The sequence below is a fragment of the Dermacoccus sp. Ellin185 genome, from assembly GCF_000152185.1.
Taxonomy (GTDB): Bacteria; Actinomycetota; Actinomycetes; order Actinomycetales; family Dermatophilaceae; genus Dermacoccus; species Dermacoccus nishinomiyaensis.
Genome location: NZ_AEIQ01000115.1, coordinates 119,878 through 174,993, shown reverse-complemented (window position 1 = coordinate 174,993; position 55,116 = coordinate 119,878). Strand labels below are relative to the sequence as shown.

At 68.7% G+C, this 55,116-nt stretch carries 52 protein-coding genes, 2 pseudogenes and 1 riboswitch (2 of these 55 cut by a window edge); of the genes and pseudogenes, 28 read left to right on the top strand and 26 right to left on the bottom strand.

What is annotated here, in order from left to right; translation table 11 throughout:
- Positions 1 to 138, top strand: the 3' portion of a protein-coding gene (locus tag HMPREF0321_RS13260; RefSeq protein WP_006946995.1) for a YccF domain-containing protein. Its footprint begins 288 nt before the window's first position; 138 of the gene's 426 nt are visible here — the last part of the coding sequence; the start codon falls outside the window, past its left edge; it ends in the stop codon at positions 136 to 138.
- Here the strand turns inward: HMPREF0321_RS13260 and HMPREF0321_RS13255 are convergent.
- Together HMPREF0321_RS13255 and HMPREF0321_RS13250 are read right to left on the bottom strand one after the other, a co-directional pair.
- Complete coding sequence (locus HMPREF0321_RS13255) at positions 132 to 398, bottom strand: hypothetical protein (protein WP_006947106.1); 267 nt, start codon at positions 396 to 398, stop codon at positions 132 to 134. The two genes, HMPREF0321_RS13260 and HMPREF0321_RS13255, sit on opposite strands and share 7 nt — an antisense overlap.
- 143 nt (positions 399 to 541) lie before the next feature.
- On the bottom strand, positions 542 to 1,171 hold the full coding sequence (locus HMPREF0321_RS13250; RefSeq protein WP_006947091.1) for a maleylpyruvate isomerase family mycothiol-dependent enzyme: 630 nt from the start codon (positions 1,169 to 1,171) through the stop codon (positions 542 to 544).
- 116 nt (positions 1,172 to 1,287) lie between these two features.
- On the opposite strand from HMPREF0321_RS13250, the gene HMPREF0321_RS13245 reads away from it, so the two are divergent.
- Entirely contained in the window at positions 1,288 to 1,764 is a 477-nt protein-coding gene (locus tag HMPREF0321_RS13245) for a YfbM family protein (RefSeq protein WP_083803280.1), read from the top strand.
- An 87-nt stretch (positions 1,765 to 1,851) separates the two neighbouring features.
- Here HMPREF0321_RS13245 and HMPREF0321_RS13240 read toward each other — a convergent pair whose 3' ends face one another.
- On the bottom strand, positions 1,852 to 3,450 hold the full coding sequence (locus HMPREF0321_RS13240) for an APC family permease (RefSeq protein WP_139023671.1): 1,599 nt from the start codon (positions 3,448 to 3,450) through the stop codon (positions 1,852 to 1,854).
- 207 nt (positions 3,451 to 3,657) lie between these two features.
- On the opposite strand from HMPREF0321_RS13240, the gene HMPREF0321_RS13235 reads away from it, so the two are divergent.
- From HMPREF0321_RS13235 to HMPREF0321_RS13220, 4 genes are all read left to right on the top strand, one after another.
- Complete coding sequence (locus tag HMPREF0321_RS13235) at positions 3,658 to 5,142, top strand: aldehyde dehydrogenase (protein WP_040015095.1); 1,485 nt, start codon at positions 3,658 to 3,660, stop codon at positions 5,140 to 5,142.
- 170 nt (positions 5,143 to 5,312) lie between these two features.
- A complete protein-coding gene (locus HMPREF0321_RS13230) occupies positions 5,313 to 6,299 on the top strand; it encodes a 3,4-dihydroxyphenylacetate 2,3-dioxygenase (protein WP_006946967.1) in 987 nt (328 codons plus the stop codon).
- Between the two features lie 60 nt (positions 6,300 to 6,359).
- Positions 6,360 to 7,220, top strand: coding sequence for a fumarylacetoacetate hydrolase family protein (locus tag HMPREF0321_RS13225; RefSeq protein ID WP_006946978.1), 861 nt, complete (start codon positions 6,360 to 6,362; stop codon positions 7,218 to 7,220).
- Positions 7,221 to 7,449: 229 nt separating this feature from the next.
- Positions 7,450 to 8,322, top strand: coding sequence for a gamma-glutamyl-gamma-aminobutyrate hydrolase family protein (locus HMPREF0321_RS13220; RefSeq protein ID WP_006947107.1), 873 nt, complete (start codon positions 7,450 to 7,452; stop codon positions 8,320 to 8,322).
- A 297-nt stretch (positions 8,323 to 8,619) separates the two neighbouring features.
- Here the strand turns inward: HMPREF0321_RS13220 and HMPREF0321_RS13215 are convergent, their stop codons facing one another.
- From HMPREF0321_RS13215 to HMPREF0321_RS13185, 7 genes are all read right to left on the bottom strand, one after another.
- Entirely contained in the window at positions 8,620 to 9,285 is a 666-nt protein-coding gene (locus HMPREF0321_RS13215; RefSeq protein ID WP_006946994.1) for a GNAT family N-acetyltransferase, read from the bottom strand.
- Positions 9,286 to 9,364: 79 nt separating this feature from the next.
- Complete coding sequence (locus HMPREF0321_RS13210) at positions 9,365 to 9,880, bottom strand: MarR family winged helix-turn-helix transcriptional regulator (protein ID WP_006946992.1); 516 nt, start codon at positions 9,878 to 9,880, stop codon at positions 9,365 to 9,367.
- Between the two features lie 73 nt (positions 9,881 to 9,953).
- Complete coding sequence (locus tag HMPREF0321_RS13205) at positions 9,954 to 10,343, bottom strand: DUF779 domain-containing protein (protein WP_006946990.1); 390 nt, start codon at positions 10,341 to 10,343, stop codon at positions 9,954 to 9,956.
- Positions 10,343 to 11,386 (bottom strand): alcohol dehydrogenase AdhP, encoded by a 1,044-nt coding sequence (gene adhP, locus HMPREF0321_RS13200; RefSeq protein WP_006947064.1) that lies wholly within the window; start codon positions 11,384 to 11,386, stop codon positions 10,343 to 10,345. Before adhP ends, HMPREF0321_RS13205 begins: the two co-directional genes overlap by 1 nt.
- Before the next feature lie 48 nt (positions 11,387 to 11,434).
- Entirely contained in the window at positions 11,435 to 12,958 is a 1,524-nt protein-coding gene (adh, locus tag HMPREF0321_RS13195; protein WP_006946923.1) for an aldehyde dehydrogenase, read from the bottom strand.
- A gap of 118 nt (positions 12,959 to 13,076) precedes the next feature.
- Positions 13,077 to 14,096, bottom strand: a complete 1,020-nt coding sequence (locus tag HMPREF0321_RS13190) for a GAF domain-containing protein (protein WP_050786604.1) — start codon at positions 14,094 to 14,096, stop codon at positions 13,077 to 13,079.
- Positions 14,097 to 14,329: 233 nt separating this feature from the next.
- The gene (locus HMPREF0321_RS13185; RefSeq protein WP_006946947.1) at positions 14,330 to 15,139 is read right to left on the bottom strand and encodes an acetoacetate decarboxylase family protein; all 810 of its coding nucleotides are present in this window, start codon (positions 15,137 to 15,139) and stop codon (positions 14,330 to 14,332) included.
- Positions 15,140 to 15,358: 219 nt separating this feature from the next.
- On the opposite strand from HMPREF0321_RS13185, the gene HMPREF0321_RS13180 reads away from it, so the two are divergent.
- Positions 15,359 to 16,726 carry a glutamine synthetase family protein gene (locus HMPREF0321_RS13180; protein ID WP_006947071.1) on the top strand — a complete coding sequence of 456 codons (1,368 nt, stop codon included), beginning with the start codon at positions 15,359 to 15,361 and terminating at the stop codon, positions 16,724 to 16,726.
- 65 nt (positions 16,727 to 16,791) lie between these two features.
- The gene (locus HMPREF0321_RS13175; protein ID WP_006947078.1) at positions 16,792 to 18,093 is read left to right on the top strand and encodes a cytochrome P450; all 1,302 of its coding nucleotides are present in this window, start codon (positions 16,792 to 16,794) and stop codon (positions 18,091 to 18,093) included.
- 142 nt (positions 18,094 to 18,235) lie between these two features.
- On the opposite strand, the gene HMPREF0321_RS13170 is transcribed toward HMPREF0321_RS13175, so the two are convergent.
- Entirely contained in the window at positions 18,236 to 18,727 is a 492-nt protein-coding gene (locus HMPREF0321_RS13170) for a hypothetical protein (RefSeq protein ID WP_131940319.1), read from the bottom strand.
- 230 nt (positions 18,728 to 18,957) lie between these two features.
- Between HMPREF0321_RS13170 and HMPREF0321_RS15125 the strand changes: the two genes are divergently transcribed.
- Positions 18,958 to 20,397 (top strand): hypothetical protein, encoded by a 1,440-nt coding sequence (locus HMPREF0321_RS15125; protein ID WP_006947069.1) that lies wholly within the window; start codon positions 18,958 to 18,960, stop codon positions 20,395 to 20,397.
- Between the two features lie 192 nt (positions 20,398 to 20,589).
- Here the strand turns inward: HMPREF0321_RS15125 and HMPREF0321_RS13160 are convergent, their stop codons facing one another.
- On the bottom strand, positions 20,590 to 22,209 hold the full coding sequence (locus HMPREF0321_RS13160; protein ID WP_006946989.1) for an aminotransferase class V-fold PLP-dependent enzyme: 1,620 nt from the start codon (positions 22,207 to 22,209) through the stop codon (positions 20,590 to 20,592).
- A gap of 160 nt (positions 22,210 to 22,369) precedes the next feature.
- Between HMPREF0321_RS13160 and HMPREF0321_RS13155 the strand changes: the two genes are divergently transcribed.
- Positions 22,370 to 23,287, top strand: a complete 918-nt coding sequence (locus HMPREF0321_RS13155; RefSeq protein WP_006947095.1) for a LysR family transcriptional regulator — start codon at positions 22,370 to 22,372, stop codon at positions 23,285 to 23,287.
- A gap of 224 nt (positions 23,288 to 23,511) precedes the next feature.
- Here the strand turns inward: HMPREF0321_RS13155 and HMPREF0321_RS13150 are convergent, their stop codons facing one another.
- Positions 23,512 to 24,222: a type 1 glutamine amidotransferase gene (locus HMPREF0321_RS13150; RefSeq protein WP_006947056.1), complete on the bottom strand. Its 711-nt coding sequence runs from the start codon at positions 24,220 to 24,222 to the stop codon at positions 23,512 to 23,514.
- A gap of 282 nt (positions 24,223 to 24,504) precedes the next feature.
- Between HMPREF0321_RS13150 and HMPREF0321_RS13145 the strand changes: the two genes are divergently transcribed.
- The gene (locus HMPREF0321_RS13145) at positions 24,505 to 25,536 is read left to right on the top strand and encodes a PDR/VanB family oxidoreductase (RefSeq protein WP_040015054.1); all 1,032 of its coding nucleotides are present in this window, start codon (positions 24,505 to 24,507) and stop codon (positions 25,534 to 25,536) included.
- A 203-nt stretch (positions 25,537 to 25,739) separates the two neighbouring features.
- Positions 25,740 to 27,128 (top strand): NAD(P)/FAD-dependent oxidoreductase, encoded by a 1,389-nt coding sequence (locus tag HMPREF0321_RS13140; protein WP_006947068.1) that lies wholly within the window; start codon positions 25,740 to 25,742, stop codon positions 27,126 to 27,128.
- A gap of 310 nt (positions 27,129 to 27,438) precedes the next feature.
- Here HMPREF0321_RS13140 and HMPREF0321_RS13135 read toward each other — a convergent pair whose 3' ends face one another.
- A complete protein-coding gene (locus HMPREF0321_RS13135; protein ID WP_006947027.1) occupies positions 27,439 to 27,990 on the bottom strand; it encodes a hypothetical protein in 552 nt (183 codons plus the stop codon).
- Between the two features lie 460 nt (positions 27,991 to 28,450).
- On the opposite strand from HMPREF0321_RS13135, the gene HMPREF0321_RS13130 reads away from it, so the two are divergent.
- Positions 28,451 to 29,491 carry an FUSC family protein gene (locus HMPREF0321_RS13130; RefSeq protein WP_006946944.1) on the top strand — a complete coding sequence of 347 codons (1,041 nt, stop codon included), beginning with the start codon at positions 28,451 to 28,453 and terminating at the stop codon, positions 29,489 to 29,491.
- A 64-nt stretch (positions 29,492 to 29,555) separates the two neighbouring features.
- Here HMPREF0321_RS13130 and HMPREF0321_RS13125 read toward each other — a convergent pair whose 3' ends face one another.
- Positions 29,556 to 29,759, bottom strand: a complete 204-nt coding sequence (locus tag HMPREF0321_RS13125) for a hypothetical protein (RefSeq protein ID WP_006947152.1) — start codon at positions 29,757 to 29,759, stop codon at positions 29,556 to 29,558.
- 260 nt (positions 29,760 to 30,019) lie between these two features.
- On the opposite strand from HMPREF0321_RS13125, the gene HMPREF0321_RS13120 reads away from it, so the two are divergent.
- The gene (locus tag HMPREF0321_RS13120) at positions 30,020 to 30,472 is read left to right on the top strand and encodes a pyridoxamine 5'-phosphate oxidase family protein (protein ID WP_006946966.1); all 453 of its coding nucleotides are present in this window, start codon (positions 30,020 to 30,022) and stop codon (positions 30,470 to 30,472) included.
- Between the two features lie 81 nt (positions 30,473 to 30,553).
- Here the strand turns inward: HMPREF0321_RS13120 and HMPREF0321_RS15120 are convergent, their stop codons facing one another.
- Complete coding sequence (locus tag HMPREF0321_RS15120) at positions 30,554 to 31,162, bottom strand: hypothetical protein (RefSeq protein WP_006947048.1); 609 nt, start codon at positions 31,160 to 31,162, stop codon at positions 30,554 to 30,556.
- Positions 31,159 to 32,022: a DUF692 domain-containing protein gene (locus tag HMPREF0321_RS13110; protein WP_050786603.1), complete on the bottom strand. Its 864-nt coding sequence runs from the start codon at positions 32,020 to 32,022 to the stop codon at positions 31,159 to 31,161. Before HMPREF0321_RS13110 ends, HMPREF0321_RS15120 begins: the two co-directional genes overlap by 4 nt.
- Before the next feature lie 216 nt (positions 32,023 to 32,238).
- Between HMPREF0321_RS13110 and HMPREF0321_RS13105 the strand changes: the two genes are divergently transcribed.
- From HMPREF0321_RS13105 to HMPREF0321_RS13080, 7 genes and pseudogenes are all read left to right on the top strand, one after another.
- On the top strand, positions 32,239 to 32,541 hold the full coding sequence (locus HMPREF0321_RS13105) for an urease subunit gamma (RefSeq protein ID WP_006946986.1): 303 nt from the start codon (positions 32,239 to 32,241) through the stop codon (positions 32,539 to 32,541).
- A gap of 11 nt (positions 32,542 to 32,552) precedes the next feature.
- Positions 32,553 to 32,849: pseudogene (ureB, locus tag HMPREF0321_RS17165) on the top strand (urease subunit beta); the annotation flags it as partial.
- A 183-nt stretch (positions 32,850 to 33,032) separates the two neighbouring features.
- Positions 33,033 to 34,766 carry an urease subunit alpha gene (locus tag HMPREF0321_RS13100; RefSeq protein ID WP_370447740.1) on the top strand — a complete coding sequence of 578 codons (1,734 nt, stop codon included), beginning with the start codon at positions 33,033 to 33,035 and terminating at the stop codon, positions 34,764 to 34,766.
- 95 nt (positions 34,767 to 34,861) lie between these two features.
- Positions 34,862 to 35,626 (top strand): urease accessory protein UreF, encoded by a 765-nt coding sequence (locus HMPREF0321_RS13095; protein ID WP_175282498.1) that lies wholly within the window; start codon positions 34,862 to 34,864, stop codon positions 35,624 to 35,626.
- A gap of 79 nt (positions 35,627 to 35,705) precedes the next feature.
- Positions 35,706 to 36,470 (top strand): urease accessory protein UreG, encoded by a 765-nt coding sequence (gene ureG / locus HMPREF0321_RS13090; protein ID WP_082740464.1) that lies wholly within the window; start codon positions 35,706 to 35,708, stop codon positions 36,468 to 36,470.
- A 204-nt stretch (positions 36,471 to 36,674) separates the two neighbouring features.
- The gene (locus HMPREF0321_RS13085) at positions 36,675 to 37,370 is read left to right on the top strand and encodes an urease accessory protein UreD (RefSeq protein ID WP_217490556.1); all 696 of its coding nucleotides are present in this window, start codon (positions 36,675 to 36,677) and stop codon (positions 37,368 to 37,370) included.
- Positions 37,371 to 37,604: 234 nt separating this feature from the next.
- Positions 37,605 to 39,263 carry a cytosine permease gene (locus HMPREF0321_RS13080; protein WP_006946925.1) on the top strand — a complete coding sequence of 553 codons (1,659 nt, stop codon included), beginning with the start codon at positions 37,605 to 37,607 and terminating at the stop codon, positions 39,261 to 39,263.
- Positions 39,264 to 39,483: 220 nt separating this feature from the next.
- Here HMPREF0321_RS13080 and HMPREF0321_RS13075 read toward each other — a convergent pair whose 3' ends face one another.
- Positions 39,484 to 40,440: a TIGR04222 domain-containing membrane protein gene (locus HMPREF0321_RS13075; RefSeq protein ID WP_006947032.1), complete on the bottom strand. Its 957-nt coding sequence runs from the start codon at positions 40,438 to 40,440 to the stop codon at positions 39,484 to 39,486.
- 171 nt (positions 40,441 to 40,611) lie between these two features.
- Here HMPREF0321_RS13075 and HMPREF0321_RS13070 point away from each other — a divergent pair, with 171 nt between their 5' ends.
- Positions 40,612 to 41,376 carry an ABC transporter permease gene (locus tag HMPREF0321_RS13070; protein WP_006946965.1) on the top strand — a complete coding sequence of 255 codons (765 nt, stop codon included), beginning with the start codon at positions 40,612 to 40,614 and terminating at the stop codon, positions 41,374 to 41,376.
- Between the two features lie 394 nt (positions 41,377 to 41,770).
- Here the strand turns inward: HMPREF0321_RS13070 and HMPREF0321_RS13065 are convergent, their stop codons facing one another.
- Together HMPREF0321_RS13065 and HMPREF0321_RS13060 are read right to left on the bottom strand one after the other, a co-directional pair.
- Positions 41,771 to 41,950 carry a hypothetical protein gene (locus tag HMPREF0321_RS13065; RefSeq protein WP_006947113.1) on the bottom strand — a complete coding sequence of 60 codons (180 nt, stop codon included), beginning with the start codon at positions 41,948 to 41,950 and terminating at the stop codon, positions 41,771 to 41,773.
- A gap of 242 nt (positions 41,951 to 42,192) precedes the next feature.
- Positions 42,193 to 43,692, bottom strand: coding sequence for a UDP-N-acetylmuramoyl-L-alanyl-D-glutamate--2,6-diaminopimelate ligase (locus HMPREF0321_RS13060; RefSeq protein ID WP_237723854.1), 1,500 nt, complete (start codon positions 43,690 to 43,692; stop codon positions 42,193 to 42,195).
- A gap of 451 nt (positions 43,693 to 44,143) precedes the next feature.
- On the opposite strand from HMPREF0321_RS13060, the gene HMPREF0321_RS13055 reads away from it, so the two are divergent.
- Both HMPREF0321_RS13055 and HMPREF0321_RS13050 read left to right on the top strand, forming a co-directional pair.
- Positions 44,144 to 44,446, top strand: a complete 303-nt coding sequence (locus HMPREF0321_RS13055) for a hypothetical protein (protein WP_006947131.1) — start codon at positions 44,144 to 44,146, stop codon at positions 44,444 to 44,446.
- A 69-nt stretch (positions 44,447 to 44,515) separates the two neighbouring features.
- The gene (locus tag HMPREF0321_RS13050) at positions 44,516 to 45,193 is read left to right on the top strand and encodes a response regulator transcription factor (protein ID WP_006946951.1); all 678 of its coding nucleotides are present in this window, start codon (positions 44,516 to 44,518) and stop codon (positions 45,191 to 45,193) included.
- Positions 45,194 to 45,288: 95 nt separating this feature from the next.
- On the opposite strand, the pseudogene HMPREF0321_RS13045 reads toward HMPREF0321_RS13050, so the two are convergent.
- From HMPREF0321_RS13045 to rpmG, 4 genes and pseudogenes are all read right to left on the bottom strand, one after another.
- A pseudogene (locus tag HMPREF0321_RS13045) lies at positions 45,289 to 46,502 on the bottom strand (IS110 family transposase).
- A gap of 256 nt (positions 46,503 to 46,758) precedes the next feature.
- Positions 46,759 to 48,225, bottom strand: coding sequence for a cell wall metabolism sensor histidine kinase WalK (locus HMPREF0321_RS13040; protein ID WP_006947137.1), 1,467 nt, complete (start codon positions 48,223 to 48,225; stop codon positions 46,759 to 46,761).
- 189 nt (positions 48,226 to 48,414) lie between these two features.
- Positions 48,415 to 49,128: a phosphatase PAP2 family protein gene (locus HMPREF0321_RS15115; protein WP_006947151.1), complete on the bottom strand. Its 714-nt coding sequence runs from the start codon at positions 49,126 to 49,128 to the stop codon at positions 48,415 to 48,417.
- A 218-nt stretch (positions 49,129 to 49,346) separates the two neighbouring features.
- Complete coding sequence (gene rpmG / locus HMPREF0321_RS13025) at positions 49,347 to 49,511, bottom strand: 50S ribosomal protein L33 (RefSeq protein ID WP_006946918.1); 165 nt, start codon at positions 49,509 to 49,511, stop codon at positions 49,347 to 49,349.
- A gap of 239 nt (positions 49,512 to 49,750) precedes the next feature.
- Positions 49,751 to 49,814: riboswitch (guanidine-III (ykkC-III) riboswitch) on the top strand.
- Positions 49,815 to 49,828: 14 nt separating this feature from the next.
- On the opposite strand from rpmG, the gene HMPREF0321_RS13020 reads away from it, so the two are divergent.
- Positions 49,829 to 50,143, top strand: coding sequence for a multidrug efflux SMR transporter (locus HMPREF0321_RS13020; RefSeq protein ID WP_040015052.1), 315 nt, complete (start codon positions 49,829 to 49,831; stop codon positions 50,141 to 50,143).
- Positions 50,144 to 50,413: 270 nt separating this feature from the next.
- On the opposite strand, the gene HMPREF0321_RS13015 is transcribed toward HMPREF0321_RS13020, so the two are convergent.
- A complete protein-coding gene (locus HMPREF0321_RS13015; protein ID WP_006947115.1) occupies positions 50,414 to 51,481 on the bottom strand; it encodes a 3-hydroxyisobutyryl-CoA hydrolase in 1,068 nt (355 codons plus the stop codon).
- Between the two features lie 348 nt (positions 51,482 to 51,829).
- Here HMPREF0321_RS13015 and HMPREF0321_RS13010 point away from each other — a divergent pair, with 348 nt between their 5' ends.
- A complete protein-coding gene (locus tag HMPREF0321_RS13010; protein WP_217490555.1) occupies positions 51,830 to 52,750 on the top strand; it encodes a glycerophosphodiester phosphodiesterase family protein in 921 nt (306 codons plus the stop codon).
- 85 nt (positions 52,751 to 52,835) lie between these two features.
- Here the strand turns inward: HMPREF0321_RS13010 and HMPREF0321_RS13005 are convergent, their stop codons facing one another.
- The gene (locus HMPREF0321_RS13005) at positions 52,836 to 53,390 is read right to left on the bottom strand and encodes a VOC family protein (protein WP_040015051.1); all 555 of its coding nucleotides are present in this window, start codon (positions 53,388 to 53,390) and stop codon (positions 52,836 to 52,838) included.
- Between the two features lie 248 nt (positions 53,391 to 53,638).
- Between HMPREF0321_RS13005 and HMPREF0321_RS13000 the strand changes: the two genes are divergently transcribed.
- Both HMPREF0321_RS13000 and HMPREF0321_RS12995 read left to right on the top strand, forming a co-directional pair.
- Entirely contained in the window at positions 53,639 to 54,055 is a 417-nt protein-coding gene (locus HMPREF0321_RS13000) for an ATP-binding protein (protein WP_006947063.1), read from the top strand.
- A 216-nt stretch (positions 54,056 to 54,271) separates the two neighbouring features.
- Positions 54,272 to 55,116: the 5' portion of a DUF5926 family protein gene (locus HMPREF0321_RS12995; protein ID WP_006947150.1), read on the top strand. Its footprint extends 49 nt past the window's final position; only the first 845 of its 894 coding nucleotides appear in the window; its start codon is at positions 54,272 to 54,274; its stop codon lies off the right edge, out of view.

Here is a 55,116-nt window from a genome sequence, read left to right as displayed (position 1 = left end):
ATCGGTCTGCCCCTCGCCTGGGCGAACCTCAAGATGATCCCGCTCGCACTGTTCCCGCTGGGCAAGCAGATCGTCCCCGAGAGCGCGGCGCGCCCACTCATGCCGCAGGCCGGCACGCCGACGACGTCGCGCTACTGACGCGGCGCCGGCGGCGCAGCCCCAGGGTCGTCGGAGTAGGGGTACGGCTTGGATTCATCGTCCGCGCCGATGCCGTAACCGTGCTGTTTCTCCGGGGCCTCGACTGCCATCCACGTCCGGATCATCCCCGGTACGAGGAAGGCCACCCACGCGATCGGCCACGCGTGGAAGGCGAAGCCGAGCACGAGAAACACGATGAGCGCCAACGAGCCGGAGATCGCGAGCAACTTCTGAGCCGTGGAGTTCGATGAGGCGTTCATGACTCCAGTCTCGGCGCGCCGTTCGTCGCCTCACGCGGCCGACCGTCACGAATCACCCATGAGATGTGTCATGGGTCCACCGCCCGATGTTGCCCGGGAACCGAGGCACCCGCGCCTCGAATCCCGGGCAACACGGGGGAGCGTCAGCGCGTCAGGCGCGCGCGGTACGTCTCGACGCCGTCGCCGGACAGGTCGTCGAGGTAGGCGGTGCGTCCGAGCATCGTCATGATGAGCGCGATGATCGGCCCCGAGACGACGTCGCCCTTGCCCGTCTCCCACTTCTGGTCGGTGGCCATGAGGTGCAGACCCTTGATGCGGTCGCCCGCGCCCATGCCGAGGCCCGCGTCCTTGTAGTGGTCGGCGAGCTGACGCAGCGTCTCGGCGGGGTAGGTGTGTTCGATGTCGAGCGCGCGGCGGATGTCCTCGGCGTGCACGACGACCTCGCCGAGCGCGGCCTCCGCGGAGAACGGCGCCACGCGCTCGTGCATCGACTCGCGGAAGGCCTCGAGCGTCTCGGCGGGTGTGCCACCAGAGAAACGCGCAACGCCGGCGTCGATGACGGCCTGGACGTTGCCCTTGTGCGTCAGCATCTGCTTCGCGGCGCTCGCCTTCGACGTGCGCGCCGACGACGCGAGGTGCGCGACAACCTGCTGCACGCTCCAGTCCTCGCACAGCGACGGGGCTCGCCACTGTGCGTCACTCAGCCCCGCGAGATCCTCGAGCAGCGACTCGCGCTCGTCGTGGACGGACTTCCAGGTGATCTCGTGCGACATCGTCAGCCTTTCGAAGGGCCCGGGGCGCCCGGGCGTGCCGTGTTCGCCCCCAGTCTGCCAGCCGCGGCTGACGGCGGCGCTGACACGCGGGGGGCGTGGGCAGTACCGTCGGGCCCATGGGAATGATCTGGACGGCCTACCGCATGGACGATACCGAGGCGCAGCGACTCGTCACTGACCTCACGTCGACGGGTGACGCGCCCCTGCAGGCGCTCGAGACGCTCGAGAAGTTCGACGACGAGCGCATGCTCGATGTCGACAAGGCCTGGCATGCGCTCGAGCGCCTCTACAAGCAGGCGCACGCTCCGAGCCCGATCTCGGAGGGGCGGGTGCCTGACTCCGAGGATGTCGTCGTCGGCCACGTGACGCCCGCGCGTGTGACGGCGATCGCCGCCGCGATGGGCCGCATCACGCCGAGCATCCTGCGCAAGGGCTACGACGCGAAGAAGTTCACGCGCGACGAGATCTACCCGGATATCTGGGACGAGGACGACGTGCTCGACGTGTACGTCATGCCCTACGACGCCGAGCTGCGCGAGTTCTACGCCAAGGCAGCCGAGGCGGACGAAGCCGTCATCTGGCAGCTGAACTGACGTCCGTCGCGCTCGAACCGGGCGCCTCAGAACGCAGCGCGCCCACCCCATCGAGTGACGAGGTGGGCGCGCTGCGTCGCGGGTCGTTCAGGGCGTCGGTGCCGCCGACGTCCCGTCGATCTCTGTTGCGCCGTCGGTCGTCTTGACGCGGTCCATGCCCATGAGCGCCCACTGCTGCGGCGCGCGGGCCTTGAGGACGAACGACGAGATGACACCGATGACGACGGCGACGCCGATGAGCGCGGGCAGCTGCCACGCGAGGGCGCTGTTCGGGTCTCCGATGAGGTTGCCGAACTGCGATGCGGCATACGCAGCGACGCCGCCCATGAACACGGCCGAGAGCGCGGGCGCGACGAGGGTGCGCCAGAGCCCGCCGAGGCCGGTGCCGGCGGTGGCGACGTCACCCGTCACCGCGTCGTCGGCTGCGGCCTTGCCTCGTGCGCCCCGGTACTTCGCGAAGAACACGACCACGGCGAGCGACGCGAACGCCATGAGGAACAGGATGGCGAGCGTGCCGAGCTGCGTCAGCCAGGTGAACAGGGCGAGCACGGGATCCTTGTCGGTGACGACGAAGATCGTCAGGACGACGGCGGCGAGCACCGTCTGGCTGATCGAGCCCATGTGCGGCGACAGGTGCACCGTGTGCGTGTGGCCGAGGCGGGCGGGCACGAGCCCCTCGCGTCCGAGGGCGAACAGGTAGCGCGCGACGGCGTTGTGGAACGCGAGCAGCGCCGCGAAGACGGATGTCGCGAACAGCAGCGACATCACCTTCGTCGCGCTCGAACCGAGGTAGGTGTCGCCCAGTTCGAAGAGGAAGACCGTCGGGTCCGGCTTGAGGCCGCCGAGGTGCTCGACGAGCGTCGAACCGCCCTGCGCGCTCACCATGAGGAACGTCGTGATCGAGTAGAAGACACCGATGACGGCGACGGCGAGGTACGTCGCGCGCGGCACGGTGCGACGCGGATCCTTCGCCTCCTCCGAGTAGATCGTCGTCGACTCGAACCCGATGTAGCTCGCCGAGTTGAACAGCAGTGCGATGGCGAGCGAACCGCTTGTCAGGGCGTCGAAGCTGAACGAATCCCAGGCCAGGTGCGATGCGACACCGCCGTGGCCGCCCTCCCCACCCTTGCCGATGATGGCGCCGTCGAGCAGGAGGACGATGAGGAATTCCGCGGCGACGAGGACGCCGAGCACCTTGACGGACAGATCGACCTGGCGGTAGCCGAGCAGCGCGATGACGGCCCACGCGACGAACGCGCACGCCCACCACGGCGGGTCGAAGCCGAGGTTGTCCGCGCAGAAGCTGGCGGTGGCCGAGCCGAAGAGGCCGTAGAGGCCGATCTGCATGGCGTTGTAACCGAGCAGCGCGATCCACGCCGCAGCGCCGCCGGCATGCTGGCCGAGGCCGCGCGCCACGTACGCGTAGAACGCGCCCGTGCTCGTGTGGTGACGTGCCATCGCGGTGTAGCCGACGGCGAACAGCAGCAGCATGGCGCTGACGATGAGGTACGCGAACGGAATGCCTCGCCCGTTGCCGACGAGCATCGCGACGGGCGCGCCGCCGGCCATCGCCGTCAGGGGCGCGGCGGCGGAGACGACGATGAACGCGATCGCGATGACCCCGAGGCGTCCGGAACGCAGGCGATGCTCGGTGTGTGGGATGTCGGAATCCGCGCGCGGACTCATGTCGGGAGACGACGTGGGAGTTGCCATGCCGGGCCTTTCGTTCGGGGGCGAACGATCTCGCCTCGGGGGTCACGGTAACCCATGATGTGATCTGAGACACACGAGGATCAGATGACGATTTCATCTCGCCGCACGATGTCCGTTTGGGCCCGAACGATTGGTAGTGTGATGCGCATCACCGCACCAGCCAACCTTGCGAGGAGCGTCATGGTCACCGCGCCGCAGCCCGAGAAGATCACCGTCGAGGGGGTCGAGGTCGATACGCGTCACTGGATCGGTGGCGAGCGCGTCGCCAGCGCTGACGGTGCGACGTTCACCGACGTCTCCCCGATCGACGAGAGCGTCATCGGCGAGATCAGCGCAGGCGCCGAGGCCGAGGTCGACGCTGCCGTCGCTGCTGCGCGCAAGGCCTTTCCGGCATGGGCCGGCATGCCGGTCGCGGAGCGCGCGGCGCTGCTGCGCAACGTCGCCGACGGCGTCGAGGCGCGCGTCGAGGAGCTCGCGCACGTCGAGACGCGCGACAACGGCGCGCTGCTGCGTAGCCACCTTCGCGGCGTCATGCCGCGCGTCGCGATGAACTTCCGCTTCTTCGCCGACTACCTCGAGAACGACCTCGCCCACCCGGACATGACGGTGCCCGGGCGCGGCCATCGCGAACGCATCACGTACGACCCGGCCGGCGTCGTCGCCATCATCACGCCGTGGAACGCGCCGCTCATGCTCGCGACCTGGCGCATCGGCCCGGCGCTCGCGGCGGGCAACACCGTCGTCGTCAAGCCGCCGGAGTGGGCGCCGCTGACGGCGTCGCTGCTCGCCGACATCATGCGTGACGCTGGCCTGCCCGACGGTGTGTTCAACGTCGTGCAGGGCACCGGCGTCGACGCGGGCGCCCCGCTGACGCGTCACCCCGGCATCAACCGGCTGTGCTTAACCGGCTCCGTCCCGACGGCCGGCGTCATAGCTGCTGCGGCCGCGCCGAACATCGTCCCGTTGTCGTTCGAGCTGGGCGGCAAGTCGCCGCTGCTCGTGCTCGACGACGCCGACATGGATCTGGCCGTCGACATCGCCGTCGAGCAGTTCGACAACGCCGGGCAGGTCTGTCTCAAGGGCGCGCGTCTGCTCGTCGACGCCAAGATCGCCGAGGAGTTCACGCAGCGTGTGCTCGACAAGGCTCGCACGCTCAAGCAGGGTGACCCGCGCGACCTGACGAGCGACGTCTCCGCACTCATCACGCGCAAGCACTTCGAGACCGTCGACGGTTTCGTCCAGCGCGCCAAGGCGGACGGTGCGCGCGTCCTCATGGGCGGGGGGCCGAACGACGAGCTGGGCGGCTTGTTCTACTCGCCGACGATCCTCGCCGACTGCCCCGCAGGCTCGGAGATCCTCACCGAGGAGGTCTTCGGCCCCGTCCTCACGATCGAGACGTTCGACGGCGACGAGGCCGGCGTCGCGATGGCGAACGACACGCGCTTCGGGCTCGCCGCGACGCTCGTGACGTCGGACCCCGAGCGGGCAGAAAGCGTTTCGGCGCAACTGCGCGCGGGCACCGTCTGGGTCAACTGCTTCTTCGTCCGCGACCTCGGCGCGCCGTTCGGTGGCAGCGGCCAGTCCGGTATCGGCCGCGAGGGCGGCATCTGGAGCTTCGACTTCTACTGCGACGTGAAGAACTCCGTCTTCGCGCCGAGCAACTGAACGATCGAGTCGCTGAACAACTGAATGGCCGAGAAATTGTGCGGCACTGCTCGCAGGTGCCCGCCGCACATCTTTTGCGTGCGGGGCACCTGGGTGCACGTGCACGCAAAGGATGGCGGGCCTTGGGGCAGGTCAATGACGAGAAACGACGATGAACGAAGGAGACGGACATGGGTGAAGTGGTAGGCGCCGGTCTGCTGGCGCACGTGCCGACGATCATGCTGCCCGAGGACGTGCGGCGCAGCCTCAACAACGGCGAGGACACGACGCTCGTCGCCGGGCTCCAGCAGTTGCGGCGCGAGGTGTTCGACGTGCTCGACTACGACACCGTCGTCGTACTCGACAGCCACTGGGCGACGACCGTCGAGTTCGTCGTCACGGCGCAGGATCGCCGCTCGGGGCTGTTCACGTCGGAGGAGTTGCCGCGCGGCATGACGCGCCGTCACTACGACTTCCCCGGCGACCCGGAGCTCGCGCACCTCATCGCGAGCAAGGCCGACGAGCACGGCACGTGGATCACCGCGATCGACGACCACTCGCTGCCGATCTTCTACGCGACGACGAACATGTGGGAGTACCTCGGCAAGGGCCTCGACGACAAGAAGTGGATCTCCATCGGCGTGTGCCAAACAGCCGACACGGAGGACAACCTGCGCCTCGGCCGCGCGCTCGGTGACGCCATCCGCGAGAGCGACCGCAAGGTGCTGCTCATCGCCTCCGGCGCGCTCAGCCACACGTTCTGGCCGCTGCGCAAGCTGCGCGACCACGAGGCCGCCAGCAGCGAGCACATCTTCTCGCAGGAGGCGTGCCAGGCCGACCTGCAGCGCATGGAATGGTTCGCGAACGGCGATCACGCGCGCGTCCTCGACACGATGGACGAGTTCTACCGGTACAAGCCCGAAGCACGATTCGGGCACTACCTCATGATGATCGGTGCCCTCGGCGAAGGCGACTGCACCGCCCCGTCGCGTCAGTACGGCGAGTACGAGAACTCCGTCGGTACTGGCCAGGTGCACCTGTGGTTCGACCAGCCCGACGGTGGCTTCCCCGCGCCGCACCGCACCGTCATCGACGACGACGTCTTGCGTCAGAAGGCTGCCTCGGCGGCTGCTGAGGCGGGCCCGCAACACATTCCCGACGTCCCGGCCGCGGGCTGAGGGCGTCGGCTGTCCGCCGACCTTGACCTTGATCCCGATCCACCCCACGAGGAGAACCCGATGACCCTGCGCGAAACCCGCCGCATCCTGCTGGACGGCAACCCCGTCGACGTCGTCGTCGACGGTGACGACCTCGTCGCCGGCGACGGTCGTCGCGTCGCCATCGCCGACGCGACGCACCTGCCGCCCGTGACGCCGAGCAAGATTGTCTGCGTGCACCTCAACTACCGCAGCCGCGTCGACGAGATGATGACGACGCTGCCGAAGGCGCCGACGTACTTCCACAAGCCCGTCTCCGCGCTCAACACGCACGAGGGTGCCGTCGTGCGCCCCGAGGGTTGCAAGTGGCTCAACTACGAGGGCGAGATCGCCATCGTCATCGGCAAGACGTGCCGCAACATCTCGCCCGACGAGGCCGGCGACTACATCCGCGGCTACACCGTCGCCAACGACTACGGCCTGCACGACTTCCGCGACACCGACTCCGGTTCGATGCTGCGCGTCAAGGGTGCCGACACGCTCTGCCCCGTCGGCCCCGGCGTCATCGAGGGCTGGGATTTCCGCGGCAAGCGCATCCGCACCCTCGTCAACGGTGAGGTGAAGCAGGACGGCACGACCGACGAGATGGAGTGGAACATGCACTACCTCGTCGCCGACATCGCCCGCACCATCACGCTGCAGCCCGGCGACCTGCTGCTGTCCGGCACGCCCGCCATCTCGCGGACGGTGTACCCCGGTGACGTCGTCGAGGTCGAGGTCGAAGGCCTCGGCACGCTGCGCAACCACATCGTGACGGGCCCGACGCCCATCCGCACCGACGTCGGCGCGCAGGTCACCGAGTCGGAGGAAGTCCTCTCCGCCGCCCAGGGTGGCGACTGGGAGTTCCGCGGTATCCGAAAGCCGATGCCTCCGCAGCCGTGATGCCCGCGCCTTCCGGCGCGTCTTCCGGCGGTGTGGCTTCGCAGGCTCAGCCGCACCGCTCGGTGCGACACGACCGGCGGGGGCGGCGCGGAATGATGTCCCACTCGGTGTTGATACGCACGATGTAGGAGTTGTTCGTGGCGAAATCTCCCCACGTGGTGTCGAAACGCACCACGTGGGAGAACTTTGAGGTGATGACGATGACGATGACGACTAGGCGGGTGACGGCGTGAGTCGACCCATCATCGCGATGCCGGCGCGGTTCTCCGCGTCCGCGTCAGCTCTGCGCTACGGCGCAGATGTCATGGCGCGCGCGCTCATGGACGCCGTCTGGGCGGCGGGGGGCGAGCCGGTCGTCATCCACCCCGTTGCCCCGATCGCCGAGCCGATGACCGCTGGGGGCGATGACGGCACCGAGCGCGGGGCTCCCGACGCACTCGTCGACCCAACGCGTGGATTCGCCGGTATTCCAGACGCGTTCGTCGACCAGGTCGCCGAACGCGTGGCCTTCGCCGATGGCATCCTCCTGCCCGGTGGTGGCGACATCTCGCCCGTCTGGACAGGCGAAGCGATGCACGACACCCACTACGACGTCGACGTCGAACAGGACGCGTTCGACTTCGCACTCGCGCGCGTCATCGTCGGACGGGCCGTGCCGGTGCTCGCGATCTGTCGTGGCATGCAGTTGCTCAACGTGGCCTTGGGGGGCACGTTGCACTTCGACATGGACGACGAGCTCGGCGTGTCGGCGCACCGTCATCGCGTCGAGGACGTCGAGCTCGACCCGTCGTCTCGCCTCGCGCAGGTGCTCGGCGGGTCGAGCGTCAAGGCCAGCTGCTACCACCACCAGTGCCTACGGGACGTCGCGCCCGGCTGGCGGGTCGTCGCGCGTGCCGATGACGGGACGACGGAAGCCGTCGAACTCGACCCGACGACCGACGCTGTGGCGGCAAGCACCTCGGCGAGCGAGCGCGAGTCAGGCCTTGTGGGCGCGGGGGCCAGCATCGTCGCGGTGCAATGGCACCCGGAGGACACCTTCGACACCGATGCGCAGCAACTGCGATTGTTCAGCGACCTCGTCGAACGCGCCCGTCACGCCTGAGCGCGACGCACTTTCGACGCCGACGTGCAACAACTGCGGCTGCTCAGCGATCTCGTCGAGCGCGCTCGTCACGCCTGAGCCCACGCACACTGACCCCGGTTCTTCACGCTGTGTTTCCGGGGACGCGAGCCAAGAGCCAGGCGCCGACGGGGCCGTCGGCGTCTCGCGTTCACCTCGGCCCGGGGGGCAGTTCACCTAGGCACAAGTGCACCCGGGTGCATTTGCGCAGAGTCTGAGTGCGGAGCCACTCACTCGCCTCGGGCGTACTTCAGAGGGGGCATGCCGGCCGGGCCCTGCTCACGCGGGCCCGCCGGCGGAACGCCAGGCGCCGAGGGGCTGTGCGGGGTAGTCCATGAGTTCCGTCGTCTCGTCGATGACGACGAAGCCGCGTCGCTCGTAGTTTCGCAGCGCCGCCGGGCCGTCGAGGCTGCACGTGTGAACCCAGACGCGTTGCGTCGCCGGCGCCTTATGACGCTCGGCGAGCGTCCAGGCTGCGTCGATGCCATGGGCCAGCAGCGTGCGGCCGAGGCCCCGTCCGATGGCGGTCTCGACGAGTCCGAAGTAGCGAATCTCGACGCTCGCTCGACCACGCGCCTCCGCCGCGCCGACCGGTGTCGGCTGGATCTGCACGTAGCCCGCCGGTTCGCCGCCGACGTACGCGACGTAGGTCTCGGTGCCGGTGACGCCGAGGTCGGCGAGCCACTGCTCGCGCGTCCAGCCGAGGCGGTCGGTCCACGTCCACGGCCCGCCGACGACGGCGTAGAGGTAGCGGGCAAACTCGGGGCTCGGGTTCGGCACCAGGTCGATCCGAACGTCCTCAGGACGGCTCGCCATGTCGTCATGCGGGCCGGATGCGACGTCGGGGGCGTCGGCCGTCGGGGTGCTGACGCAGTGGCCACGCGGCGTGGTGTGCGGGCGCTCGGGCATCTCGAGCGTCCACGTGGTGACGGGGCGCAACGGCATGGTTCTCCTCGATCGGGCGGGTTGACTGGTAGGCGTCACATCATCGGCCACGCTGCGCCGGGCGGGCCTCGGGTGGACGTCAGACGGACGTGTGGGCGCCGAGGCCTTCGGCCGTCGTCACGACCTTGCGGAGTGCCTTCGTCAGGACGGTGAGTTCGTCGGGCGTCAGGTCGGCGACGAGTTGCTGTTCGCCGGAGTTGAACTGGGGGAACAGCTCCTCCATGAGCGTCATCCCGGCGGGCGTCAGTGACAGGTGCGCGAACCGCTTGTCACTCGACGACTGGGTGCGCTTGAGCCATCCCCGGGCTGAGAGGGTCTTGACGACGCCCGACAGCGTCGCCTTGCTGATGCCGGCGCTCTCGGCGACCTCGCGCGTCTCGGGTTCGCCGTAGATCCACACGCTCCACAGCACGACGAAACCCGTCCACGACAGCTCGTGCGGACGCAGGACGGTGTTCGTCATGTGGTTGCGCGATGCGTTCGCCGCGCGGTGGATGCTGCTGACGGCGTGCATGGCGGCAACATCGATCTTCGCGTCGGCCAGCTTGCTCGAGGCCAGGGTCTCGGTCTCGAGCAGCGTGTGATGACTCGGCATCAGCCCACATTATCTTTCGGATCCGAACAGACGTGGATGACGTCCACCGTGCCCCCGGCCGCGCGAGGTTCTCTCACATCAGATCGGAGCGAATGAGGAAGCGTTTGCCCTCGGGCGCCTCGAGGGAGAAGCCGCCGCCCCGTCCGTCGATGGCGTCGACGGTGAGGTGAGTGTGCTTCCACGTCTCGAACTGTTCCCGGCTCATCCAGAACTCCAACTCGGCATCGTCGCCTGCCACGTCCGGGAGCGTGAACGTGCCGAGCAGGACGTCGGCCTGACCCGTGCGGAACTGCCCTGCCGGGTAACACATCGGGGTCGACCCGTCACAGCACCCGCCGGACTGGTGGAACATGAGACGACCGTGCTCGGCCACGAGCTGGTGCAGCAGAGCGACGGCGTCCGGCGTCAGGGCGACCCGGCTGACGGTCTCTCCGGCCACACCGGCTCGTGACTCGAGGTTCATCACTTGTCCTCGCGCTCCGTCGTGTAGTCGATGACGACGCGCCCGTCGATCTTGCCGTGGTGCATCTCGTCGAACACCGCGTTGATGTCGTCGAGGTTCCGCTTGCTGAACGTCGGGTGGATGAGGCCTCGGGCGTAGAAGTCGAGAGCCTCGACCATGTCCTGCCGGGTGCCGACGATCGATCCGCGGATCGTCAGGCCCTTGAGGACGACGTCGAAGATCGGCGCCGGGAAATCACCCGGAGGAAGACCGTTGAACACGATGGTTCCCCCGCGACGCGCCATGCCGATGGCCTGGCCGAACGCCTTGGGGTGCACCGCCGTGACGAGGACGCCGTGGGCGCCACCGCCTGTGGCGTCGAGGACGGCCTGCGTCGGGTCCTCGACCGCGGCGTTCACCGTGACCTCCGCGCCGTGCTTCTTCGCGAGCTCCAACTTGTCGTCGGCGACGTCCACGGCGACGATCCGCATGCCCATGGCCTTGGCGTACTGGACGGCGATGTGCCCCAGCCCGCCGATGCCGGAGATGACGACCCACTGCCCGGGGCGCACCTCCGTCACCTTCAGACCTTTGTACACGGTGACGCCGGCGCACAGCACGGGAGCGATCTCGTGGGGGTCCGCGCCCTCGGGGATGCGAGCGGCGAACGTGGCGTCGACGAGCATGTACTGCCCGAACGAGCCGTTGACGCTGTACCCGCCGTTGGTCTGCTCCTCGCACAGCGTCTCCCAGCCGTTGCGGCAGTGTTCACACGTGCCGCACGCGGAGGCGAGCCAGGCGTTGCCCACCATGTCGCCGACGGCGAGTTCGGTGACGCCCTCGCCGAGTTTCTCGACGACGCCGACTCCCTCGTGGCCGGGGATGAACGGCGGTTCGGGCTTGACCGGCCAGTCACCGTCCTTGGCGTGCAGGTCGGTGTGGCACACACCCGATGCGATCAGCTTGACGAGCGCTTGACCCGGCCCGGGTTCCGGCAGTTCCACATCCTTGACGTTCAGGTCTTCGCCGAAGACGTCCACGACTGCAGCTTGCATGGTGCTCATGACTCTTCCCTTCGTGTGGTTGCGATCTGATCCGTGATGCGGGTCGGCTCAGAAGAAGCCGAGCTTGTTCTCCGAGTAGGAGACGAGGAGGTTCTTCGTCTGCTGGTAGTGGTCGAGCATCATGAGGTGGTTCTCCCGCCCGATGCCGGAGCTCTTGTAGCCGCCGAACGCGGCGTGTGCCGGGTAGTTGTGGTAGTTGTTCACCCACACGCGGCCCGCCTGGATGTCGCGGCCCGCGCGGTAGGCGGTGTTGCCGTTGCGGGACCACACACCGGCGCCGAGGCCGTAGAGGGTGTCGTTCGCGATCTTCAGCGCCTCGTCGTACGTACCGAACTTCGCCACGGACACGACCGGCCCGAAGATCTCCTCCTGGAAGATCCGCATGTTGTTCGTGCCCTCGAAGATGGTCGGCTCGACGTAGAAACCGCCACCCAGATCGCCGTCCAACTCGGCCTGCCGACCACCGGTGAGCACCTTCGCGCCCTCCTTCTTGCCGATGTCGAGGTAGGAAAGGATCTTCTGCAACTGGTCGTTCGAGGCCTGCGCGCCGATCATCGTCGAGTCATCGAGCGGGTTGCCGGCCTTGATCTTCTTCGTGCGTTCGACGACGTCGGCCATGAACTGCTCGTAGATCGACTCCTGGACGAGCGCGCGCGACGGGCAGGTGCACACCTCGCCCTGGTTGAGGGCGAAGAGGGTGAAGCCCTCCTGCGCCTTGTCGTAGAACGCGTCGTCCGCCTGCGCGATGTCCTCGAAGAAGATGTTGGGGCTCTTGCCGCCGAGTTCGAGGGTCACCGGGATGAGGTTCTCCGAGGCGTACTGCATGATGAGGCGACCGGTCGTCGTCTCACCCGTGAACGCGATCTTGCGGATGCGCTTGTTCGACGCGAGCGGCGCTCCGGCCTCGACGCCGAACCCGTTGACGACGTTGACGACACCGGCGGGGATGAGGTCCTCGATCAGTTCGATGAGCACCATGATCGACGCGGGCGTCTGCTCGGCGGGCTTGAGGACGACGCAGTTGCCGGCCGCGAGCGCCGGCGCGAGCTTCCACACGGCCATGAGGATGGGGAAGTTCCACGGAATGATCTGCCCGACGACGCCGAGCGGCTCGTGGAAGTGGTAAGCGACGGTGTCCTCGTCGATCTGCGAGAGGCTGCCTTCCTGCGCGCGGATGGCGCCGGCGAAGTAGCGGAAGTGGTCGATCGCGAGGGGGATGTCGGCGTTGAGCGTCTCGCGCACCGGCTTGCCGTTGTCCCACGTCTCCGCGACGGCGATCTTCTCGAGGTTCTCCTCCATCCGGTCGGCGATCCGGTTGAGGATGAGTGCCCGCTCCGCGGGCGAGGTCTTGTTCCACGTCGGTGCCGCCGCCCATGCCGCGTCGAGGGCGGCCTCGATGTCCTCGGCGGTGCCGCGGCCCACCTCGCAGAACGTCTTGCCGGTGACCGGGGTGGGGTTCTCGAAGTACTGCCCCTTCTTCGGCGCGACCCATTCGCCGCCGATGAAGTGCTCGTAGCGCTTCTTGAACTCGACCTTGGAGCCCTCGGTTCCCGGGTTGGCGTAGACCGTCATCGCAGCTTCCTTTCCCTGAGCCCGCGGGATGTGACGCGGGGTTGCGTGATGTGCGTCACGTTACGAAGGGCTGCGTTGCATCAACGTTGCACTGCCCGTGCAACGCGCTCTGCGCGCGTCAGTTCGCCTGGCGCAGACGAGTGTCGAGCTGTTCGAGATGCGTGAGAACGATGGCCCGCTGTGGCGCGCGCGGTGGCAGGACGGTGAGTGCCATGTGCCACGACTCGACGTCATCGGCGGCCTCGGGCAGGTCGAGGTAGCGCAGAAGGGTCTCGGGAGTGGCGTCACTGAGCATCGCTTCGCGTAGCGACCCGGACGTCGAACGCAGCAGGTCGACGACGGGCTCCGCCTCGCTGCGCGTCAGCGAGGCTCCGCGATACAGCTCGAGGGCTTCGTCGTGCTCGCCGCGACGCAGATGCTCCGTGACCTGGACGGCATCAATGAGCAGTGGCCCCGTGAGGCGGTAGGGGCGGCTTTCGAGGTTCGGCGCGCCGGGAATCGTGTCGAGCCGTCGACGAAGCCGCAGCAACTCGCCGCGGATGGTGGCGGGCGGCGTGCCGTCCGGGTAGACGAGGGCCCCGATCTCGTCGGCGCTGAGGCCTTGGGGTTCGAGCGCGAGTGTCGCGAGGAGTTCGGCGTGGCGGTCGGTGAGTGCGTGGGTGGCCGTACCCGTTTCGATGCAGGGGCGGCCGTGGTGGACGAGACGCAGCCGCGCGCTCGTGTGCGGTGGAGGGGCGACCGGCACCCCGGCGAGGCGAAGTTCACGAGCGGCCGCGGCCGCGGTGGCCTGCACGAGTGCGAGGGTGCGCCGGTCTGCCGCAGCGTCACCTCCCGTCACGTCGAGAGCGCCGAGCACCTCGCCGGTGACGGGGTCGACGAGCGGCGCCGCGGAGCAGCTGAACGGGTGGACGTCCGGGCGCGTGTGCTCCTCGCGATGGATCGAGACCGCCTCGCCGCGGGCCACAGCTCGGCCCGGCGCGTTCGTGCCGACCTGCGCCTCCGACCAGTTCGCCCCCGCGGTGAAGCCGATGCTCTCGGCGCGGCTGCGGGCGCGGGAGTCTCCGTCGACGTAGTGCAGGCGTGCCTCGCGGTCCGCGATGGCGATGACGAGACCCTCGTCGCGTGCCGTCGCGCTCAACAGCGAACTGACGAGGGGGATCGCGTCGGCGAGCCGAGCGTGGACGCAGCCGGGGCCGCACCCGCAGGCGCAACCCCGTGGACGGGATTTGTGCCGCATCCCTTCCCCTCTCGTAGTGACCCACCTCACACTACACCCGTCCGGGGTGGGGTGGGTCGGCGGCGTGACGCTGCGTGCCGTGTGTCCACGAACTCATCTGCGACGCAGGCTGCCGCCCTTCGCGTCCGCCTGGCTCACACGAGACGTTCAAGCGTCTCGCCGCCGTTCCAGACGACGCCGATCTGCCGGTAGTAGCCGCCGATGATCTCGTCGACCTCCAGGGCGGCGAGTTCCTCCGTGGGCGATTCGAACAGGCGCAGATCGACGTCACCACGCCACGCCTGCCCGCCCTCGAACTCGGCCGCGCCGGATGAGATGAGCTCGCTGTAGGCGTCACCCGTGGAGCCGCGGGCGATGTCGGGGTAGATGCGGTGGTGGGCCATCGGGTGGCCGTTGACGAAGCCGTTCGTCTCGGACGGTTCGCGCAGCGTCAGCACCGCCTCGGCGAGGCGACGGTCGCCCGCCGCGAGCGTCGCGCCGAACATTCCGCCCTCCGCGATCTGCGGCGCGCCCTGGCTGAAGGGGTGCGGGCGCGTCTGCCACATCGAGCCGAGCTTCTTCGGGTAGCCCTGGTGCAGGCCGCGGCCGATGGCGAAGTCCTTGTCGACCCAGATGTAGACGCAGCGGCTGAACGTGCGGCCCTCGTAGGAGCAGCGCACGACGACGAACGCCTCCTTGTACTGCGCGCGCACCGGGTCGAGCAGCTCCTCGCGCGACGAGCTGCACGACTGCCAGTCGGCCCAGATGAGCGCGACGGCGCCCGGGTCCTCGTCGGCGAGCTTCAGCGGTTCGGGCAGCAGTTCGCGTACGCGCTCGGGGTTCGTGCGGTACTCGACGGTGAGCAGGTCGCCCGAGTAGTACCACGGCGGTGACGGGATGATGCCCGACGTGCCGCCGACGGTGCGCGGGTAGAAGAAACCCTTGAGTTCGGGGGATTCGCTCATGGCAGAGCCCTTTCGGTGTCGGCGCGTGTGCGCGCGGCGAGGGCGTCGAAGTTCCTTCGCCGTAAATCGTTCGTATCCGTACGACACACGCTAGGCTACCCGATCATGAGGGTTTGTGTGGCGTGAGTCACACGGTATGTTCGGACCCGAACGAAACGTGCGCACCCCGACCCGGCAACCGTCGAGGTTCGCTCACAACGGCGTGAGAGGCGACGAGGCATGACGAACTCAGGGAGCAAGTCGAGCGAGCCGGGGGCCGTGGCCGAGGCCATGGCGAAGTGCCGGTCGGAGGGCATCGACGTCATCCGCCTCGGCTACTCCGACATCATCGGCACCGACCGCAGCAAGGACCTGCTCGTGAACCGCTTCGAGCGGACGACGGGTCACGGGGTCGCGTTCTGCCGCAGCGTCTACGGCACGACGCCGATGGGCGACGTCGTCGACATCGAGGGTGGGCTCGCCGCCGGCCTGCCGGACATCGTCGCGCGCCCCGACATCGAGACGCTGACGCGCGTGCCGTGGGAGCCGGGCGTCGCACACGTCATCGCCGACGTCTTCAACCCCGACGGCTCGCCGTCAGCCGAGAGCCCGCGCTACGTGCTGAAGAACGTCATCGAGAAGTTCTCCTCGATCGCCGGCACGCCGATCTGCGGGCCCGAGCTCGAGTTCTACGTGCTGCAGGAGGACGAGAACTCCGATTCCGGCTGGTCGCGCTACGGCGAGATGAGCGGCAACGTCTACGTCAGCGGCCTGCGTGGTGACCCGGAGAACGTGCTGCTGCAGACGCTGCGTCAACTCGGCGAGTACGACATCGAGGTCGTCGCCGCGAACCACGAGTTCTCGAGCGGCCAGTTCGAGATCAACCTGTGGCACTCCGACGCGATGGACGCCTCCGACCGCGCGTTCCGCTTCAAGGCCGCCGTCAAGGAGATGGCGCGGGCGCGCGGCAAGCTCGCGACGTTCATGGCGAAGCCGTTCAACGACGAGGGTGGTTCCGGTTTCCACCTGCACTTCTCGACGCAGGACGCCGACGGCAACCACCTGTTCGACGACCCGAACGGCGAGCACGGCCTGTCGAAGGTCGCGCACCACGCGATCGGCGGCATCCTCAAGCATGCGCCGGCGCTGACGGCGCTCGCGAACCCGACGATCAACTCGTACAAGCGGTTCGGGCCCGACACGCTCGCGCCGTGGCTCATCGACTGGGGTCTCGACAACCGCAGCGCGATGGTGCGCATCCCGCCGGAGCGCGGCTCCGCATCGCGTCTCGAACTGCGCCTCGGCGACGCGTCGGCCAACCCGTACCTGCTGACGGCGGCGACGCTGGCCGCTGCCTACCTCGGCATCCGTGACGAGATCGACCCCGGCGAGCCGCTCGTCGGCTACGGCTACGACCCGGAACGTTCGCCGATGCTGCCGTCGTCGCTGTGCGCCGCACTCGACGCGCTCGAGGCAGACACCGAGATGCGTGAGGTGTTCGGCGAGCAGTTCGTCGCGACGTTCCTCGCCTACAAGCGCAACGAGATCGAGCGCTTCAACAGCTTCATCACCGACTGGGAGTTCCGCGAGTACACCTACCACCTGTGATCGCGCCCGCGACCAGGCGCTTCGCGCACCCTTCCCGCTTTTCCTGCTGAACGAGGAGAGACGACATGACCATCATCGACCAGGGCGCAGCTCCCGAGGCCGACGCCGCGTTCGACGTCGCCGACGTCGACTTGTCCAACATCGACCGCTTCCGCGACAACGAGGGATGGGCGCAGTTCGACGCGCTGCGTCACGCCGACCCGGTGCACTGGACGGAGGAGAGCGACGGCAAGGGCTTCTGGGCCGTCACGAAGTACGACGACATCTGGGTCGTCGACAAGGATTCCGAGACGTTCACGTCGGAGCAGTTCGTCAACCTCGAGGACGTCGACGACGACCTCATGGATTTCCGCCGCTCCATCCTCGAGACGGACGGCGCCCGTCACGCCGCGCTGCGCAAGCTCATCCAGCGCGAGTTCTCGCCGCGCAACCTGCTGAAGAACTACGAGGCGTTCCTGCGCGAGCTGACGAAGAACACCGTCGACGAGGCGAAGAAGGCGTCGCCGAACGGCGAGTTCGACTTCGTCGAGAAGATCTCCGCGGACTTCCCGATCCAGGTGCTCGCGCGTCTGCTCGACGTGCCGCGTGAGCACACAGGCCAGCTCATCCAGTGGGGTAACGAGATGGTCGCGAACACCGACCCCGATTACACCGAGCACCTGCTCGACTCGCCTGAGTCGGAGAAGTACCGTCACTTGCCGTTCCGTTCGCCGACGGTTCAGGACGTGTGGGACTACGGCCGCGACCTGCGCGACAAGCGCGTCGGTGGCGACGGCAAGGACCTCGTCTCGATCCTCGCGAACAAGATGCCCGAGGACGGGGTTCCGCTCACCGACCAGGACTTCAACAACTACTTCTCGCTGCTCGTCATCGCCGGCAACGAGACGACGCGTCACGCGATCAGCCAGATCATGCTCGGCCTCATCGCGCAGCCCGATCAGTTCAAGGCGATGAAGGACGACCCGTCGCTCATCGAGTCGGGCCTCGAGGAGCTGCTGCGCTGGGCGTCGCCCGTCTACCACTTCCGTCGGACGGCGACGAAGGACGTCGAGCTCGGCGGCAAGCAGATCAAGGCCGGCGACAAGGTCGTCATGTGGTTCGCTTCCGGCAACCGTGACGAGGACGTCTTCCCCGAGCCGTACAAGATCGACGTGACGCGCAAGAACGTCGATCACATGACGTTCGGAAAGGGCTCACCGCACCTGTGCCTCGGCAACAACCTCGCGCGCCTCGAGGTTCGTCTGCTGCTCGAAGAACTGCTGCCGCGCATCGACTCGATCGAGCTTGCCGGCGACGTCAAGCGCGTGCGCTCGAACTTCGTCAACGGGGTGAAGAAGCTCCCGGTTCGTGTCCAGTGGGCCAACTGACGCGGCGAATGACGCACGGTGGCGGGTAACTCACGGGTTGGCGCGGAACTTCGCGCCTACCCGTGAGTTACCCGCCTCGCTGCGTGGGCACCGGCAACGCGATGTCGACGTGGTCGGTCGGTTCGCGCGGCCACCCGAAGCATCAGTCCTCGACGATGACGAGCAGGCCCTTGTCGGCGATGACGGCGTCGAGGCTGACGCCTGTGAGGTCGCCGACCGCCTTCTTGAGCGTCTTCTCGGGGTCACCGTCAATGACGGACGTCGGCTCTCCCTCGACGGGCTCGCCGTCCTCGGCGGTGATCTGCGCGTCGTCGAGCGACAGCATGCGGCTCGACTCGCCGGCGTCGATGATGAGCAGCCACGTCTTCGAGCCGCCCGCGAAGACGGCGGTGACGGCTTCGTCGGCGATGTCCGGGATGAGGTCGGGCTGCAGCATCAGCTCGTAGCCGACGAGGACGACGGCGTCGCGCTCGTCGTTCGTGCGCGCCGTGAAGGCGCCGACGTAACCGGCCGGCAGGGCGTTCGAGATGGCTTCCTCACCCGTGACGTAGTCGGTCGTCGCGTCGAGGATGCCGCTGGGAAGCTCGTCGATCGTCATGCCGGGAAGGACGGCGAACGCCGTGTTCATAGCCATGCCCCCAGCCTACGGGGCGTGCGATAGAACGACATGACCCGGCGCGGGGTGATTCACCCTCCGCCCGAATCTTCGACTCGCTCGCATACGGCGTCTTGCCGTGGTGCCGGCACGCAGCGCGGGTGGCCCGCGCCGGGATGCCATCGCGGGGTGCGCTGCGCGGCCTCAGGCCATGGCGCCGCGTGAGGAAATCGGTCGAACAGTGGCCACGAACCGCCCTACGATCGGGTATGGACACCAGCCCGGACCCTCTGCAGCGCCTGAGCAAGCACCTCGCGGCGCGCCGGCGTGACGACATCGAGGGGCGCCCGGTCGTCATCCTCGCACCCGTCCTGGCAAGCGCGACCCGTCACGTCGTGCAGGCCCGCGAGAACGGTGCCGCGCGCATCCTCGTGATCACGTGGGGCGACGGCACCGGCCCGCTGCCCGAGCCAGATCGGATCACGGTTCACCGCTTGGCGATGAGCCCGGTGCATGACGTGGTCGATGAGGTACGCGCCTGGCAGCACCTTCTGCGGGAGTCAGACGACGGGGTGGGCGCGGTGCTCGACGCGTTCGACCCCGAGGCGAGGGCTGTCGTCATCGTCGCGCTCCCTCTCGGCGCTGATTCGTTCTACGAGCGACGCACCTACGGCGCGCGCAGCGAGACGCAGGAGCGGTTGGAAGACAAGACGCTCAGCCGCGAGCTGTGGGAGGCGGCAGGCGTCCCGCATGCGCCCGAAGAGGTCGTCCCAGCACGCCTCGACGAGGTGCGAGGGGCCGCCGCGCGTCTCGATCGCGGTGTCGGAACGGTCTGGTCGGCCGACGCGAGCGAGGGTCTCAACGGTGGCGCGGTGCTGGTGCGGCACGTCACGGACGACGGCGCGGCCGCATACGAAGCGCTCGCGCCCCATGCCGAGCGGCTGCGTCTCATGCCCTACCTCGAAGGTGTGCCCTGCTCCATCCACGGTCAGGTCGCTGACGACGGCGTTGCCGTCCTCCGGCCGGTGGAACTCGTGATGCTGCAGCCCCACGGCAGCGATCGCTTTCGTCAGGCGGGCATCTCTTCGTGGTGGGATCCGGCGCCGGCTGATCGCGATCAGATGCGCGCCACCGCCCGCGCTGTCGGCGAAGTGCTCGCGCGGCGCCATCACTACCGCGGCTCCTTCGGCATCGACGGCATCCTCACCGCTGAGGGTTTCATCCCCCATGAGCTCAATCCGCGTCACAGCGGCGGCATCTCAACGCTCGGCAAGGGCCTCGAGCGGTTCTCGTTGCTCGACACGCACCAGCACTTGCTCATCCACGGCACGCTGCCTCTGGCGATGACGCAGTTCGAAGACCTCGTTGTCGAGGCGTGCGACGCGGCGCGAATCGGCTCTGCCTACCTGGCGACGGAGGCCGTGCAGGCCACAAAGACGACCACCGTTCATGTCTGCGGTCACCCGGGGCCCGACGCGCTCGTCACCGATGACGTGCGTGGCGCGCTCCAGGTCGTCGACGACGAGGCCGGGGCGACGGGGCAGCTCGAGATCGGGCCGGCGTCGATGGGTGCGCTCGTGCGTTTCACTCCCCTCGCCATCGAGCCGGGTGAACGACTGGCACCCTGGGCGCTCGCGGCCTATGAACTGGCTGACCGCCTGTGGGGCACCGGATATGGCGACCTCGTCGCTCAACCGCAGGTGCGCTGACAGAAAGGCACTGTTCGTCCCGGCGGCGCGTACCTCGGAGCGCACGGTCTCGAGGCGTCGGCCCGGGTGTTCGCGGCGGCTATCCAGGACGCAGGTGAGTCACGAAGTGCAGGGTGAGTCGCTTCCACATGACTCACCCGGCACTTCGTGACTCACCTGGCCGTACGCGCGTGTGACGGGCCCGGCGATGCGTCAGATGCCCGGCTCGGCGACCTCTTCGTCGGGCAAGGGAGCGTCGCGTTCGGCCGTGGCGGCCTGTCGGGCGAGGGCCTCGGCAGCCGCGTGGATCTGGTCGATGACGGGTTCGGTCTCGGGCTTCATCGTCACGCTGCGCAGAATGCGCGCGCCGACGAGGGGTTCGCCCTCCTGCGCCGACCCGGCGCTGCGCTCATCGATGACGTGCCCGCGCGCGGCCATGTCGTCGGCGTCCACCTGATACGTCGCGACGAACAGCGACTCGTCGCGCGGGGCATTCATGCCGGCGGTGAGGATCGCGCCGGAGCGACGGTCGATGTCGGTGAGCGAGTCGCCGATCGGGAAGTAGCTGACGATGTCGAGGTCCGGCTCCTGGTACAGCTCGAACACGTCGGACGCACGCAACTTCTCGGCCCACGCAAGCGCAGCGCGACGCCCCGGCGCGACGACCTCACCCATGCCCTCACGCGTCAACGGCATCAGCTGCAGCGTCATCCACAACGCGGCCGCCGACGCACCGGAGCGCGAGCACTCGAGCGAGATCTCGCCCATGTGGATGTCCTCGCCCGTCGTGAAGTACGTGTACGGCGAGGTGTGGTCGTAGAAGTTCGCGACGTTCGGATCCTTGAAGATCACCGCGCCGCAGCCGTACGGCTGCAGGCCGTGCTTGTGCGGGTCGATGACGACGGAGTCGGCCTCGTCGATCGCGCGGAACGCCGCCGCCACCTCGGGCGCGAGCAGCGAGTCGTCGTCGGCGAGGAGGCGGAAGAACCCGCCGTACGCGGCGTCGACGTGCACGCGGACGCCGTACTTGCGGCACAGCGGGATGGCCTTGTCGATCGGGTCGACGGCGCCGAGCCCCGTCGTCCCGGCCGTCATGACGACGGTGCCGATGCCGCCGCCCTTGAGGAACCACTCGAGCGCGTCAAGATCCATGCGTCCGCGGCTGTCGGTCGGGATCGACACCGACGGCACGTTGAGCAGGTGGCTCATGCGCCCATGCGTGTAGTGCGCGTCAGCGCTGTGCGCGATCGCCTTGCGCGGATGTGTCTCACGCGCCACGAACAGCGCCTCCAGGTTCGCGACGGTGCCCGACGTCGTCAGGTGGCCGAGGTGGCAGAGTCGGTTCCCGTCACCACATTCCGCTGGCTCGTCTCGGCTGCTCGCTCCGGGCCTCGCGTCGCTCGTGTCCTCACTCGCAGTTCGACGAGCGGTGCACCCGAACATGCGCGCAATCTGATCGACTGCCTCGACCTCCATGCGCGTCGTCGCGGCGCCGGCGTCGAGGTCGTGGTTGTTTGGGTTGATGAGCATCGTCGTGAGATACCCGACGACGGCCGCCGGGTGGGGTGGCTTCAACATCTGGCCGACGTAGCGAGGGTGGAAGAACGGGTAGTTGACGCTCAGACGCGACGTCAGTTCGTCGAATGCCGCCTTGAACTGCGCGTGCTCGACGGTCTGCGCCGGATGCGGGGTGGAAGGGCCGTACTCGTTCATCCACTCCGTGATGAATCGCGTTGCCTCGCCGAGGTATTCGGTCAGCTGCGGCATCGCGTCGGCCGACAGCCCGGGCACGCCAGCAGCAGCTGTGGCGCCGTCAGGCGGGGTGATCGTCATGGTCGTCTCCGATGCTCGCGCGTGATGTCAGGCAGTGGTGCCCTGCACATTCTGTGACGTGGGCCACGTGAAATAGACGAGATGGGGCTAGGCTCCTCGATACCTGTTCTCACTCTCTGCCATGCCTTCTGGGCATGGCCTCATCGGAAGGTCGCCCGTCGTGGAGCTGCGAGTCCTGCGCTACTTCGTCGCGGTCGCCGACGCCGGATCGGTGACGGCGGGGTCGGCGGCGTCGCACGTCAGCCAGCCTGCGGTTTCGCGGCAGTTGCGGGCGCTCGAGCGCGAGCTGGGGGTCGAGTTGCTCGTCCGTTCCGAGGGTGGGGTGCGGCTGACAGCGGCCGGGGCCGAACTGCTCGTGCTGGCCCGCGGCCTGCTCGAACGGGAGGCGACGCTCAAGCGCACCGCGGCGTTTCTCGCGTCCGGGAGGCTCACGTCGTTGACGATCGCCGCGCCGAGCACGACGCTCAGCGACGTCATCGCACCGTTCCTCGCGGCGGGCCCGGCGCGGGGTGCGTTGGCGCCGGAGGTCAACGTCGTCAGCCGTTCGACGAGTGAGGTCTTCGCGGCGCTCGGGGAGGGCGCGGACATCGTCGTCGCACCAGCCGTTCCGCCGCCGGAGGTGGCGTCGATGCTGATCGCCGAGTTGCCGGTGCGCGCGTACGTCGGCGCCCGGGGCGTGCTCGATGGTGAGGGCGCCGAGCGTGACCGCTCGGTGAATCTCGAGGCGCTCGCACGCGTCGACCCGCTCGTCATGCTGCCGGGCCGACACCCCGTCAGCCAGGTGTTGACGCGCGCGTTCGCCGAGGCGGGCCTCGCGCCACAGCACGTGCAGGAGGTCGACTCGCCGGAAGCCGCCCAGGCGCTCGCGGCCTCGGGGCGCGGCGTCGCGGTGCTGACGAACGACACCCGGTTCGGGCTCATCCCGCGCCGCGTGCGTGACGCCGACGGCTCGGTGCTGACGATGCCGCTGCATGCCGCGTGGACGCCGACGCATCACGCCGTCGACGAGATCGCCGCCCTCGCCGCCGAGCTGCGCGACTTCTGTGCGCGGCTCTACCGCGACGACCTCACGTCCTGAAAGGCGCGCCCGCCTGATCGGGCGTGAACATCGCCCGAGAACGCGTCGACCGTGATGCGGATCCGGGCAACGTTGACGCCCGCGTCAGTCGAGGCTGTCGAAATGCTCCGCGCTCCAGCCGACAAGGGGGTCGAGGTCGTCTCTTACGTCGGTCTCTTCGAGAACTCGGGCGTCAGCCGGCGCCATGTGGCGCCGAACCTCGCGTTCGAATAGGTCAACGCTCATCAGCTCGCGGCGACCTGCTCCAGGAACCCGTCGACGAGGACGCCGGCGCGGCGGCGGCCTTCGTCATCCCATTCCTTCGCGGCAGCGATCTCGGCGTCGGCGTCGCGCCCGAGGGAGGCGAGCATCTCGCGTCCGCCGTTGTCGCACCAGCCCGTCAGCATCTCGCTGGAGAGTTCGGGATGGAACTGCACGGCGAGGTTCTTGCGCAGCACGAAACCCTGCGACGCCATGTCGTTGCGCGCGAATTCGACGGCGTCCGGCGGCACCTGCCAGCGGTCGTAGTGCCAGGCGAACCACTTGCCACCGGGCACCATGTCCTCGCGTTCGCTGCTCACCTCGACGAACCCGATCTCCGGTTCGGGCGCGCGCCCGACCGAGCCGCCGTGCGTGCGCGCCAGAAGCTGCGCGCCGAAGCAGATGCCGAGGACGGGGACGCCCGCGGTGTCCGCGTCGCGCAGCAGCTGCATCTCGGGCGCCAGCCATGAGCCGATCATCTCGTCGTCCCACGCCGACCAGTACGAGCCCATGACGACGAGCGCGTCGAACTCGCGCACGTCGGGAAACTCGACGTCGACGCCCGGGTTCTCGAAATCCTTCTCCGGCACGACCTGGAAGAGTGTCTCCTCGTAACCGCGCTCGCGAAAGCGATCCGCGACGGCGCCGGGGGGCGAACAGTGGTCGTGCTGGACGATGAGGACGCGCTTGGTCATGATGAACTCCTGGCGACGGCCCGCACGACGATCGAGGCGTCAGGCGGGGGCGATTGGGCGGCGTGCTCCCACGCTAGGCCAGATCGTTCGCCCCCGAAAGACTTTGCGGCGATGGAATGTTGCCTGGGTCACACACCCGTCATGAACATGCGTAGACTGACAACTCGTTCGCACCCGAACAACATCGCGTCGTGCGTCGCCTCCCTGCGTGCAGATGCACCCGGGTGCATCTGTACGCAAGGGGGGCGAGACGACGCGCTGTGCGCAGTGAAGGAGACAGGCATGGTTTCGGAATCGACTCAGCCCGAGGCGAAGACGCTTCTCGTCGTCGACGGGATCGACGACGCCGCCGACGGTGTCCGCCTCCTGACGCTGCGCGCCGCCGACGGCGCAGACCTGCCCGAGTGGGCCCCCGGAGCGCACCTCGACCTTGTCCTCGGCGGCGTGAGCGACGCCGAGTTGAAGGACGCCGAGCAGGGTGACCTGCCCGAGCACGACCCGTTCGACGAACTCATCCGTCAGTACTCGCTGTGCGGCGACCCGGCCGACCGCAGCCGCTTCCAGGTCGCCGTCCTGCGCGAGAGCGAATCGCGAGGCGGTTCCTCCTACATCCACGAAACGCTGAAGGTCGGCGACGAACTCGTCAGCTACGGCCCACGCAACCACTTCGAACTGCGCAAGGCGCCGACGTACGTCTTCGTCGCGGGCGGCATCGGCATCACCCCGATCCTGACGATGGTGCGCGCCGCGCAGGCGCAGGGCAAGAACTGGCACCTGTACTACCTCGGGCGCAGCGGGGCGACGATGGCCTTCCGCGACGAACTCGCCTCCTTCGGCGACAAGGTGACGTTCTGGCCCAAGGCCGACAAGGGTGCCTTCGACCTCGCCGCCACCCTCGCCGACGCCGACGCTGCGGGCCCCGCGCTCGTCTACTCGTGCGGGCCGGAGCGTCTGCTCGCGGCGATCGAGGACGGGTGCAAGAGCCGCGCCAACCTCGTCGCGCACGTCGAACGCTTCAGCCCCAAGGAGATCGACGACTCGGGCAACACCGAGTTCGACGTCATCCTCGAAGAATCCGACATGCGCCTCACCGTGCCCGCCGACAGGTCGATCTTCGAGGTCGTGCGCGAGGCCGGTGTCAGCGTCCTCGGCTCCTGCCTCGAAGGCATCTGCGGCACCTGCGAGACGGGCGTCATCGCCGGCGAGATCGACCACCGCGACTCCGTGCTCGAGGACGACGAGCGTGAGGAGGGCGACATCATGATGATCTGCGTGAGCCGCTGCAAGGGCAAGGAACTGACGCTCGAGCTCTGACGCTCGATTGTCGATGCTCAGGACCTGACGCGCGGGCCCCTCCTTCTGCGTGCAAGTGCACCTGGGTGCACTTGCACGCAGAAAGAGGAGGGGCGCTGGAAAGTCGCGCGGCTCACAGACCCCCGCTGCGCCTTACTGTCCGGTAACATCAGTCGTTTGGTCAGCGTTTCGCCGAACGTACTCGGCGGTTCTAGAGTTGTTGCATGGCTTTCACGCAGAACACCAACGTGCGTCCGCGCATCCTCGTCGTCGGCGGCGGGTACCTGGGTTTCATCACCACCAAGAAGCTGCTCGCCTCCCTCAAGGACGGCGAAGGTTCGGTGACGGTCGTCGACCCGAACCCCTACATGACGTACCAGCCCTTCCTGCCGGAGGTCGCCGCCGGTTCGATCGAGGCGCGTCACGCGCTCGTGCCGCTGCGCCGTCACCTCAAGGGTGCGGAGATCATCACCGGCAAGGTGACGTCGATCGACCACGCGAACCGCACGGTCAACGTCGACCCCGAGCTCGGTGACGACTTCACGCTCGAGTACGACCACATCGTCATGGCCGCCGGCTCCGTGCCGCGCGCGCTGCCGATCCCCGGCCTCGCCGAGGAGGGCATCGGTTTCAAGACGATCGAGGAAGCCGTCACGCTGCGTGACCACGTCCTCGCGCGCCTCGACGAGGCCGCCGTGCTCACCGATCCCGAGGAGCGCAAGCGTGCGCTGACGTTCGTCTTCGTCGGCGGCGGGTTCGCCGGCATCGAGGCGATCGCCGAGATCCAGGACATGGTGAAGGACGCCATCAAGTACTACACGCGTCTGTCGCCCGAAGACCCGCGCTTCGTGCTCGTCGAGGCCATGAGCCGCGTCATGCCGGAGGTCAGCGAGGAGCAGGCGAAGTGGGTCGTCGCCTCCCTGCGCGAGCGCGGCGTCGACGTCTACCTCGACACGCAGCTCAAGAGCTGCGAGAACAAGCACATCGTCTTGTCGACTGGCGAGGAGTTCGACGCCGACACGATCGTGTGGAACGCGGGCGTCAAGGCCAATCCCGTCCTCGTCGACTCCGACCTGCCGATCGACGACCGCGGCCGTCTCATGGTCGGCACCGACCTGCGTGTGCGTGACGACGAGGGCAACGTCGTCGAGGGCGCCTGGGGTGCCGGCGACAACGCCGCCGTCCCCGATGTCACGGGCATGGGCCCCGGCGGGTTCTGCGTGCCGAACGCCCAGCACGCGCTGCGTCACGCGCCCGTCCTCGCCGCGAACATCCTGACGACGATTCGCGGCGGCGGCGAGATGAAGCAGTACAAGCACAAGACGATCGGCTCCGTCGCCGGGCTCGGCGTCGGCAAGGGCGTCGCCCAGGTCGGCAAGTACGGCCTGCGCGGCCTGCCGGCGTGGATGATGCACCGCGGCTACCACGCGTACGCGATGCCGACACTCGAGCGCAAGGCACGCATCCTCGGCAACTGGGCCGTCGGCATGATGTTCGGCCGCGACGCCACCGCCCTCATGGACCTCGAGACGCCGCGCCACGCGTTCGTCGACGCCGCCAACTCGAAGCCGGCGCCGAAGAAGGAGCCGAAGCACGTCGAGGCCGCCAAGTGAGCTGACGCCCGACGTCGCCGTCAGCGCGCGTGGTTCTGCGGTTCTGCCCGCGGAGCACGCGCGCTGTCGTGTGTGATGGGTGGCGCCCCGCCAGCTGGGTGAGGCTGACGGGCGGGCCCGGCCGCAACGGCCGTGTCTGAGTGGCCTGACGTGGCGGTCTGAGTGGCCTGACGTGGAGGACGCCGGGGCGATGGGTTCCGGCGTCACGAGCGTCGAGAACGATGAAGGCGCCGCACCCTCGCTGGGGTGCGGCGCCTTCGTCATGGGCGGCGCGATCCGGTCGGTGACGCAGACCGTCGTCGCGGTGAGATCAGTTGCGGTAGTGGCGCCCGTCGGTGGCGCGCTCGTCGACGACACCGTCGACACGGTTGCCGATGACGTCGCCCTCGCCCGCGCGACGACCCTCGGCTGCGCGTTCGGTGCCGACACGCTCCGTGCTGATGTGCTCGGTGGTGCGGTGGTCCTCGGGGTAGCGCTCGACGTCGCGCTGCGCGACGCGCTGGCGGGCCTCGGCGGTCTCGCGCAGATCGTGCTCCTTGTCGCGCTCGGCGGCGAGGCGCTCACGCTCGCGCTCGGCCTCGAGGCGCTGCTTCTCGCTGAGCTGGTGCTCCTTCTTGAGCTCCTTCGTCTCCTTGTGCTGGCGGTACTTGCGCTTCGTGCCGGCGGCGATCAGGCGCGTCGCGGCCCACACGAGCAGTAGCGTCAGGGCGCCGAGGAGGAACACGGTGAGCGGCGTGAGGTTGGCGTCGATGCCGAAACCGTGGAAGTGGACGTCGTTGTTGTTCTCTCCGTTGAGCCCGAAGAGGACCCACAGGACGAGGGCTGCTGCGGCGATGAGCAGCAGGACGGCGAGAGCGAACATGGCAACTCCTTGTGCAGATCTGGCCGATCCGGGCGAGCGTCGCTCCGGATGGTGGGGGCGACGGCGCCGCCCAGCTTGCTGCTCACAGTAGGCGGTTGACGCAGACGGGTACAGCCCCCGCGGGGTGAGGGGGCGTAAGAATAGACCTCGAACGCCCCGTCATGGCTGGAGAGTGTCATGAGGTTGCTCGGGCGCTGCGTGAACCATCTCACACGATGGTCGAGTCTGAGAGCGGCGTGGGCTCGAGGGGTGATGACCAACCGCGGTGTCGGGGTCGTGACCCCAGCGTCGCGCGGTGGAAGGGGGCTGGAGGCGGTCGCTCGTCGCCCCGACGAGCCGTGTCGTCGTCATGAGGAGTGATGGGGTGGCAGGAGCTCTGCCTGGGTGGTGACGAGTTGTGGCTGTGGCGTCCAAACGCGGCGCATCCGGCTGCTGCGGGCACGGCTTCTAGGATGGCGTGGTGACGACGCCTGCCCATCCCAGTTTTCTCCAGGAGTTCTTCCGCTTCGGCCCGCACGCGGGTGCTCACCGGGTGGCGGCGCGGGCCGGCGTTTCGGTCTTCGTCCCGCTCACTCTGCTGACGGTGACCGGGCACCTCGACTGGTCGGCGTTCGCGGCCTTCGGGGCATTCACGTCCCTCTACGGACGCGCCGCGCCGCATGCGGAACGCACGGCGTTGCAGATGACGATCGCCGGCGTCCTCGTCATGGCGGTGACGCTCGGATGCGCCGTCGGGCTACTGCCGCATCACCAGTGGTGGCTCATCGCCGCCGGTGCGCTCGTCGCCGCGGCGGCGTCGTTGTTGTCGGACGCCTTCCGCTGGCACCCGCCGGGGCCGTTGTTCGTCGTGTTCGCGTTCACCGTCTGCGCGACGCTGCCCGCGGCGGCGTCGAACGTCGCCGTCGGCTTTTTCGTCTCCGCGGCGTCGGCTGCGTTCTCGGTGCTCATCGGACGTGTCGGCCTGTTGCGCGAGACGGGGGAACGTCGTTGGATTCCGTTGCCGCGGGCCAGGATCCGTGAGGCGTGGCAGGCTGAGGGGACGCGCGTGCACCTCGCCCGGTTCGTCATCGCGGTGGGCGCGGCGGGCGTCGTCGGCAGGCTGATCGGGACGCAGTACGGCGGCTCGCATCCCTATTGGGCGATGGTTGCCGCCGTCGCGGGATTGTCCGGCGCGACGCACCGGGCGCGCATGATCCGCGGTGGTCAACGGTTCGTCGGCACGCTGTTCGGCGTGCTCGCGGCGGCCGCCATCCTGCCGTGGCACCCCCAGGGTTTCGCGGCGGTGCTCGTCATCGCGGCGCTGCAGGTGGGCGCCGAACTGCTCGTGGGCCGCAACTACGCGCTCGCGCTGCTGTGCATCACGCCGCTCGCGCTGATGATGGGGCAGATCGTGCACGAGGTGCCCGTCGGGCCGCTACTCGTCGACCGCGCGGTCGAGACGCTCATCGGCTGCGGCGTCGCCCTCGTCGTCCTGCTGGTCGTGCGCGACCCCGCGCACTGACGGTGCCTGGGGCGGGCGGAGCCGAATGTGGACGAAGATCGCAGATGGGTGAGGTGCATCGCCGTCAGAAGGGGCGATAGGGCGGTTTGGGGCGTTTCGCCGGCTTCGACAGTTCTCGGGCGTTGTCGGGGATGCGGACGTGGCTGATGTCGCCGAAGTAGCGTTCGCGCTGCTGCCGTTCGATGCGGGTGTTGATGATGAGCAGGAACGCGACGATCGCGACCATGAGCACACCCGAGACGATCATGAGCAACACTGCGGCCAGCATGTGCTTTCCTCCCTCGTCCCGTCGCTCCTCACAGGGTAGTCGCGCCGGCCCTGACGCGGCGAGGCATGCGCCCCTCCCGTCGAGAAGCGGTCGTTGCCGAAGAAAGTGAGGAGCGGACGTGGCTTGTCGAAGTGCGGGAACGGGGGCGAGCGGGCAGGGACGAAGGGCCCGGACGCGTCTTGCCCCATCGGCGGCTTCGACGCGGCAAGCTGGTGATGTCGAGAACGGCACGAGGACACGCCCGCCCGAAGGAGACCACCATGTCCGACTTCCAGGCCGACCACGACGTCATCAACGCCCTCGCCGAGGACGAGTGCTGGGCGTTCCTGGCGCAGCACTCGTTCGGGCGACTGGCATACACGCTCGTCGGTGAGGCGCAGATCGTCCCGATCAACTACGTCAGCGACGCGGGAGCGATCTTCTTCCGCACGGCCGAGGGCAGCAAACTGCTCGGGGTGACGATGAACTCCGACGTCGCGTTCGAGGTCGACGACCTCAACGGCAGTGGACGGTTCGGCGACGGCGAGGCGTCGAGCGTCATCGTCCGAGGACGCGCTGAGGTGCTCGAGGGCGCCGAAAAGGCTCGTGCGGAACAGTTGCCGCTGCGCCCCTGGGTGCCGACGGAGAAACACACGATCGTCCGCATCACCGTGACCGAGATCACCGGCCGACGTTTCCAGCTCTCCAAGCCCTGGCGCCACATGCAGCCCTGACCCCCCTGCGATTTCCGTCCACGTCCAGCGGGCGTCGACCGCGAACGGTTCTGTGTCGGTGTCTATCGTTCAGGTCGGTGCCTACCGTTCAGACGGGCGTCCGAGCGTCGTCACGCGACGGCCGCGGCGCACGAGCATGCCGCCGGGAAACCGTTCGACGGCGACGCGGGACGTGCGCCGCACCGGCGCCGTCGCCATGCCGGACGTGTCGGTCGGAAACGCCCAGAACAGGCGTGCCTCGGCGAGTTCGAGGTCGGCGGCGAGGGGGAGGTCGCCGCGTCGGCGCAACCATTGCGCGAACGCGTGACCGTCAGCGCGCGAGCCACGCGTCGGACGCTCACGAGCGAACTCGGCGAACAACGGGTGCAATCGCGGGCCGAGCGACGCGATGAGGATCGGCCACACGAACTGCAGCTCGTTCGCTCGCTTGCGCAGGAGCGCTCGTCGCGCGACGTCGAGATGGCGAGCGTCGAAGCCGGCCGGGGCGGACGCCAACCCCGTCAGCGCCGCCACGATCTGCGCCTGGCGTGCGGCGAGATCAGCGTGTTCATCCGACGCAGAATCCATGGGGGACGCGGCCTCCGTCCTGCCGTCGAACTCGTGGGGGCGGCCCCCCTCGTCGGCGGATACGGGCGCGGACGTCGAACTGTCGCTGTGCCCGCCCGTCGACGATGCGCGGCGGATCGTCATTGCGCGGCCGTGACGCGCGGCATGCCGGCGGCGTCGGCGATGGCGTCGAGCTCCGTGAGCAACTCCTCGGCAGGCGAGTAGTCGCCGTCGCGTTCGAGCATCGCGGCCGGGAATGTCGTGCGTCTCGAGAGCTCCGAGATGAGGTGCAGCACTTCGGGGTTCACCGCGGCCGCATGCGTGTCGTGGTAGATCCCGTCGTTCTCGACCCCACCCGCGACGTGCATGTACGCGAGCCGTTCGAGGGGCATCGCGAGGGCCGTCTCGAGCGGATTGCCCCCGTGATTGCGGGCGTTGGCGTAGACGTTCGCGATGTCGAGCAGCAGCAGCGCGTCGGTGCGTTCGATGATCTCGGTGACGAACTGTGCCTCGCTCATCTCGTCCTCGGGGTAGGTGAAGAGCGCCGCGACGCATTCGAGCGCGAGCGGGACGTCGAGCTCGGCCTGGACGCTGCGGACGTTTCGCACCATCACGTCGACGGCGGCGCGCGTGCGCGGCAGCGGCGTCAGGTGGCCGACCTCGACACCACCCGCCCGCACGAACGAGATGTGCTCACTGACGAGCGGCGCGCCCGTGATGGCGGCCGTCCCGACGAAGTGCGCGACGCGATCGACGTCGAGGCCCTCGGCGTCACCGAGCCCGAGCTTCACCCCGTGCGGGACGACGGTGACGCCGCGCTCGCGCAGCTGCCTCAGGGCTGGCGGCATGCCGTGCATGACGGATTCGGCGACCACTTCGACCCACGTCAACCCAGGTTGGGCGGCGAGGACGTCCGCGATCTCGGGGCGCCATCCGATGCCGACGCCCGCAGGCATCGACGTGGCCGGTGCGGGCCGTGTTGCGTCGGACGTCGTGATGCTCATGTCTCGCATGATGCCGCACCGACAGGTGTGGTGTGACGTCACCTGCTCGACTCTCGTGCATCTGCTCGAGGTATATGACGCACATTCCTCGGGCAGATGTGTATTTCTCGCGCAGCTGCGGCTCCGGCCCGCCGTACTCGCGACGATTCGTGGTCACCTCCCCTCCGCCAGGACCGGCGAAACACCCGCGAAACATCGCCTCGCTAACCTCCTGCCATGCATCTGACGCCCGCCGACACCGAGAAGCTGCTCTTGTCCGTCGCGGGAATGGTGGCGCGTGATCGACTCGAGCGCGGCGTGCTGCTCAATCACCCCGAGTCCGTCGCGCTGCTGTCGACGTGGGTCATCGAACGTGCCCGCGAGGGTCGCAGTGTCGAAGAGTTGATGAGCGCCGGGCGTGAGGTGTTGACACGTGAGCAGGTGATGCCGGGCGTCGCCGAGATGATCCCCGACATCCAGGTCGAGGCCACCTTTCCCGATGGTCGCAAGCTCGTCACCCTCCATCACCCGATCGTCTGAAGGAACGAGCCATGTCAGCGAACTCAGGCCGTCGGCCGCAGGACGCAGCCGACGACCCAGCAACCCCCGGGGCCACGAGCGCTCCTGGCGCCATCCGCGTCGCCCCGGGGCACATCTCGCTCAATGCCGATCGTTCAGTGAACGAACGGCTGCGCGTCGTCGTCGAGAACACGGGCGACCGACCGATCCAGATCGGCTCGCACCTGCATCTGCCCGACGCCAACGCGGCCCTCGCATTCGACCGCGAGCTGACGCAGGGCTACCGCCTCGACATCCCGAGCGGCACGTCGGTGCGCTTCGAACCGGGCGTCAGCCGCGAGGTGGCGCTCGTCGCGTTGCGGGGCGAGCGGCGTGTGCCGGGGCTGCAGATCCGCGACACGGCCGCGTCTTTCGGAGACACGTCGCAGGCTGACGCAGGTGGGGCCGGCAAGTCACACGACGACATCGGGCCCGGTGTTACGGTCCCGCGCGGAACGGCGTCCCACCCCGAGGTGCCGGCTGTCCGCCCACGGCCGTCCGAACCGACGACCATCACACGTGACGCCTACGCCGCGCTCTACGGTCCGACGACGGGTGACCAGATTCGTCTCGGCGACACCGACCTGTGGATCGAGGTCGAGCACGACCACACCGTCGGCGGCGAGGAAGCCGTCTTCGGTGGGGGCAAGTCGATCCGCGAGTCGATGGCGCAGGGCCTCACGACCCGCGCGGGCGGGGCGCTCGACACCGTCATCACGAACGTCGTCGTCCTCGACCACTGGGGTGTGGTGCGCGCCGACGTCGGCATCCGTGACGGGCGCATCGTCGCGCTGGGCCGCTCCGGCAACCCCGATGTCGCGGACGGCGTGCACCCGGATCTCCACATCGGCCCGGGCACCGACGTCATCGCGGGGGAGGGCAAGATCCTCACCGCCGGTGGCATCGACATGCATGTGCACTTCCTGTCGACGTCGCAGGTGCACGAAGCGCTCGCGACCGGTCTGACGACGCTCGGTGGCGGTGGTACCGGCCCGTCCGAGGGGTCGAAGGCGACGACGGTGACACCCGGTGCCTGGCACCTCGGGCGCGTCCTGCGCGGCTTGGATCACCTGCCCGTCAACCTGCTGCTCATGGGCAAGGGCAACACCGTGAGCGCCGAGGGCCTCGCCGAGCAGGCGCTCGCGGGCGCGGCAGCGTACAAGGTGCACGAGGACTGGGGCGCGACGCCCGCCGCCATCGACGCTGCCCTGCGCGCGGCCGACGAGCACGGGCTGCAGGTGGCGCTGCACAGCGACTCGCTCAACGAAGCCGGTTACGTCGACTCGACGCTGCGCGCCATCGGCGGGCGCAGCATCCACGCCTTCCACACCGAGGGCGCCGGGGGCGGGCACGCGCCCGACATCATGTCGATCGCGTCGCACCCCAATGTCCTGCCCGGTTCGACGAACCCGACGCTGCCGCACACCGTCAACACGGTCGCCGAGCACCTCGACATGCTCATCGTGTGTCATCACCTCAACCCGGCGGTGGCGGAAGATCTCGCGTTCGCCGAATCGCGCATCCGGGCGACGACGATCGCCGCCGAAGATCTGCTCCACGACATCGGCGCGTTGTCGATGACGAGCTCCGATGCTCAGGCGATGGGTCGCATCGGTGAGGTCATCACGCGCACCTGGCAGGTCGCGCACGTCATGAAGTCACGCTATGGCTCGCTCGGCGAGACGCTGCCGGCCGACAACGAACGTGCCCGTCGGTACGTCGCGAAGTACACGATCAACCCGGCGGCCGCGCACGGCATCGACCATCTCGTCGGGTCGATCGAGCCCGGCAAGCTGGCCGACCTCGTGCTGTGGGAGCCCAAGTTCTTCGGCGTGCGGCCGTCCGTCGTCCTCAAGTCGGGTGCCATCGTGTGGGCTGCCCTCGGCGACCCGAACGCGTCGATCCCGACGCCACAGCCCGTGCTGATGCGCCCGGCGCTCGTGGCGGACGACGCTGCGTCGCTCGCGGTGTCATTCGTGTCGCCGGCGGCTGCAGAGAATGGTCTGCGGGAGTCGCTCGGGTTGCGGCGGGAGGTGGAAGCCGTGCGGCCGACACGCGAGGTGACGAAGGCCGACATGATCAACAACTCGGCGACACCGCGCATCGACATCGACCCCGAGACGTTCGCCATCGCCGTCGACGGTGAGCTCGTCACCCCGCAGCCGGCGACGGAACTGCCGCTCGCGCAGCGGTATTCGCTCTTCTGATCGCCATGTCCTGCTGCGGCTCAGCTCCCACGTCCGACGTCCTGCGTGCAAGTGCACCCGGGTGCAGCTGCACGCAGGGGCGGGGCGGTGGCGTCATGAGGCCCGACGCGGCGACGAACGGCGCGGGGATGGCGAGCCTGCTGCTCGCTGATTCGAGGCTGCCTGTTGGCGGCTACACCGCCTCAGGTGGTCTCGAACCGGCGTTGCTCGGGGGGTTGCCGGTGCACGAGGTGCCGGCCTTCATCGCGATGCGCCTCGCGACGGTGGCGCGGGTCGAAGCCGGGACGGCCGTCGTCGCGTCCGCCGCCGTCCGTCATCTGCGTGCAAGTGCACCCGGGTGCACTTGCACGCAAGGCGGGGATGCCGCCACGCCCGTGCCCATGCCCGAGCCCGCGTTCGCGTCCGAGGACGTCGCGTGGGCCTGGGCGGCCCGCAACCCCGTCGCGGCGGTGCGTGATTCATCGATCGCCCAGGGGCGGGCGATGTTGCGCCTCGTGCACCGGCTGCGTCCTGACGGCCCCGCGGCACAGTGGCTCGAGGGGTTGCCCCGCCCGCTCACCGCCCGCGCCGTGGTCCTCGGCGCTTTCGCCGGCGAGCTGGGCCTCGACGGTGCGTCCGTCGCCCGCGTCGTCGGATATGACGACGTCCAGAGCGTCACCGCCGCCGCGTTGAAGCTCGAACCGCTCGACCCTGTGGATGCCGTGGCCTGGGCGCTCGATTCGGCGCCCCATCTCGACGACCTCGTCGCGGCCTGCGCCGACCTGGTCGCGCCGTACGACATCCCAGTCCATTCCGCACCCCAGCTCGAGGCGTGGCATGCCGCTCACGCCGACACCGAGAGGAAGTTGTTCCGTGTCTGAGATCGCCATGACCTCGCGCCCCGGCAGTGAAGCCACCGCCACTTCCGGCATCGATACGCCCGCCGCCGGACAGGGCGCGATGACGTCCCAGAAGATCACGGTCGGCGTCGATTCGCGCCGTGACGCGGCATCGAATCCATCGCGCCCCATGCGGCTCGGGGTGGCCGGTCCGGTCGGTACGGGCAAGAGTTCGCTCATCGGCATGCTGTGCCGCGAACTCGGCGAGGAGATCTCGCTCGGCGTCATCACGAACGACATCTACACCGACGAAGACGCCCAGATGCTCAGGGCCGCAGGCGTTCTTGACGTCGATCGCATTCGCGCCGTCGAGACCGGGGCATGCCCGCACACCGCGATCCGTGATGACGTCAGCGCCAACCTCGTTGCCGTCGAGGATCTCGCAGCCGACCATCCTGACGTCGAGCTCGTCCTCGTCGAATCGGGCGGCGACAACCTGACGGCGACGTTCTCGCCGGCCCTCGCCGACGCGCAGATCTTCGTCCTCGACGTCGCCGGCGGCGGTGACGTCGTCCGCAAGGGCGGGCCGGGCATCGCACGCGCCGACCTGCTCGTCGTCAACAAGACAGACCTTGCGCCGCATGTCGGGGTCGACGCCGCACTCATGGAGCAGCAGGGCCGTGAGGCTCGTGACGGACGCCCTGTCATCGCGCTGTCGCGCACGGATGCGGCCTCCGTCGAGCGATTGACGGCCTGGGTGCGCGAGGTGCTCGCGGCCTACCAAGGCGGCGGGCACGTCGCGCAGGATCCGGGTCCGATGGCGCCGCATGTCCACGCCGACAGCGAGGGTGAGCACACGCATGACGGCGTCACTCACACGCACTGAGCGACGCGAGCCGTGCGCGGCCTGGGGGCCGAAACACCACATGGCGCCTGGCCGGGTTTCAGTCCTCGCGGAGCAGGAGGCGCGAGCGTGGGCTCCCCGGCCGGCCGGTGGTGAGCGATGAAGCTCCACGTCGAACGAGGCGCCGCGGGCTCAGCCGTTCGGGTCCGTACCCGCTCGAGCCTGCTTGCGCCGCGCATCCTGCGGGTGACGCCGACGTCCGCGCGCGTCGCCCTCGTCGCGACGACGGCTCTGCTGCTCGCGGGTGACGAGGCCGAACTCGACATCGTCGTCGGTGACGGTGTCGCACTCGAGATCGTCGAGGTCGCGGCGACGGTCGCCTACGCCGGGCGTGGGGGAGCGTGTTCCTGGTCGGCGAATTTGAGCGTGGCGGAGGGGGCGTCGCTTCGCTGGCCCGGGGAGCCGTTCGTCGTCGCCACCGACGCCCGCGCCACCCGGACGACTCGTGCGGACATCGCCGACGGTGGGTCGCTCATGCTGCGCGACACCCTCGTCCTCGGCCGCCATGGTGAGGCGGGCGGCGAACTCGTCGCTCGCACGGACATCTCTCATGCGGGGCGCCCGGCGCTCGTCGAGGAGTTTCGCCTCGCAGCCGACGACGACGCGCCCGGCATCCGCGGCGGGCGCCGCGTCGTCGATCAGGTGACGACGCTCGGCGCGGCCGCCATCCTGCAGCGGGCGCCGGGGGCACTGACGCGGGCAGACGCCGCAAAGCCGGCAGCCGCCGCGCCGGAGTCAACGCGCCCGGACTCGACGATGCTGGGCTCGGCGCCGGTGGGTTATGACCTCCCGGTAGGCGTCACGCGCCTCGACCTCTTCGCGCCTGGACGCATCGAACGCTGGCTGGGTGACGACGTCCACCTCAGCCCCTTACGGCGCTGACGGCGGGTCGCCGACGCGTCCGGCCCGCCGACGCCTCGTCCAGTCGCGATGTTGCCCGCTTTTCGCGGCGCGGGTGACCGAAAACGCGGGCAACATCGGGGTAGGGGGCGCAACTCTCGTGAAACATCGTCTCGCATCCGTCGAAACATCGGCTGCCTAGATTCCTGCGTACCGAATGGCGATACCGCCACCTCGGTTGTCGAAACGCAGGACGAGAGCAGAGGGGCGCACAGCATGGCGACGTCGCAACTGGAACCACAGGTCGACGAGCGGGCCACCGCGTCCGCCGTCGGGACCGCGAAGGCGAGGAGCGAGACGCTGGAGGACTACACGCTGCGGTTCGCGCCGCGCAGTTATCGGCGCTGGGCCCCAGGCATCGTCGCGACGTCGGCGCTCGGTGGGATCGCCTACCTCGCCGACTTCTCGATCGGCGCCAACATCGGCATCCAGCACGGCACGACGAACGCGATTCTCGGCATTCTCGTCGCGGCCGCCATCATCTTCGTGACGGGTGTGCCCCTCGCCTACTACGCGGCGCGCTACAACCTCGATCTCGACCTCATCACGCGCGGCAAGGGCTTCGGCTACTACGGCTCGGTGCTGACGAACGTCATCTTCGCGAGCTTCACCTTCATCTTCTTCGCGCTCGAGGGCTCGATCATGGCGCAGGGGCTCAAGCTGGGGCTCGGGGTGCCGCTGTGGGCGGGTTACCTCGTCAGCAGTCTCATGGTCATACCGCTCGTCGTGTATGGAATGAAGGCGCTGAGCAAGTTGCAGGTGTGGACGACGCCGCTGTGGTTGCTGCTCATGGGTGTTCCGCTCGTCTATCTCGTTCAGGCGCACCCCGGCTCGGTCGACACCTTCCTCGACTACAAGGGCGCCCATGGTGGGGGCGTCAGCTTCAGCGCCGTCATGCTCGCCGCAGGTGTCTGCCTCTCGCTCATCGCGCAGATAGCCGAGCAGATCGACTACCTGCGCTTCATGCCCGCGAAGACCCCGGAGAACTCGCGACGCTGGTGGACGGCCGTCATCGTCGCCGGCCCCGGCTGGGTCTTCTTCGGTGCACTCAAGCAGATGATCGGGCTGTTCCTCGCCGTCTACCTCATCGCCAACGTCGCGGGCGGTGCGTCGATCGCCAACGAGCCCGTGCACCAGTTCCTTTCGGCGTACGAGCAGATGATGCCCCACTGGCTCGCGATGACGCTCGCCGTCGTGCTCGTCGTCATCAGCCAGATCAAGATCAACGTGACGAACGCGTACTCCGGCTCGCTCGCGTGGACGAATTCGTTCACCCGCGTGACGAAGCACTACCCCGGCCGCATGGTGTTCGTGCTGTTCAACGTGACGATCGCCCTCGTCATGATGGAGGCGAACATGTTCGACTTCCTCAACGACATCCTGGGCTTCTACGCAAACCTTGCCATCGCGTGGATCGTGACCGTCGCGAGCGACATCATCGTCAACACCTATCTGTTGAAGCTGTCGCCGAAGACTCCCGAATTCCGCCGGGGCATGCTGTACGCGATCAACCCGGTCGGGTTCGTCTCCGTCATCGTCGCGGGGGGCCTGTCGATCGTGGCCTTCTTCGGCGGCCTCGGCAGTGGGTTGCAGCCGTACTCGCCGATCATCGCCGTCGTGCTCTCCGTCGTTCTGCCGCCCGTCATCGCCGTCGCGACGAAGGGTCGCTACTACCTGCGCCGCGACACCGACGGGCTGGCGCACGAGATGTTCGACGAGCACGGCAACCCGTCGGCGGCCGAGATCGACTGCGAGGCCTGCGGCGACGTGTTCGAACGCCCCGACATGCTGGCCTCCGCGACGGGTGACGGTGCTGTCTGCTCGCTGTGCGTCGCGACCGACCGCGACGGTAAGCACGTACTGCCGGCACGGTGACGTGTGGCTTCCGGCGGATGGCTGACGTGAAGCTCCCTGCGTGAGTCAGCGTCGACTTGAGGAGCTGCGAAGGCTGTCGCGCACCCGCTGACGTTGCACGAGGAATGTGCATCTGCCCGAGGAATACGCAGCATGTTCCTCGGGCAGATGCGCATTTCTCATGCAGCTGACGCGGCAGCCGATGGTGCAGGCCTTGATGACGCGGTGGCCGGGCGTAGCGTCAGCTCGAGCAGCTGCTGCCGCCACCGCAACTCGAACCGCACGACGAGCCGCCGCAGGACGAGCCGCCGCCGCACGAACCCGAATTGCACGATCCTGCACTGCCGCAGCAGTTTCCGCCGCTGCACCAGGCGTCACCGGAACCGCCGGAACCGCCGGAATGGCCGGAATGGGTGTCGCACGACCAGTCGGAGCTCGACGTACCCGACGAGCACGTGTACCCGTTCGTACTCGACGGCTCTGCGCCCGAACTCGCCCTCGCGTGACGCTGCATCTCCTCGTCGACGACGTGGTCGCTCAGCCCCCATCCCAGGGCCGCGGTGGCCGGGAACGCGATGAGCAGCGGCCGCGTCCCGTACAGGCCGACGGAGTAGCCGAGCCCGCCGCGCATCGGTGGCTGCGTGAGCCCCGCCGCAGGGCTTGGCACGCGCAACCGTAGCTGCTCCAGGGCCGCAGCCCCGGCCTGCGTGCGGCGCCCCTGCCGTGTGGTGCGGACAGCACGCACGAGGTTGTACGCCCCGAAACACGTGAAGCCCAAGCCGACCAGCACGCCACCCACAGACTTTCCGGTGGCGGCGATGATCGCCATGGCGACCCCGAACAGGGTCATGAACGTCGTCTTCAGGGCCTCGCCCTTGCCGCCTCTGCGCGGCGCATTGAGCAGGCCGCGGCGCACGGCGTCACGCTGCAGTTCGTCGAGCGCCGCACGCACGGCGGGGACGTTCTCGAGGCGTGGCGCGCGGCAACGGACGGCGTCGACGACCGCGCGCTGCAGGGGCGTGACGTCGGCGGGTGGGATCGTCCACGCCTCGAGGCGCCCGTACGCCGTCTGACGCAGATGTCCCCGTTCGAGCAGATCCGCCGTCGCCGCCTGCAGTGCGGCTGCGCGGCCGTTGAGCATGCCGACCTGCTCGGGTGTCATGTCGCGTGCGCCGACGTGGTGCGCCTGGGTCGTCATGGTGTGCTCCTCCCCTTGAAACACATCATGCCCGCCGAACGCATGACAGGAGCGAAACGTCCCGAACACTGGGGCGAGCGTCCCCGCCGGCAGCCGGGCGGTGCGCGACGGGCGAGGCCCCTGGCGTCGTGCGGTGTGCGGAGCGGCGCCGGCGTCGGTGAGAATGGCCGTATGACAACAGGGTTCGGCTGGCACGTCGTCGTCGCCATTGCATGTCTGCTGGTCATGATCCAGGTCGGCTACCGGGCTTCGGGCGTCAAGCTGACGCGGACGTCGCTCGTCGCCGTCGCCCGTGCCTGTGTGCAGCTGACGCTCGCCGCCCTGCTCATCACGAGCGTCGTGCGCTACCTGTGGGCGTCGGTGCTCGCGGTTGCCGTCATGTTCATCGTGGCTGTGCTGACGACGACGAAGCGGTCGGGCGCGACGGACGTGCGGGCTCGGCTCGCTGCGACGCTCGCGATGGCGGCAGGGCTCGTGCCTGTCCTCGTCATCCTCACCGTCAGCGGTGTCGTGCCGATGAAGGGTGTGTCGATCATCCCGACGGCGGGCATCGTCATCGGCAACGTCATGAGCGTGCACACCCTCGTCTCGCGGCGCGCGTTCGACGGGCTGCGCGAGGAGAAGAACATGTATGAAGCGGGGCTGTCGATCGGCATGCTGCCCCGCGACGCGATCAGCGAAGTCATTGCGCGACGCCTCCCCGAGTCGCTCATCCCCGTGCTCGACCAGACACGCACAGCCGGCATGGTGACGCTGCCCGGCGCGTTCATCGGCGTCATGCTCGGCGGCGGATCGGCTGTGCAGGCGGCGACGGCGCAGGTCGTCGTCTCGACGTCGATCCTGGCTGCGCAGGCCGTCACGTCGGCCGTCGAACAGCGCATGATCTGCGCACGGCGGTTGCTGACGCCCCAGCTGCGCGAGACGCTCATCGACTGACGGGATGCCCCATCGCCCGGCTGGCGACTTCCGCCTGACGTCTGGCGTGATCGACGTTCCTCGGCCTCGCACCTGCCGCCGGTGCCGCCCCGGACGTGACGAAGCCCGCGTCACCTGTGGTGAGGTGATGCGGGCTTCGTCGTCGACCACTGCGAGCAGTGGCGCTCGAAGGCTTGTGGCCTTCGAAGCTGACGGCCAGGTAGGCCAAGATCTTTTATAGCAAGTCGATCGACGCCGTCCTGAGTCGGGGTAAGTCCACTCCCTCGTCTGACTGAGGCTGCGCGGGTGGCCGGTGCATCCGTGGCGGCTGCGTCCCTGCGTGACGACGAGCCGTGGTGCGACGGGCTGGCGACGAGAGGCGCGGAGCGACGTACCTGGCGACGAGCGGTCTGCGTCAGTGCGCGGCGACCATGCGGCCGTAGTAGCTGGGGATGCTCTCGTGGCGTTCGAGGCGCACGGGACGGTTGGCCTTGACGATCTGGGCGCCCCACGTGGCGAGGAAGCCGAAGAAGGCGACGACGCCGACGGCGCTGATCGTCATGAGGATCCAGAAGACGGTGTTGAGGTTGTCCATGGGAAACGCTCCTTCTACATCTGTAGTGCTGGTGTCTGATGTGAACACTACGCCTGTAGTAAGAGTGTGGCAAGCGGGGGTGGTGTCACCTCCGACACAATGGGTGCCCGCGCCCGCGCCCGCCGTCCCCTTCTGCGATTCCCGTCCACATCGGCGACCTACGTCCCCCTTCTACGCTTTTCGGTCACCCGTGCACGCCGTTCGTAGAGGTGGACAAGAACCGCAGATGAGGACGGGGGGCGTCAGAGCTCGGCGAGCAGCTCGGTGACGACGGTGGTGTCGTGGAAGTCGACGTCGCCTCCGGGCAGGTGCTGCACGTGCTCGTGGCCCTTGCCCGCGACGACGACGATGTCGCCCGGGCGCGCCTGTGTCAGCGCCTGACGGATGGCGTCGCGGCGGTCGAGGACGATCGTCGTGTTCGACGGATCGGCGCCCGCCATCACCTCGTCGGCGATGGCCTGCGGATCCTCGTCGTACGTGTCGTCGTTCGTGATGATGTTGACGTCCGCGAGACGACTCGCCGCCTCGCCCATCTTCGGGCGCTTCGCCGGGTCGCGCCGCCCCGCTGCGCCGTAGACGCAGATGACACGTCCGCCTTCGCTGCGGACGCCGCCGTCGGCGTGGTCGCGGCCCACGACCGCGCGCGCGACGTCGAGGACGAGTTCGAGGCCGACCTCGGTGTGGGCGTAGTCGACGACGACCTCGAAGCCCTTCGCGGTGGCCGCTGGCACGCGCTCGAAGCGGCCCGGCACCTGTGCCATGTGGGCGACGGCGCCGACGAGGGTGTCGAGCGGCATGCCCATCTCGAGCGCGATCGCGGACGCGCCCGCGACGTTGTGCACGTTGTAGTCGCCGAGCAGCGGCATCTGCAGCTCGATGACGCCGGGGGCGTCGCGTCCGTCGAGGAAGCGCTCGGGCGTCGTCAGCGTGAACGCCGTGCCGCCATCGCTGGGGTGAACCTTCGTGATGCGGTAGTCGGCGTTCTCGCTCACGCCGAACCCGAGCGTGCCGGGCACCTCGGCGACGATGCGCGCTCCGTAGGCGTCATCGACGTTCGTCAGCTTCGGCCCGTCGGTCCACTCGAAGAGGCGCCGCTTCGTCAGGAAGTAGTCCTCCATCGTGCCGTGCAGGTCGAGGTGGTCACGGGTGAGGTTCGTGAACAACGCTGCGGCGTAACGGGTTCCGGCGACGCGGTGGAGGTGGATGCCGTGCGAGCTCGTCTCGAGGACGACGTGCTCGACGCCCGCGTCACGCATCCGCGCGAGGTTGCCCTGCACCTGCGGAGCCTCACCGGTCGTGCGGACGGCCGGCTCGCGTTCACGGCCGACGACGATCTCGGCGGTCGTCAGCAGGCCCGTCTTCTCCTCGCCGTACGCGGCGCTGAGGATGCCGTGCAGGACGTAGCTACTCGTCGTCTTGCCGTTCGTGCCGGTGATGCCGTAGACGGTGACGTCGTGGCTCGGATGCCCGGCCGTCGCGGTGGCGAGGGCGGCGAGCGCGACGCGCGCGTCTGGCACGACGACGGTCGGAGCACCCTCGACGTCACGCTCGGCGACGACAAGGCTCGCCCCGTTCGCGAGAGCCTGCGGCACGAACGTCACACCGTCGACGGTGAATCCGGGGATCGCGACGAACGCGCCACCCGGCTTCGCGGCCCGAGAATCATGGGTGACGGCGTCGATGCCGTCGACGCTCTCGGGCACGCTCGCGCCCAGGATCTTCTCGAGTTCTGCGCGGCTCACATACACCCTGCGAGCCTAACAACGCGTGGCCGAACGCCCGTCGCGCCGCGCGGGGAACGGTGATGTCGTCTGGTGCGTCGCAGTGTGGACATGCTCGAGCGGCGACGTGAGGAGAGGCAGAGTGCAATGGGCGAGATGACTGGCACAAGGCCTCAGGAGGGCGCGGCAACCCGCGGCCGAGAAGCGCGCTTCGGGCCGGAATCGGCGTCGTCAGCGTCGTCGCGGCGATCGTCGGCCACTTCTTGATGCTCGCCGCCCGGTCATGACGATGAGGGCCGTGCTGACCTGCGCCGAACCCGACGGTGCGTGCGTTCGACGCCCGGACCCCTTTGTGTGCAAATGCACCCGGATGCATTTGCACACAAAGGGGATGAGGACGCACCGTTCGCCCCACAGCCACGCCACAGGCGCGCACGAGGTGTCGCCTGGGTGTGACGCGCATCGTCGAGGCATGAACCTCGCCCCGCGCTCACGCTTCACCGACCTCGCCGTCGCCTGGGTCGCCGCCGTCGCCGCGATGTTGGCGCTGGGCACCGTCGTCGGGCAGCTGATCGGCGACGTATGGCCCGCGTCGGCCTGGGGGTCGCTCGCCTCGTCGACGCTGCTCCTCGCGCCCGTCGCACTCGCCATCGGTCTCGCCGGATGCTGGTGGCTGACGCGCCGTCGCGCCGCCGTCGAACCGCTCGAGGTGCTCGGCATCGGGCTTGTCGCGCTGCCCCTCATGCTCGCCGGGTGCTGCATCGTCACGTCCTGACGCATCGCGTCGGCTCACCGGTGTCGTGTAGACCTGGGGCATGACGATCGACGCGCGCGAGGAGGCGGCATGAGGGTTCTGCTCGTCGAGGACGAGAAGCACCTCGCCGACGCTGTCGCGAGCGGTCTGGGGCGTGAGGGATTCGTCGTCGACGTCGCCGGTGACGGCATCACCGGCCAGTGGCTCGGCGCGCAGAACCCGTACGACGTCATCGTCCTCGACATCATGCTGCCCGGCCGCAACGGTTACGACGTGCTCGCCGGGCTGCGCCGCGACGGGGTGTGGGCGCCCGTGCTCATGCTGACGGCGAAGGACGGCGACCTCGATCAGGTCGACGCGTTCGACCTCGGCGCCGACGATTACCTGACGAAGCCGTTCAGCTTTCCCGTGCTCGTGGCGCGGCTTCGGGCGCTCGCGCGACGCGGTGCGCCGGAGCGGCCGACGGTGCTCGACGTCGGCGGGCTGACGATCGACCCGGCGCGCCACGTCGTCATGCGTGGTGACGTCGAGATCTCTTTGACGGCAAAGGAATTCGCGCTGCTGCTCTACCTCGCGCGACGTGGCGGAGAGCCCGCGTCGAAACCTGAGATCCTCGACAACGTGTGGGGCGCCGACTTCGAGGGCAACGACAACGTCGTCGAGGTGTACGTCGGGTATCTGCGTCGCAAGATCGACGCGCCGTTCGGCACCGCCAGCCTCGAGACGGTGCGGGGTCACGGCTACAGGTTGGTTGAGGCGGCGGAGTGACGCTCGCCGAGCGGTGGGCGCCGCAGGGGTGACGCTGAGGCGAGGGGTGGACGCGGCGGGCCGCATCAGGTCGGGGGGTGTCCCTATGGTCTTCGTCAAGCGGCGATCGGTGTGACGGGGCGGCCTGGTTGGTAGGTCGTGCCGTCGCGCAGCATGGCGTACAAGACGTCGCAGCGGCGGCGCGCGAGGCAGATCAGGGCGGCGTTGTGGCGTTTACCTTCAGCTCGTTTGCGGTCGTAGTACGCGCGTGAGGCGGGGTCTTTGAGCGCTGCGAACGCGGCGAGGAAGAACGCTCGTTTGAGGTTCTTGTTGCCCGACCTACTGGGATGCTCACCGCGGATCGAGGTGCCCGAGCGGCGCGTGACGGGCGCAAGCCCGGCTAGGCCGCCAAGTGCCCTGGCGTGGCGAAAGAGGAGGCGTCGCCGACTTCGAGCAGGATGCGCGCACCGGTCCTGACACCCACGCCGGGCATGGACGTCAGGACCTGGGCAAGAGGGTGCGCATCGAGCATTTCCTCCACCTGCGTCGCTGCCTCCGCGCGCTGCGCGAGCAGGCCGGCGAGTTGATCGGCGAGTTTCGGTAGGACGAGGTCAGCAGCCCGCGTGCCCGGCACCGTGACTGTTTGCTCGTCCAAGGCAGTCATGATCGCGTCGACGAACGCTTGGTACTTGCGGGGCGCGCGGGGCTTCGCGACCGCGAGCAGGCGTCGGCGTCCGGCGGTGCGCAAGCCACTGGGCCCACCGAAGCGGGACAGCAACTCAAGGACCGCCGGGTGGTGCAGGCTCCCGCCGATCGCGCGTTCCAGGGCGGGGTGGATCTGGGTCAGCAGGCCGTGGACGCGGTTGGTGACGCGAGTGGTTTCGGCAGCGAGGTCGTCGTCGAACCCGACGATCACTTCGAGGTCGGCCAGCGCGTCGTCACCGACGTCGACACGGCGTAGCGCGTGGGGCAGGGTGCGTGCGGCATCAGCGATGACGTACGCGTCGCGGGCGTCAGTTTTCGCGTTGCCGGGGTGTAGGTCGGCGATTCGGCGCATCGCAAGGCCGGGCAGGTAGGCGACCTGAATATTCATCGAACGGGCGACGGCCACGGGGAGCGCACCGATCGAGGCGGGCTGGTCGACGACGACGAGGACGTCACCGTGCACACTGAGGTCAGTGAGTAGGTCACGGATGCGTTGCTCGTCTTGCGGCAGCGTCTTGTCGTGCAGTCGTTTTCCTGCTGGATCGAGGGCGCAGGCGTGGTGGTGTTCTTTGCCGACGTCGAGGCCGAGGTAGACCGCGTAGGTGCGCTCGGGTAGTCCGTTCATCAGGGCCCTCCTTCGAGGCGGTGCACGGTGTTCAACCCGTGCTGGCCGCGTGGCGGGCGAGGGGTGCCGGCAGCCACGTTACGAAGAGACCTTCATGCTTGAGGCCGTGTCCCTATGAGCGGTCATCCGACGCCACTAGCGCCCGGCGACAACACCCCCCGGATCATGCGTGCGACAGGGGCAGTCAGTCATACCGGGCCTAGCGGCCAGCATCCCCATCATCGGGGACACGAAGAAGGTAACGGGCGTATGAGGCTCAGCCCATCGGCAACCGGAGTGTGAAGCGGCACCATCCGTCGGGTGATTCTTCGGCGACGAGTGTCCCGCCGTGGGCCTGAACGATGGCCCGCGCGATGGCGAGCCCGAGGCCGCTGCCGCCGGCGTCGCGGCTGCGGGCGTCATCGAGGCGGACGAAGCGGCCGAAGATCGCCTCACGATCGCCGGCGTCGAGAACGCTTCCGTCATTGTCGACGGTGAGAACGGCTGTTCCGCGTGCGTCGTCGTCAGAGCGCTCGTTCACTCGGCCCGCCCCGTCCCTGTCCGTGGCCGGCTCGCGGTTGCCGGCATCCTCCACCCGCGTCGTGACGCGCACGGCACTCGTCGCGTGACGCAGCGCGTTGTCGACGAGGTTGCGCACGACCTGCGCGAGGCGCTCGCCGTCAGCGACGACGCGTACGGGCGCGAGGTCGGCGCTTACCACGACCGGCTCGCCGTCACGGGTCGGGGAAGCGCTGCGGGCGCGCAGCACCTCGGTGTGGGCGACGTCGTCGAGATCGACGTCTCGCAGGGTGAGCGCGAGGGCGTCATCGTCGGCCCGTGCGAGGGCGAGCAGCGACTCGACGATGCCTTGCAGCCGCAGCGTCTCGGAGTGGATGACGCGCGTCGATTCGGACGGTTCGGGGTCGGTCTCGGTGAGGGTGCGGATCGTCGCAAGGGGGCTGCGTAGCTCGTGGGAGGCGTCGGAGATGAACGCGCGCTGGCTCGCGTCGGCGGCGTCAAGACGGTCGAGCATCGCGTTCATCGTGATGGCGAGCCGCTCGATCTCGTCGCCCGTCGCGGGCACCGTCACACGTTCGGGACGGTGGGAGGAGCGGATGCGTTCGACGTCGAGACGGATACGTTCGACGGGGGCGAGCGCGCGCCCGACGACACGGTGGATGCCCCAGCCGGTGACGACGAGCAGGCATCCCGCCGTCAGGGCGAGCAGGACGATCGTCGTGTCGACGATCGTGTCCTCGTGGTCGATCGGCGCGGCCGCCACGACCCAGCGCTCGGCGCCGGATCGCGTGTGCGCGGCGAGCGTCACGACGACGTAGTGGTCGCGGTCGCCATCGAGGGTGATCTCCGTGCGACGCGTGCTCTCGGCGGGGCGGGCGAGGGGCGTCGAGGCGTGGGAATCATTGGTCGCGAGCAGCGCGCCCGAGGCGTCGAGCACCTGCACGACCTGGGTGTGGACGCCCGCGGCACGCAACGCTGCGGAGGCGTCATCCGTCGTGCTGAGTTCTTTCGCGACCTGCTGCGCCTCCGTTGTCGCGCTGTCGCCGGCGCTCGAGGTGAGGATCTGCCTCAGCCCGAACGTGAACGCCGCGAGCGCGATGGCGAGTGCGACGAGGGCCGCGACGACGAACGTCGCGACGACCCGCACGCGCAAGCCCCGTACGCGGCGAGGGAGGTGATAATGCACCCCCTCACCGTATGCGGGGCCTGTGGGTGGGGTGGTCATCGATTCGTCCTCGACGTGCGGCAGTGGTGTCGGCCGGTCGACGGCCGGGGCGTCGGTGGGTCGTTGCTCGTATGTCGCTGCCTGGGCCGGGGGTCGTCCGGTGTGGCCCCGGTCGTGAGTGGGATGCTCGCTGGAATGTCGATGCCCGCACCCCGCATTTTCCGGGGCCGCAGGGCGTCGGCGCAGTCGTCAGTGGTCCAACCGGCGTGCGACGAGCGGCGCGAGTGCTGCGCCGACGAGCGCGAATCCGGTGACGAAGACGAGGGAGGCGGTGACGTCGCCGAGGAAGTGAGCGCCGAGGTAGAGGCGCGACGCCGCGACGATGAGCGCGAACGGGATGCCGATAGCGAGGACGAGGCGCGTGGATCGACCGAGCGAGCGAGCCGCGAAGAACGCCCCCGCGACGATGGCTGCGGCGAGCGCGGTGTGGCCGGACGGGAAGCTGTCGCGCGCCGTCTCGTGCACGAGGGCGTGCACCTGATCGGCCGGCGGGCGCGCGCGTGTGAAGACGAGCTTCAGCGACGACGTCGCGAGCCACAGGCCGGCCGTGCTCAGCGCGAAGATGACGGCTGCTCGACGGTGGCGCACGAAGAGCAGCGCCGCGACGATGGCGACGAGCAGCGGGCCGACGATGGGGCCGATGACGACGTCGATGCCGTGCGCGAGGCTGACCAGCGGGCTGAGGCGGTCGTGCGAGAGAGCCGTGTCGAGGCCGAGCTCGCCCGTCGCCGCAGCACCTTCGTGGGTGACGACGGCGCCGAGGCCGAGCCCGCCGGCGACGAGCGTTGCGCCGGCTGCGCCGGCCTTGGCGGTGAGGTGGTGTGCAGCGGGCTCGGCTGCGGGGGCGCGGCGGGCGCCGGTGGTCGGCGAGCGACGGGGGCGGGTGGCGACGACGGACGACATGAATGGCCTCTCTCGGCGCGCGAGCATCCACCGGGTGCTCGCCTGGGTGGTGAATGGTTAGACCTCATCACCGGGTGGCTGAGAAAGAGCTAAGAGAGTGGGTTAGGGCGGGCCTCGGCCATGTGCAGGACCGGGTCTGCCGTTCGAGGAGCGGGGGCGCGCATCAGCCGAGGAGCGAGGTTTCGCTCCTCGGCTGTCTCACGCCTGCTCCTGCGAGGTCAGCGGGCTTCGGCGAACTCGACGATGCGGCGCGCGATCGGGTCGTACTTGCGCAGCACGAGACGGTCGGGCGTCGTGCGGCGGTTCTTGCGCGTCGTGTAGCTGTAGCCCGTGCCCGCGGTGGAGCGCAGGGTGATCTTCGGGCGGTTCGTCGTGCGGGTCATGGTCTTCTCCTTCGTTCGACGGTGGGTTGAACGTCGATGAAGTGAGAATCATTCCCATACAGGCGGGCGTGGCGATGGGGTACGTGGCAATCGCACGAGATGGCGACTGACTCACGAGTAGGCGGACAACTACGTGCCTACGTGTGAGTTACCCGCCATCCTGTGGAAGTTGGCTGCGGTTGCCGGCACACCCCTGGACAGAGCGAAGCGAGGGAGCACCGCTCGTGTGACAAGCTTGCACGAGCTCGTCGATGCGGGCCCGGACGAGGGAGCCGTACCCGGCAGCGCGACAAGACGGCCATCAGGAGTGGTCAGTGATGGCGTGGTTCGTGCTCGTGGTGTCCGGTGCGATGGAGGCCGTCTGGGCGACGGCGCTCGACAAGTCGGGCGGGTTGAGTCGCCTCGGCCCGAGTGTTGTCTTCGCCCTCGGGTGCGCCTTGAGCATGGGTGGTCTGGCCTACGCGATGAAGACCCTCCCTGTCGGAACCGCCTACGCCGTATGGGTTGGCATCGGAGCCGTGCTCACCATCGCCTACGCGATGATGACGGGCGCCGAGTCCGTCTCGATCGTCAAGATCTGCCTCCTGCTCGGCATCATCGGGTGCGTGATCGGACTCAAGCTCGTTCACTGACACGGGCGTGCGTCTGAGCGCTGGCGGGCGTCGTCAAGATGGCGAGTAACTCACGAGTGGGCGGGAAGTTGCGCGCCAACGTGTGAGTTGCCCGCCATCCTGCGCGAGCACCGGGGATGCGACGCGCTCGTGACCATCACAACTGCCTCCATCGGGGGCGGCGTCGCAATGGCCGTTGAATGTGGACAAGAATCGCAGATGGGTGCACGCCAGTGCGAAGACGAGGCCCCGGCTACGCCATGAGTGCCCCACCGGCGTCCCGCCGAGGGCTCAGCCCTCGAACAAGCGCGCGACATCGGCGCCGCTGACCTCGTCGAACGAGGCCTGCGACCACATCGGCTGGCGATCCTTGTCGACGAGTTGCGCGCGCACACCTTCGACGAAGTCGCCGTGTTCGATGAGGCCGCGCGCGAGCACCATGTCCTGAGCGAGCACCTCGTGCACCGAGTCCATGCCCGCCGCGCGCCGCATCGCCTCGACCGTCGCGGCGACAGACAACGGTGAACGCTGCGTCAGCAGGCCGGCCGCCTCACGTGCGGCCTCGACGTCGGACGTACGCAGCGTCTCGAGCACCTCGGACGGCGCGCGCAGATGCTCGCCGGAGCCGAAGGCCTCGTCGATCCAAGCCCGCTGCGCACCGAGAGGTGCATTGCCAGCGGCATCGAAAGACGCGAGCCGCGCAACGGCTGCGTCAGCGTCAGCACCCTCGGCGAGACGCTCGAGAACCGTTGCCCACGAGTCGGATTCGATGACGACGTCACTCAGCCCGACGTAGCAGGCGTCGGCGCCACCAACCGTCGTGCCTGTCAGTGCGAGGTAGGCGCCCGTGCCGCCCGGCGCGCGCGAGAGAAGGTAGAGCGCGCCCACGTCGGGGAAGAACCCGATGATCGTCTCGGGCATCGCGACCTTCGTGCGCTCCGTCGCGACGCGCAGCCCGGCGAACGCCGAGATGCCGACGCCGCCACCCATGACGATGCCGTCTTGATGGCTGACGATGAGCTTCGGGTAGTCGGCGATGAGCGCGTTCATGCGGTACTCGTCGCGGAAGAACTCGAAGGCGCGCTCGCCGTCGCCGTCGACGAACGCTTCACGGACGCTGCGCACGTCGCCACCTGCGCACAGGCCGCGCTCGCCGGCGCCCTCGATCGTGACGGCGGTGACGGAGTCGTCGTCGCGCCACTGCTCCAGCGCAGCGCTCACGGCGTTGACCATGTCGGTCGTGAGCGCGTTGATGGCCTTGGGCCGGTTCAGCAGGATGCGCGCGAGTGAACCGCGACGTGCGACGAGGACGTCCGGCGTCGCGGTCTCGGTGAAATCGTCGGTCGTCGTGTCGGGCATGCGCGCCTCCTCGGGCGGGTGCGGCCAGTGCGGCTGGTGATCCCGGTCACCATAACCTCCACGCCCGACAACCCCGCCATTCCGCGGAAAGGGAGGGAGCGCCGAGCGTGTTGGCCCGTACGAGACGCACCCCCACCCGTCGGAATCGCCAGATCGCTGAGCCTTGCCGGCCGACGCGAGAGGCGCGCCCCGCGGACTGAGCGCCTGCGACGAGCAGCGTGGGGCGGTGGCCCGCCCGCGAGGTGCGTTCACGAATGAGAGCCACGCGCCGAGACCGTAGCGTCCGTGGTGCTGACGAGTGGCGCCTCATTAACCCGCTATTCATGCGCGGGGGGTAGAGATGTAGTGGTGAGTTCGTCGAAGTCTCGTCTTGCCGTTCCGCGCCCGACCAAGGCGCTCGCTGCCGGTTATCGCGCGGCTCGCCCAGCCGTCGCGCCGCTCGATCTGCCGACGCTGTCCGGTGAGCGCCCGCAGGTGGTGGCGCATCGCGGGGCGTCGCACCACGAACCGGAGCACACGCTCGAGGCGTACGAACGCGCCATCCGCGTCGGCGCCGACGCGCTCGAGTGTGACGTCCGGCTGACCGCTGACGGCCACCTCGTCTGCGTGCACGACCGCACGGCGAAGCGGACGTCGAACGGGCGCGGCGCGATCTCGAACCTGGAGCTTGCAAAGCTCGAGGGCCTCGACTGGGGGTCGTGGAAGGCGCGTCTCGAATCTGACGACACCGATGTCGACTGGGAGATCGCCGACCGCAGCGGCTCACACCTGCTCACGTTCAAGGAGTTGCTGCGCACGACGCTCGACGCCGAGCGCCGCGTCGACCTCGCCGTCGAGACGAAGCATCCGTCGAAGCACACCGGACGCGTCGAGAAGGAGCTGGCGCGGGTGCTCGCCGAATTCGGTCTCGACACGCCGGACCCGTCGCGCTGCAACGTCCGCGTCATGTCGTTCTCGCTGCCGGCCGTCTCCCGCATGACGACGCTGGCGCCGCAGGTGCCGCTCGCGTGGCTCATGGAGGGCGTCGTGCCGCAGCGCATCCGCGGAGGCCAGCTGCCGCCCGGCATCTCGATCGCGGCGATGAGCGTCGGCATGCTGCGCCGCAACCCCGGCCTCGTCGCCGAACAGCACGCACGCGGACACGAGGTGCACGTGTGGACGGTCGACGACCCCGACGACATCCAACGCTGCCTGCGCAACGGTGTCGACGCCATCATCACCAACAAGCCCAAGAAGGCGCTCAAAGCTCGAGAGGCGTTCTGGGGCTGAGGGCAGGCGACACGGAGGGAGCCGCAGCCCTGCTGTATCGGGGCGCGTGGGGGTGCGACGCGGTCAGACGTGCTGACGTGGCACATCACCGTGGCTGCGGCATCCAGACCTCCGACTCGGAGTCGTCGGGGCAGTAGTGGCCGTTGGGAATCGTCTGCAGCTCGATGAGCATGCCCCACGGCGCCTTGACGTAGACGCTGCCGTTGCCCGGCGAATCCTCGTACCAGCTGTTGCCGTGCACCTCCGACAGCGCGATGCCCCCGGCGTCGACGAGGCGCTGTAGCGAGCCGTCGATGTCGTCGCAGTAGAAGCTGATGTGATTGAGTCCGAAGTCGGCGAGTCCCGCCGCGGCGCGTTGCTCGCCACTGATCTCGAAGACCTCGAGGCCCGGGCCCTCGCCGATGACGAACATGTGCTGCTTGTGGATCGCGGCGCCCCGCGGCAGCCCGAGCTGCCGCTCGACCTCGTCGCCGCTGCGTGGCTCGTCGTCGGTGCTCAACCCGTCGTAGGCCACCTTCGCGCCGAGACCGTCGACGAAGAAACGCGTGGCGGCCTCGAGATCGGGCACGGTGACGCCGATGTGCTGGATGCCGCGGGGCAGGGGGTGTGATGTGGGTGCGCTGGTGTCGTGGTCGCTCATGTCGTCGACCGTAGGCCCGAGCCGCGCATCCTGCACGCTTCTGTCCAGCTCGGCGGTCATGAAATCGAGCGAAATGGGCGGATACGAGCGGCAGAGCGCTCGAAGTCACCCATTTCGCTCGGATTCGTCGCGGCGCACCCGTGGGGCCGCGCACCCAACCCCACGCCCGTTGCGATGTGTGGCAAGGTTGAACGAACGCTGAACACCACCCCGCCCCGCGAGGTCCGACCGCACGAGGTAGCCACGACATGTCGAGCGACGCCCGCGTCCGCACTGTCCGCCTGGACTGGACGCTCGAATCCGTGCCCAGCATCCGCCGCACCATTGTCGACGACCTCTCCGACGGCGAGATCAGCGACGAAGTCATCGGCGAATGCGAGATCGTCGTCAGCGAACTCGTCACCAACGCCATCCGCCACGCCAAGCCCCTGCCCGACGGCAGCATCCGCGTGCACTGGAAGGTGCGCGCCCCGCGCGTCGAGATCGAAGTGACCGACGGCGGCGGCGACGACATCCCCATGCCCAAACCCAAGAGTGAATGGGTCAACTCTGGCCGCGGCCTGCGCATCGTCCGCTCCCTCGCCCACGAATGGGGCGTCAGCGACGAACGCAACGGCCGCACGGTGTGGGCCAGTTTGGGCGGCCCGTCGCGCAGGCGCGCCTGACCTCGCAAGCTCGGGCAGGCCGCCTCCGCGGCCGCCCGCCCAAACATTTCTCTGCGCGTCTTGCGGCGCATCGGCCTCGCACGCTCGGCAGAGGCGCCCGCTGCGACACGCGTGTGGCCCCAGCCGACGCGGCGCGCGCCTGACGACGTTCCACTACCGCAGCGAGATGACGCATCGCGCCGCCGCGGGCACGCGACATCACTAGACTCATCGACCATGGGTAAGGCTTCACGCCGCAAGGGCAAAGAGAACAAGCGTCCGCTCGATCCGTCGCAGATGCCGGCGCCGTTCGTCGCGCGTCCATTCGAGGGCCTCGCAGGTGAGACGGACTGGGTGGCGATGCGTGAGATCGTCCCGTCGGCGACGGCAAAGGTCACCTTCGAGGTCGACGGGCAGGAGCACGAGGCGGTCATCGCGACGATCCTGCCGATGGCGTGGCCCGGCCTGCGTCGCGAGGACGGCGACATGATGGTGGCGCTGCAGACCGGCGGTGGATCCGGCGACGCGAGCCGCGACGTCGCCGCGCAGCTCATCGCCGTCACGCAGCTCGAGAACGGCCAGCCGCTGCCCGCCCCGCCGCGCGTCAGCGCTGCAACGCCGCGCCTGCAGGACATCATCACGAGCACGACGTTCGAACCGACCGTGCACGAGACGTTCGACTTCTGGATCCCCGAAGAGCACGAGATCGGCGAAGAGGCCTCCGTCTCTATGGAGGACGCCAACGAGTCGATCGCTCCGACCGCGCCGATCGACGGCATCGACTCCGCCTACTGGTGCCTCATCGGCGATCGCGCCTTCATCCGCTGGGTGCTGCCGCACGACGAGAACAAGGCCACCGACGCGCTCGCCCGCCTGTCCGCATCCGGCAAGGCGCGCATGCCGGAGAACGACGACGAAGGCCGCCTCCTCGGCGCGTTCCGTGCGTGCGGCGTGCTGACGCCCGTCTGGGAGGTCGCGACCGACCGCCTGCCCGAGCAGCAGGCCGCGCCGATGGCCGAACTCGCCAAGGCCTTCGACGATGCGTTCGCCTCGCTCGAGACTGAGCCGCTCACCGCCGACGA

What these genes read in the sequence shown, in the direction of transcription:
- HMPREF0321_RS13255 (WP_006947106.1), bottom strand. Translation starts at nt 398, where the DNA reads ATGAACGCCTCATCGAACTCCACGGCTCAGAAGTTGCTCGCGATCTCC.
- HMPREF0321_RS13250 (WP_006947091.1), bottom strand. Translation starts at nt 1,171, where the DNA reads ATGTCGCACGAGATCACCTGGAAGTCCGTCCACGACGAGCGCGAGTCG.
- HMPREF0321_RS13245 (WP_083803280.1), top strand. Translation starts at nt 1,288, where the DNA reads ATGGGAATGATCTGGACGGCCTACCGCATGGACGATACCGAGGCGCAG.
- HMPREF0321_RS13240 (WP_139023671.1), bottom strand. Translation starts at nt 3,450, where the DNA reads ATGAGTCCGCGCGCGGATTCCGACATCCCACACACCGAGCATCGCCTG.
- HMPREF0321_RS13235 (WP_040015095.1), top strand. Translation starts at nt 3,658, where the DNA reads ATGGTCACCGCGCCGCAGCCCGAGAAGATCACCGTCGAGGGGGTCGAG.
- HMPREF0321_RS13230 (WP_006946967.1), top strand. Translation starts at nt 5,313, where the DNA reads ATGGGTGAAGTGGTAGGCGCCGGTCTGCTGGCGCACGTGCCGACGATC.
- HMPREF0321_RS13225 (WP_006946978.1), top strand. Translation starts at nt 6,360, where the DNA reads ATGACCCTGCGCGAAACCCGCCGCATCCTGCTGGACGGCAACCCCGTC.
- HMPREF0321_RS13215 (WP_006946994.1), bottom strand. Translation starts at nt 9,285, where the DNA reads ATGCCGTTGCGCCCCGTCACCACGTGGACGCTCGAGATGCCCGAGCGC.
- HMPREF0321_RS13210 (WP_006946992.1), bottom strand. Translation starts at nt 9,880, where the DNA reads ATGCCGAGTCATCACACGCTGCTCGAGACCGAGACCCTGGCCTCGAGC.
- HMPREF0321_RS13205 (WP_006946990.1), bottom strand. Translation starts at nt 10,343, where the DNA reads ATGAACCTCGAGTCACGAGCCGGTGTGGCCGGAGAGACCGTCAGCCGG.
- adhP (WP_006947064.1), bottom strand. Translation starts at nt 11,386, where the DNA reads ATGAGCACCATGCAAGCTGCAGTCGTGGACGTCTTCGGCGAAGACCTG.
- adh (WP_006946923.1), bottom strand. Translation starts at nt 12,958, where the DNA reads ATGACGGTCTACGCCAACCCGGGAACCGAGGGCTCCAAGGTCGAGTTC.
- HMPREF0321_RS13185 (WP_006946947.1), bottom strand. Translation starts at nt 15,139, where the DNA reads ATGAGCGAATCCCCCGAACTCAAGGGTTTCTTCTACCCGCGCACCGTC.
- HMPREF0321_RS13180 (WP_006947071.1), top strand. Translation starts at nt 15,359, where the DNA reads ATGACGAACTCAGGGAGCAAGTCGAGCGAGCCGGGGGCCGTGGCCGAG.
- HMPREF0321_RS13175 (WP_006947078.1), top strand. Translation starts at nt 16,792, where the DNA reads ATGACCATCATCGACCAGGGCGCAGCTCCCGAGGCCGACGCCGCGTTC.
- HMPREF0321_RS13170 (WP_131940319.1), bottom strand. Translation starts at nt 18,727, where the DNA reads ATGGCTATGAACACGGCGTTCGCCGTCCTTCCCGGCATGACGATCGAC.
- HMPREF0321_RS15125 (WP_006947069.1), top strand. Translation starts at nt 18,958, where the DNA reads ATGGACACCAGCCCGGACCCTCTGCAGCGCCTGAGCAAGCACCTCGCG.
- HMPREF0321_RS13160 (WP_006946989.1), bottom strand. Translation starts at nt 22,209, where the DNA reads ATGACGATCACCCCGCCTGACGGCGCCACAGCTGCTGCTGGCGTGCCC.
- HMPREF0321_RS13150 (WP_006947056.1), bottom strand. Translation starts at nt 24,222, where the DNA reads ATGACCAAGCGCGTCCTCATCGTCCAGCACGACCACTGTTCGCCCCCC.
- HMPREF0321_RS13145 (WP_040015054.1), top strand. Translation starts at nt 24,505, where the DNA reads ATGGTTTCGGAATCGACTCAGCCCGAGGCGAAGACGCTTCTCGTCGTC.
- HMPREF0321_RS13140 (WP_006947068.1), top strand. Translation starts at nt 25,740, where the DNA reads ATGGCTTTCACGCAGAACACCAACGTGCGTCCGCGCATCCTCGTCGTC.
- HMPREF0321_RS13135 (WP_006947027.1), bottom strand. Translation starts at nt 27,990, where the DNA reads ATGTTCGCTCTCGCCGTCCTGCTGCTCATCGCCGCAGCAGCCCTCGTC.
- HMPREF0321_RS13125 (WP_006947152.1), bottom strand. Translation starts at nt 29,759, where the DNA reads ATGCTGGCCGCAGTGTTGCTCATGATCGTCTCGGGTGTGCTCATGGTC.
- HMPREF0321_RS13120 (WP_006946966.1), top strand. Translation starts at nt 30,020, where the DNA reads ATGTCCGACTTCCAGGCCGACCACGACGTCATCAACGCCCTCGCCGAG.
- HMPREF0321_RS15120 (WP_006947048.1), bottom strand. Translation starts at nt 31,162, where the DNA reads ATGACGATCCGCCGCGCATCGTCGACGGGCGGGCACAGCGACAGTTCG.
- HMPREF0321_RS13110 (WP_050786603.1), bottom strand. Translation starts at nt 32,022, where the DNA reads ATGAGCATCACGACGTCCGACGCAACACGGCCCGCACCGGCCACGTCG.
- HMPREF0321_RS13105 (WP_006946986.1), top strand. Translation starts at nt 32,239, where the DNA reads ATGCATCTGACGCCCGCCGACACCGAGAAGCTGCTCTTGTCCGTCGCG.
- HMPREF0321_RS13095 (WP_175282498.1), top strand. Translation starts at nt 34,862, where the DNA reads ATGAGGCCCGACGCGGCGACGAACGGCGCGGGGATGGCGAGCCTGCTG.
- ureG (WP_082740464.1), top strand. Translation starts at nt 35,706, where the DNA reads ATGACGTCCCAGAAGATCACGGTCGGCGTCGATTCGCGCCGTGACGCG.
- HMPREF0321_RS13080 (WP_006946925.1), top strand. Translation starts at nt 37,605, where the DNA reads ATGGCGACGTCGCAACTGGAACCACAGGTCGACGAGCGGGCCACCGCG.
- HMPREF0321_RS13075 (WP_006947032.1), bottom strand. Translation starts at nt 40,440, where the DNA reads ATGACGACCCAGGCGCACCACGTCGGCGCACGCGACATGACACCCGAG.
- HMPREF0321_RS13070 (WP_006946965.1), top strand. Translation starts at nt 40,612, where the DNA reads ATGACAACAGGGTTCGGCTGGCACGTCGTCGTCGCCATTGCATGTCTG.
- HMPREF0321_RS13065 (WP_006947113.1), bottom strand. Translation starts at nt 41,950, where the DNA reads ATGGACAACCTCAACACCGTCTTCTGGATCCTCATGACGATCAGCGCC.
- HMPREF0321_RS13055 (WP_006947131.1), top strand. Translation starts at nt 44,144, where the DNA reads ATGAACCTCGCCCCGCGCTCACGCTTCACCGACCTCGCCGTCGCCTGG.
- HMPREF0321_RS13050 (WP_006946951.1), top strand. Translation starts at nt 44,516, where the DNA reads ATGAGGGTTCTGCTCGTCGAGGACGAGAAGCACCTCGCCGACGCTGTC.
- HMPREF0321_RS13040 (WP_006947137.1), bottom strand. Translation starts at nt 48,225, where the DNA reads ATGACCACCCCACCCACAGGCCCCGCATACGGTGAGGGGGTGCATTAT.
- HMPREF0321_RS15115 (WP_006947151.1), bottom strand. Translation starts at nt 49,128, where the DNA reads ATGTCGTCCGTCGTCGCCACCCGCCCCCGTCGCTCGCCGACCACCGGC.
- rpmG (WP_006946918.1), bottom strand. Translation starts at nt 49,511, where the DNA reads ATGACCCGCACGACGAACCGCCCGAAGATCACCCTGCGCTCCACCGCG.
- HMPREF0321_RS13020 (WP_040015052.1), top strand. Translation starts at nt 49,829, where the DNA reads ATGGCGTGGTTCGTGCTCGTGGTGTCCGGTGCGATGGAGGCCGTCTGG.
- HMPREF0321_RS13015 (WP_006947115.1), bottom strand. Translation starts at nt 51,481, where the DNA reads ATGCCCGACACGACGACCGACGATTTCACCGAGACCGCGACGCCGGAC.
- HMPREF0321_RS13005 (WP_040015051.1), bottom strand. Translation starts at nt 53,390, where the DNA reads ATGAGCGACCACGACACCAGCGCACCCACATCACACCCCCTGCCCCGC.
- HMPREF0321_RS13000 (WP_006947063.1), top strand. Translation starts at nt 53,639, where the DNA reads ATGTCGAGCGACGCCCGCGTCCGCACTGTCCGCCTGGACTGGACGCTC.